We start from the raw sequence: 57,671 nt of genomic DNA, 5'->3' as shown, positions 1-57,671 counted from the left end.
CGATGCAATTTATGGGCAATTTACCGCACCTAGCGGAAATTATGTTTTTGAAAGTAAGGGTAAATATGGCTGGATTGCAGCAAAACGCGACTTGTACCAAAACCACATAGAGCATCACGTAGATGCGCCCACACCAAAAACAGATAAAACCATCGATATGTTTGCCCCAAAAAAAACTGAACAACCCAACACGCAGTAACCCAACTAAATCAATCAGCAGTAAAACTTCCAACCACTACATAAGTAAGGAAATATAAAAATGAAAAAACTAATCACTACGGCAGCCATTGCCAGCGCGCTATTTGCAACCAGTGCAGCACAGGCGGTAACGATTGATATTGGTATTTTATATACCGACCAATCGGCCGCAGCTACGAGTAATATAAACACTAAAATAAACCAGCTGATCGCCTTTAGTAACCAGGTTTATAGCCAAAATGGGGTAGACATTACACTGCGTTTAGCGGGCACAGAAAACCTAGGCGATTACGCAATTACACCGTCTGAAGATTGGTTAGATGCAGTAACTAACAGCAGCTACGTAGATGGTTTACGCACTAGCTGGAAAGCCGACATGGTTGCCGTACTTGGTACCGGCCAAAGTGCGGGTAATGGTTTAATCTCGTGTGGTTTAGCTTGGGTTGGCCAAGGCACTAACGGTAATTTATACAGCTCAATGAGCGACCGTATGTACTCTATTACTGCTATTGATTGTGGCGCCACTACGTTTGTACACGAACTTGGTCATAACCAAGGCCTGGCGCACTCACGTAAACAAGGCGATACCTCGGGCGGCGTATATGTTGATGGAATGGGCCACGGCGTACAAAACGAATTTGCCAGCATTATGGCCTACCCGCACGTTTACGGTAGCGCAACGCAGTACGATTACTTCTCTAACCCTAATTGGAGCGTAAATGGCTTACCCTTTGGTGTAACTAACCAAGCGTATGCTATTCGTACGGTTACCGACACTAAAACAAGCATTGCTAACTTTAAGTAAGTGATTTAAAGCAGGCTGTATTTAGCCCACTTATAATTATTTCCCTTTAGAGCGCATTTGCGCTCTTTTTTATTTAGCTTAGGGGCTGTTGAGCTTTCAAGGTTAAATCACTAAAAGCCTAAAAGTGCGCAGCTAATTAATGCACTACTATTTTTTGTTTAATAGCAGGCATTAACGTTTTACCGTCGCCATCTACTTTACTTAAAAGCTTAAGCCCCATTACTTTTGCAAGTACCGGGTAAATATCAAGATTATTTACCTTTTCAAGGCTTAGCCCTTGTTTAAAAGCAGGCCCTACTGCAATTAATGTAGCCGCCATATCATCGGTATAGGCATAGCCATGAGTACCTAAATACATTGCTTTGCCTTCGTTAGTAAATACCGCAGGCGCATTAGTTTGCACAACAATATCGCCCACACGAGTGCCTTTATTGTAGTGATATGCCGCTAATTGCTCGTCGTTTAATACCGTATAACGCCCGTTTGCTACTTGTTGCAAACGTTGTTTGTAAGTTGCAATTTGCTCGCTTGTTACAGCAGGCTTTGCATAAATAAGTAAACGCGGGCCGGTATTTTTAACTATAAAATTATCGTTTTTAGGCAATGTAGATACATCAATACTTTGCTCTGGGTTTATATGCGCCATACCGTGATCGGATACAATAACAAGGTTAATCTCTTGCTCTAGCTTGCTTAAACGGGTTTGTAATTGGCCCATTAGTTCATCTAATTGTTTTACCGCATCGCGAGTTTGCGGTGCATCTGGCCCAAACTCGTGGCCCATGCTATCAACAAGCGAAAAATAACTTGCTACAAAACGTGGGCGCTGCGCTTTAGGTAAGCTTAGCCACTGTATTATTTGATCAACACGGCCTTGGTACTCACTGTATTTAGAATAATGAAAGTAATAGTCGGGCGTCATACCGTTAAAGCGCGCATCCGACTCTGGCCAAAAATAAGTAGCCGACTTTAGCCCCTGCATTTTTGCTAAATTCCAAAGTGGAATGCCGTTTACCCACGTGCTATCGCGCATGCCTTTACCCATGCTGTAGCACTCGTTTTTACGGGCTTTATCACAAAAGTTATTATCTACAATGCCATGATTTACCGGCAGCAACCCTGTAATAATAGAAATATGGTTAGGAAACGTTTTTGTTGGGTAAACAGGCATTAGTTTTTGCGCGCGTACACCTTTAGCAGCCATTGCTTTTAAATTAGGCGCGCCGTGTTTTTCTATATAATCCCAACGCATGCCATCTATTGATATAAGTACAACGGTTTGCTCTTTTGCCGCATATGCCGCTTGGCTGGTTAACACTAAAAGAGCCAACATCATCGCCTTTAAAAATACATACTTCATTACAAATACTCGCCTACATTAAAATGCGTTAAATACTGAAAAATATAGCTTTATAATACAATTGCCAGGCCTTAAATGATACAAGCACCTGTACCTAACTCGTCTAGATGTATATATTAACAAGTAAGTATTTAAAACGAATGACAACGCGCATTTACTTTGCCAGTCGTCACCACTAAGCAAGGACTCCGATGACTATCGACTTTAGTAAAAAAATAACCCCAGCGCGCATGTATCGCACGACTGCAAATTTACAAATGGCGATGGAAAGCGATCGCGGTCGTATAATTAACAGTGCAGCTATTCGTAGGTTGCAGCAAAAAACTCAGGTTTTTCCGCTAGAGCGAAACGCAGCGGTGCGCTCGCGCTTAACTCACTCACTAGAAGTACAGCAAGTTGGCCGTTTTATAGTACAGCGTATTTTTGCAAATTTAAGCTTTGAGCAACAAACCGAATTTGGCTTAAAAGGGCTAGAACGCCCGCTAGAAAGCCTAGTAGAAATGGCCTGCCTAATGCACGATATAGGCAACCCACCCTTTGGACATTTTGGCGAAGCTGCCATAAATCACTGGTTTAATAATAATTTAGCAAGTGTTACACCAGCGCGCTGCCAAGAGCAAAATACCGGCATAGGGGTTATTTTTAAGCACCTAGCGCACGATATTTGTAATTTTGAAGGCAACGCCCAAGGCATACGCATAATTCATTCGCTACTGGGGTTAAACTTAACTTATTGCCAAAGCGCGGGCATTTTAAAGTACACCCGCCCCGCGGGATTAAACCCACAAGACATACCACAAAATAAAAACTACTTAATGAAAAAAGTAGGTTACTACTACAGCGAAAAAACCTTTGTAGAGGCACTGCAAAACGAGCTGGTTATAGAGCCATACTGCCGCCATCCGGCAAGTTACATTATGGAAGCCGCCGACGATATATCGTATTGCTTAGCCGACATAGAAGACGCCGTAGAAAAAGACATAATAACCACCGAGCTACTTTGTCAGCAGCTAAAAAGTGAATATAAAAAAGCCCTTATAAACCTAACCATTGACGACACCGAACACCTAAATTTTGTAGATAAAGCACTAGATTACGCACTAGAGCGCGCCAACGCGCAGCCTTACAACTTTAATAGCGAATTTTTTATTTACCTGCGCGTGGCCTTGCTTCACCCGCTTGTAAACCACGCCGCTAAGCGTTTTATAGAGCACATTGAGCCTATTTACCACGGCGACTTTAACCAAGCCCTATTAGAAGATAACAGCCACTTACACGCCGTTACTAAAACCCTTAAACAGGTGGCGCTTAAGCATGTGTTTTCTCACAAAGAGGTAGAAAAACTCGAACTACAAGGCTATCGCATAATTAACGGCCTGCTCGATTGTTATAAACCACTGCTACAACTTAACAGCGACGATTTTAAACGCGCATTAAATGGCGACTCACGATTATTAATCGAATCGCGTTTGGTTAAAAAGCTCTCTAAAAAGCACTTAAATAGTTATCAGCACGCCATAGATGCTATGCAAGAAGAGCCCGACCACTTTGCCGCTTACGAGTTTTACTATCGCTGTAGGCTAATTCAAGATTACATAAGTGGCATGACCGACCAGTTTGCCTACGACGAGTACCGCAACCTAATGGTGATTGATTAACGAGGGCGTGTTGTTGGGTGGTTTTTGATTTAATCGCCCTTAGATTGAACAAATTTTCAATCCACAAAGGTCAACACGCCCTTAGTGCCTAGATATATTTTAATTTTGCGCTTAAAATCAGACTATTGATACTTAAGCGCCGTGTTTTATGATTATTAGACTCTCTCAACTTATTTTTTGCTTTGCTTTATTTTACAGCAGCCAAAGTGCTGCCTATAACGAAGCCATGTGTATTTTAATTAAGCAAGAAATGCAGCAGTACAGTAATAATAAAGCCAGTGCCAAATACCGCAGCGCCGCACGCGATTTTAAAAGAAACTGTAATAAACCCAAGCAAGTACAAACAAAACCAAAACCAGTAGAGCCGCCTGTTGTTGAACAAGAGCCACAACCACTTGCCCTTACCCCCGAGCAAGAACAACAACTGCTTGAGCAAATAACTGCGGCCGAAAAAGCTATAAAACAAAGCGCAAGCAAAGCAACTACAAGTACTCAGCCTACAAACCAAATAAGCCAGCAAAGCTCAGAAATTAACGAGCCTGAGGCTGCGCCAATTAATACAGTAAAGGATGCGCCAAGCACACCTAAGGGTGAACTTGCGCCTAATAGCAGCGAGTTAATACCTACAACTAGCCAAGCGCAGCCGGTGGCCACTGAAACAGCCCCAAAAGCAGCGCCTAAAATAGAGCAGCCACCGGTTAATACAACGCCCAAACCCGCACCTGTACTTATACCTGCGCCAGTTGCAGAGCCACCAAGTTCATTATTGTTACCAAGTTTGCTACTGCTTATTGTGGTATTAATTGGCGCCATGGTGGTTATACGTTTACGCCGCGCTAAACAAAATAAGCCCGAGCCGCCTGTTGCTCCACCGGCTACAGCCCCAAAAAATAACAACAAAAGCGCAGAGCAAGCAGCACCACCCAAAACGGCTCCAGCCCCAAGTGATGAGCTTTCAAAACCAGTTGTGCCACCGGTTTCGGCCTCGAGCGAGCCAGAGCCTGCAAGCTCTAATGCACCAAAAAACGAGGCAATTAACGAGCCATTGCCTGCCGATACGCAAGCCGCAGAGGCTGAGCCAGAACAAGCTAAACCAGAAGAAGATGCACCAGCACCTGAACCTAAAAAAGTAGCGCCAGAGCCAAACACCGCAGAGTTTGAAGCTGCCGCAAAAAATACATTAGCGCGTATTCAAAATGCAAAAGGCTTTGCAGAGCCCGAGGTAAGAGAGTTTAACCCAGACGCACCTTCGGTTAAGCGCACGCGTAAACACAAAGCCGCCGCAGTAGAACAGCCAAAAGCAGAGCCCATTGAAGAAGTAAAACCACAAGAGTCTACTCTTATAAACGAACCGGCTGCGCCTAGTAACCCTATCACTGAGCCCAATACCAGCGCGCAGCTGCATACAGCCGATAAAAACAGTGAGCTTGAACAAACCACGTTAAATAGCGAACACGACTTTAAAGAGCCCGAAATTCGTACCTACAATCCAGATGCGCCTTTAAAACCAAGTAAAGAACCTGCACAAGCTACAGTTTCAGCAAAACCAAATAACGAACCCACGTTAGATGCGCCAATATCAACAGCTCACGAACCACAGCCAGCCCAAGAAAAGCCAGCGCAACCAGAGGCCGATAGTACGCCCAAGCAAAGTGATTCTAGCAACCCATTTGCAAACCTTTCGCTAGATGAAAGCTGGGACCCAAACTCAGATAAAAAGCCCGTGATTGAGGAAAAAAAGAAAGCGCCTAAATCACAAGCCTTAATAGAGGCAGAAGAACGCGCTAAAAACATGCAAACAAAAGAATAGCCGAGCAAATAAGCTTGATATTATTGCTCTAAACAAACAATTTTTAACGCAGCAAGTACGCTATTTAAAGATAAAATTGCTATTACTCAATTACCAGCACAAAAAAGCGGCCACACGGCCGCTTTGTCGTTTAAAAGTATAGAATTGTATTAATGCGCTTAATTAAGCGAGCTATTTTAAGTATGGATTTAAAACTGAGAAAACGTTTTATTGCTACAAAAAATGCGTTGTTTAGTTGTTATAACTAGCTAGTTGTACATTGCTGTACTTTTAGCATCTTTGTATTTGTAACACAGCTAGTGCCAAGTTTGGCTGCTAAAAATAATTAACTATTATTGCGCTTAGTATTATTCGGGGGGCATGTTTTTAATATTTAAATCGTATTGTAAAATACCATCGTTATTAACCGCCACACCCGCTAATTGCACAGAGTGATTAGCAAACTCTTCAGACGCCGATAAATGCGCTAACACGCCGGCTATGTCTTCGTGTTTAGGTTGGCCATCTGTTGCCACAATGCCTGCATTACAATCGTTTTGCTTACACTCAAAGCTGTATAAAAATAGCGACTTTTCAGCAAAGCTGCTTTGCACTTTATCTAAAAACACTTGCTCTGACTGTGCTAAATCAAGCGTACTTTGAATTTGAGCAGCGCTTTCTAGCTCAGAGTATTCACCCACTTCTTGGGGAGTAATCACTATTTGCTCGGTAAGTGCAGTGCCTTCTTTATTAGTTACATCGTGGCTACTTTGCATTGCTTGTATATCTACCACCAGAGGTTGAGCAGGCTGCACAGCCGTGGTGTTAGTTATTGAGTTGGGTAGATTATTTTGAGCCAAGGCGGTCAAATCGTTTTTAAACACGTACAAAGTTGCAGCAGTGATAGCGCATGCAATGAGTAATTTGTTCATAATACTTCCCTCCTTCAACCAATTTACGCAATACAATTAAGTGAAATGCTTTTTAAGTGTAGCCAATGTTAATATTATGTTTTGTTTGGGTGTGTACTGTCAATCTTTAATACTAGACAGTGCAAATTAAAAGAACAATTTTATCAATGTTAATATTTAATGAACCACTGGTAAGCTCAGCGCGCCACATTATAATGCTGGCAATAGCTCTACGCTCATTTTGCAACCAAGCAGCACGTTATTTATTTGTAACAAGCTGTAAAAAGCAGCTCTTTTTATGACCACACCTCAATCAAAAAGTTTGCGTTTATTGTTACTAAAACTTAAATAAAATTACCCAAAGTAAATAACCGCATAATTAAAACCGCACACAGCAGCTTTAATTTGCTAAAAGATGCAAAGATTACATAAAGAAAGGCACTAACATGTAGGTGCGATTTTATATCGCGCTTGTAGACGTGAGCTTGCTCGCGCTCTGTATTTTTAGTTCCCTATGTCGCGTTGGTGATGGCGTTGGCGTTGGCGTTGGCGTTGGCGTTGGCGTTGGCAACCAAGGGGCGCAAACGCATCAGAGCGCGCAAGGTAACTTTTACCATAATTAAACTCACCTCGGCCAGTTTGTGGATTTAACTTAAAAAAACCACAAATTATGGGGCTGTCTTCTAAACCGTCAATAAATACATAAGCTTCAGAAGTCATCGTTAATCACCTGAGTTTTATTACTTTTACGCTGTCTTGCATTATAACCGCCCACATCTGCGGCTAGCTCGTTAATTTCATCCAGCAATGAGCCTTGCAATTGAAGAACAACAAGGGCTTCAAACAATATATCGCTTTTTACTACCTCTCCTTGTTCAAGCTTTTGTACCGTAGAGCGAGATACACCAACCATCTTAGCGAACGTGCTCTGGGTATACAGTAAAGTACGATGCTGACGAATTAAATCACCCAAGCGACGCGCCAGCTTTAATGCTTGTTCAGATCTCATAAATGACTACCAAATCGGTCATTAACACATTAATGATTAGTTTAGCGGTATTTATCATGATTGCAATATTATTTAAATTGAGACGTAATGAGTTTTGGGTAGCGGCATTCAAGTTTACCGTAGGCGCGAAGCTTGCTCACGTTAGAAGCGCAGCTTCTCATAACTTAATAAATTAACACCGTAAAAGCCTAGCTTTTAAACGAAAGCAATGCGCGTCTAACAAAACAAGCTAAAAATTATGTGGCTTAAATGGCGTTTTTAACCATTTTGAATAGTCATGATTAAACGCAGGAAACTGTTTAAATAACATCGCGTTTAATTGATCTTTCGAAAGCTTGTTACAGGGATTTGTCTGCTCTGCCAGCATAATATTTTTAAGTAATACTCTGCCTGATTGGGTATCCATTAAAAAATAAATTGCAGCCCAGCTACTAGCGTAAAGTATACTGCTGTCGCCTTTTTGCCACGTATTATTTAACCCGGTTAACCGATTAAGTCTGAACACGTTTTTAGTAAGCTTATTATTACGTACCCAGGTTTGATTTGGCTCTACAATAGCAGTTTGCATATTGTTATGGGTAAACTCAAAATACTCAGCAACCCCTTCATTTAACCACCTAGGCGTGTACCCTAAAACTGCTTTATTAATAGCATGCACTGCTTCGTGCACTGCCGTTCTCATGGTGTTTTGTTCGCCACTAAAATTAATAAACGCAGAGTTAGTTGCATGAAAATACATTCCTGCTGTATTTTCTGGGTTGCCGCCATTGTTCCTAATAGCGGCGTTATAAGCCCTACGGTTAGGTAATACAGTTAAGTTTAGTTTTACCTTTTTTAGAGCATGCGCACCAATAATTTGTCCATACACCTTAAATACTGTATTGAGTTTTACTTGTAGCTTTTGGTTAAATGAAGGCGGTAAATTTGGCGTGTTTAAATTAAGGTCAAAATAATCCAGTGGCTCAGAAAAATTACTCTCGTACGTTGCAACAGCAAAGCTAGGCTTGGTATCGCTAAAATGTGCAATACCCGCCTTGTCGGTCCAAGTGTATATATCACCGTTACGCTTATATTTTACGTCGCCTAATGATACATCTGTACATTGTGTTTTATCTGCTTGAGGCAAGTGATTACGCGTAGGCACAAAAGAACTGCTGCCCGCCGGCGTTTTTATAGAATTTACGGGTTGTGATTTAACTAAAGGCTTACTTGGCTGAGTTACGGTTAAATCGTTATAAATACGCTTAACTTCACCTATCGGGTCGTGATAATTAAACACCCGCCCTGTAAAATGATTAGCAATAAGCGCTGAGGCAATAAGCATTACAACAAACATAAATACTATGCGAAGCTTAGTATTAAACATAGTTACGGACGCCCCTGCCATTGGGTCTCAAATACTTGCTTTTGCGCTACTCTATACTCGCTACACCAAACAAAATCGCTTGTCTCCATCCCTTTTTTACGACACCGCTTAGGCAATCTATAAAATTTAGACCACGCCTCAAGCTTAGCTTTGTTTTTATAGCTGGTACTGTGCAAGGTCATGTTTGATACCTTTTGATTAAGTAACCAGTTGGTGTTTGCCGAATGTGCAGCATGTGGGCGGTATGAGTTATTACTCTTTCTAAGTTTATTACAGTGCTTTGCCAATTGGGTAAATAACACTTTGTCGCGAGCAGTTAATCGCTCACCTTTTTTAATGCTATAACCCTGCCTAAATTGAGAGCGAATAGATTCACGCTCCTTTTCTATGCTTTCGCACTTACTTTGCGTGTAGGCCTCGCCTGCATATGAGTGCGTTGAAATAAAACTAAGCAAAACTAAAATCCATTTAATCATTATTCACTCCTTTAAATAACATCTTAAATAAGTGTACCTATTTAAGGTTGGTAGCGCATTAAATATTGCCCTTGTTTTGCTTCATTAGTACTTACGGTTTAGGAGAAATTAGCCGCAGAGTTGGCTCAAGTTAAATGGTCGATGTTTAATTTTTCTTGTAGACGACCTTGCTCACGTTAGAAGCGCAGCTTCTCATTACTTAATAAATTAACACCGTAAAAGCCCTGCTTTTAAACGAAAGCAATGCGCGTCTACAAGGTTACACCAAGCTTTGCCGTTAGCACTTGACGTAGGCGCGAAGCTTGCTCGCGCTAAAAGCAGAGCTTTTGAAATAATACAAACAGTTCATAAATATCGCGTTGGCGATGGCAACCAAAGAGAAGTAACCGCCGACTTCTCTTTGGAGTCTCTCGGCGCCCCGAGGATCACACTACCTCCTCAATTTAAATTAATGATATGAACGTAAACGCGATGAAACACGTCCGTGTGTAAGCATCACTTAACGCGCATCCATGCGCTGCTATTACTCATCACTAATTCAATTTCGGGTGTGATCACGGGGGAGTGGCCTAAGCATCAGCCTTCAATTCAATAATGAGTTAATGCTTGTTTACAATGCACTTTTAAGTAAACTAACTGCACGCAAACAGGGAGTGGTTTTAATGCAGCAAATTGGTATTTACGAGCAGTTAATTACGCAAGTAATTGAGCAAAATTTAAATCGTGATCAATTTTATGTGGGCGAACGCCAACTAGAATCGGCAGAGGCCGCAACATGGCTTTCACGCTTTTTGGGTAAACTTGTTGAACATGCCATAAATGCTATTCCCAACTCTAAAGAGCGTTTGCAGGAGCAAATTAGCCTAGCTAATAGCCTTGTCCTTTGGCTTAAAGATCATATTCGAGATGATGAACTGATCAACGAAAACCTTATCGACAGCCAAGGCCGAATACTTACTGCGCTGTTTAATACCCAAAACCCGATTGCGGCCAACCTTAAAGATTACTCAAGCGATATATTTCCACTTACAGGGCTTACACAAAGTGAATTATTTAGCGGTGCTAATGCAGGTATATCGCTCGAAACTGAGCTAAAGCGCGAGATTAAATCGTCCGACACTATTTACTGGCTGGTCTCATTTATAAAATGGACGGGGCTGCGTATATTTAAAAATGAGCTTGAAGCCTTTACCAAAAGCGGTAATAAACTCAAAGTAATTACTACTTCGTACATGGGGGCAACGGATGCTAAAGCCGTTGAGTTTTTAGCAAATCTACCAAATACCGAGGTAAAGCTAAGTTACAACAATCAGCAAGAACGCCTACACGCTAAATCTTACTTATTTATGCGTAACACGGGTTTTCATACTGGGTATATTGGTTCGTCTAATTTATCGCATTCAGCGCTTACCAGCGGCCTAGAGTGGAACTTAAAAATTACCGCGCAAGAAATCCCACACATAATAGCCAAAACCAAAAGCACGTTTGAAACCTACTGGCAATCGCCAGATTTCGAGCTATTTACAGGCAAAGCTGAATGTAAAGAAAAGCTCATAAGTTCACTTAACGAGCAACGCGGTGTTGGGCAATCAAGCAGCCAGTTTTATTTTGATATAACACCAAAAACACACCAGCTAGCTATTTTAGAAAAACTAAGCGTTGAACGTAGCGTGCATAATCGTTTTAAAAACCTAGTGGTAGCCGCAACAGGCACGGGTAAAACCATTATATCGGCGTTCGATTTTAAAACCGTTTACGATAAAAACCCAAACGCACACTTTTTGTTTGTAGCCCACCGAGAAGAAATACTAAAACAAGCGCAAAGCGCTTACCGTGGCATGCTTAAAAATAACGACTTTGGTGAGCTGTGGGTAGGTAACTACAAACCGCAGCGCTACAACCAGTTATTTGCATCAATACAAACATTAAACAGCCAAATTGGATCGCTTAATTTAACGCATGATTACTACGACTACATAGTGATAGACGAAGTACACCACGTAAGCGCAGCGAGTTATCGCGCTATATTAAATCACTTTGCGCCCACTATATTACTTGGCTTAACCGCTACACCAGAGCGACAAGATGGTGCCAATATACTCGATGACTTTTGCGGTGTAATAGCCGCCGAAATTCGCTTGCCACAGGCAATCAATCAACGCCATTTATGCCCATTTCAATACTTTGGATTGGATGACGACACCGACTTAAGCCAAATAACATGGCGCGGCGGCCGTTACGATATAACCGAGCTAAGTAATCTTTATACAGGGGAAAACAGCCGCGCTAACAAAATTATATCCAGCCTTGCTGATATAGTGACCAATGTTCACGATATAAAAGCGTTGGCATTTTGTGTAAGCCAAAAGCACGCGGAGTTTATGGCTAAAAAGTTTAACTTAGCAGGCATAAGCGCCGATGTACTGACCAGCAAAAACACCAATGAGCGCGCGGCTAAACAGCAAGCACTACGCCAAGGCGAAATACAAATACTTTGTGTGGTTGATATTTTTAACGAAGGGGTCGATATCCCAGAGGTCGATACCTTACTATTTTTACGCCCAACTGAAAGCCTAACGCTGTTTTTACAGCAACTCGGCCGTGGCCTACGCCTGCCCGACAACAGCCAAAAGCAATGCTGTACGGTACTCGACTTTGTAGGCAATGCCCGCCCAGAATACGACTTTGCCAGTAAATTCCGCGCGCTTATTGGTAAAAGTAATCAACCAATAAAAACTGAGATTGAAAACAACTTCCCACATTTGCCGTTGGGTTGCCGTATAGAGCTACAAAAGCGCACACAACAAACAATATTAAAAAATATTCAGCAAGCTATAAACTCTAAACGCCGTTTACAACAGCTGATAAATAGCTACTCGCAACACACTAATGAGGCACTCACGCTAAGTAGCTTTTTACGCATAAACCCGCAAGTCACGCTTGAAGATATTTACAAACCAAAAGATAAAAAGCTCGGCGGCTGGCACTGGTTAAAAGGCGATGAAGTACCAGTAGAACAAGCCGATGTTTATGCCGCATATTACCGCGCTATAAACACTCAATTACTCGGCTGCGACTCACTCAGTTATTTATGCTTTTTACGTGATTTATGTAATAACGATTTTGGCTTTACCCCAACAGCGCAAAACCAACAGTACCCGCTTATGGCCCATTACAACTTTTGGGATAACACAGGCACAAGTTTAGGGTTTAAAACGCTTGAGCAAAGCTTAGAGGCACTTAAACACAAAGAGCTACAGCAGGAGCTTGCTCAAGTGATCACGCTTTTAATAAACCGTATTCACCAACAAGAAAGTGATTTAACGTGCTTACCTAATCATGCAATAAAATTACACAGCCGCTACACACGTCAACAAATACTCGCCGCGTTTGGGGCGCACTCGTTTGATAAAAAATCGACCGCCCGAGAAGGTGTTTTAGAATTTAAAAAACAAAACCTAGAGCTACTATTTGTAACACTCAACAAGTGTGAAAAAACCTACTCGCCCACCACGCTGTATCACGACTACGCAATCAGCCCCACTCTGTTTCATTGGCAAACGCAAAACAGCGCCCGCCCAGAACACGGCCGCGGCCTAGGTTATATTCAGCACCAGCAAACAGGCAAAACCATCCTGTTATTTGTGCGCGAGCAAGGCAAAGACGAAAACGGCCGAACTATGGGCTTTGTAAACTACGGCGAGGTTAAATATTTAAGCCACAACGGCAGCCAGCCAATGAATATAACGTGGGAATTAACCAACCCCATGCCAAGTGAAATGTGGCATAATGCAGGGAAGTTAGCGGTTGGGTGATTAACTAAAGCTTTAAATAATCTTACTTTTAAGATAAAAGTAACCTATTGATATATATAGGTTGTCAGTGAAAATTCAGTTATTATTTTTCATTAACGCAGTTTGAACTATAAGGAAATAAACTTGAAAAGAAATATGCAATTTGCACACAAATACAAGCACTCTATTTATAGTTCTAGAGCTGCCAACACTTTATCTCGGAAAGATAAAAAGTATGTTGAAGTCAGAAATAAACAGATTCACAATATTGGTAACACTAGGATCATTAAAGCCCCAGACTTTTTATCTATATACTCTGTAGATGAAAAATATAAAACTTTTCATCCATTTAAAGAAACTTTAGCTTTCAAAAACAACTTAATAAAAACAATTGGTTCACATAATTGTATTATTGATTTTAGTAACACAAAATCATTTACTGCGGGGGCAATGGTCTACCTCTTTGCTCAAATACAATCAATAAAAAACCTTAGCAAGTATAAGATTGAATTAGCTTGGTCCAAAGAATCGAAGTACGTAAATAGGATAATCAAGAGATCTGGCTTACCTAAATTATGCCGAACAGGTAACCCTATAGAAAACCTCTCTAGTGTTAGATCATTGCCCGTAGTTAATGGAGTTGGAATTCAACATTATGCCCAAATTATGGACTTTATTCAGCGTCGGTATTATAAAGATGAAATGGATCCTGAAATCGAGTTCAAAATTGGCGATGCTTTATCTGAAACTTTAAATAATGTTGGAAGACATGCATATCCAGGATTAGATAATAAAGAAAAAAATTGGTGGATGATTTGCGATGTAATTGGTGATCAGCTTTATTTATGTATTTATGATAGTGGTGTAGGTATACCTAGAACAGTCGTAGAGAAAACATGGTTTTTAACATCTTATGAAAAAACTTACCCCGAGGAGTATGCAACTCTTAAAAAAGAGGTTGGTTCAGTTCTCGATAAGGTCAAGTTAGTAACATTGAACATGTTCCAAGACCATCAGTTAATATATTTGTCCATGATGGGGGACGTATCTGGTACTAAACAAAAGAAGCATGGACAAGGAAGTAAAAGCATAAAGGCTTTAGTAAGTGATACCAATGGTGGTAAACTCTGGGTTTATAGTAATAATGGTCTTTATAAATATGAAGATGGGGATAAGTCTCCACAGGTTTATAAGTTACCAAGTGAAATATCTGGTACTTTAATCCAATGGAATATAAAGATAGGATAATGATGAAAACTATTATTGTAGTAAAAGACTTTCATAAAGAACCTTATGGTCGTTATCGTTCAGATGCTGAAGGTTGTGAAAGAAGTTCAGGACAAACTTTTAGAGAAGAAGTATTGGCGCCTGCGCTGAGAGAAAACGAAAGCGTTTTAGTCGATTTAACTGGGTATAACCGATATGGTAGGTCATTCTTAGACGAAGCTTTCGGGGGGTTGATTAGAGAAGAAGGTTTCACTGGTGCAGAGCTCTCATCAAAATTAAAATACATACACAGAGATGTAAAAAGCATCATACCTGTTATAGATGAACGTATTGATGCAGCTATACGAGATACTTCATCATAATGAGCTACACACAGTTTTTCTTACAATTATTTGGCTGGGGCTTCATTTTCTACCTTCATAGCCGTAACCTCCGAAGAACTGAGTTGGGTCGTTTAAAAGATTCTTTTTTAAGTCAACTTAAGTCTGATTTTGAGTGGTTAAATAAAAAAGTTAAACATACTATAGATAATAAAGTTGAAACTACTAAATACCAAGCTAGCACTCTACAGATTGAAGAAATCGTAGCATCGAAAATAGCTCAGTTAGAAGAAAAAATTGAACATTTAAATCTTATATACAAAAGAAAAGCATTCGACCCTGCAATGCTCTCAGAGTTCTATAGCTTAAACATTTTTGACTTAATGAAGGCCGACGACTACGAAAGAAGACTAAACATTATAGAAACAAGCATAGTGACTAAAATTAACACTTACTATACACATAACTTGTATCTTAATAGTAATATCCAAAACTTTTGTAAGGCTTACAAAGAAGAGTTTTTAGGCGCTATATTTGGAAGTATATTAATATTAATTTGGACTTTAATTTTTATTGTTTGGCTCTAATTGAAATATAACTTACTCCATCATTACTCTTTAGCTCCCCTTAATCTCACCCGTAAGTTTTAAATTGATAAAACCTAACTACAATGATGTAATTTAAGCTATGACTCCACTTCGGACGGGGAATACACGGCGCTTACGTTCACATAAATTTTTAACTTGAGGATCAAGTGTGATCCTCGGGGCGCCGTGAAGTTCCAAGGGGCAGACGGCGCTTTAATTTTACAAAGAACGCCCCTTGGTTGCCGCCAGCAATCTGGCAAAAACCTCGAATAGAGGTTTTAAAGTCTACTACTACAACCCTTTAAATATTCTTCGCTATTAATTCAGCTTTCAACAAGCCACCTTTAGTCAGTAACTTAGGCGCGAAACTTGGGTTACGTTTTGACTTATAAGCATCAAGTATTAACTTAAGTCCATGTGCTTCGAGTAGCGAAATATTTACTTCGGTATCCATCTCGGCAGACTCGATAAAGTCATCGGAAAAGCTGGGGGCAATTATCAATACCTGTGCTACACGTTTCCCCTGATTTTCAGCACGAGTTACATAGGCTTTTACTTGGCGTGACGTTGTTGAGTATTTTGCAAAGTCACCATTTTTACAGGTTTTTGCTTCACCAATAATTATGTCGTTATCGCTGAGTGAAATTACGATATCCGCTTTATCTTTAGTGGTGTTTAAGTCTTTTCGGAGATCTTCATCAATATTAAGTTCTAATATTTCAAAAATAGCTTTTGTGACTTCTTCAAACTTAACGCCAATGTCAGCTTCAATTACATCAGCGCCCGCCTCTCTTAGTGCGTTAATATCACGACGTGCCAGTGCGTCGTAATTTTCAATCAACTTATCTGTCGCATTAGCAAAGCTCTCTAAAATAGCAAAGCGTGGGTTGCCACGTTTAGATAAGCCCATACTGTCGCGAACTTCTTTTACTTCGTCATTTGAGAGTAAATATAAAATGTCATGAGGAGTAATACTCAAAGCTCGTAGCTTTTCAGTATCTATCACTTCGTTAGCTTCGAGTTCAAACGCTTCTTTTAGCACAGCTTGCATTGTTGGGAAGTGTTCTTCTAATGTTTTTAGAAGCTGTTTAAAACCGCTTGCACTTAGAGAATCAAACTCTTTTTCTGTTGCACCTGATAACGATGACAATATCAGACCAATGCGCTCATCTAAGGTTGTACCTAGTTTATCGGTATCAATTTCTAAATCTTGGATCAGTTGTTTTAATCGTTCTTTACGCTGGTTTTGATTATCTTCAACATTATGAATATCATCAGACAATAATTTTGCAGCACTAATACCTGAATGAATAATTGTTTGAATTTTATCAGTTCGGCTTACACCTCTGATTTTTCGACCATGGGCTTTAAGTGCATTTGAAAGCTCTGCATCAGTACAGGTTCTTAATATTCTGAGTACATATTTATCGGCAAGATCTTTACCTTGAATTTCATTCAGTAAGGTAACTATTTCATCAGGAATAAATACTTCTTGGCGCTTTTTACTGATAAACACCAACCCTATATCCCTTAGGCTATTTAAAGCATCTAACACACCATTTTTAGGAATAACATCAACTAAATGCTCAACAGCAGCACATTCATCTGTAGTGAGATTTAACTCATCTGCAAGCACATTAAGAATACTGCGTTCATCATCGGTAACCTTGGCATCACGGTTATTTTTTTCGTCATTAAAATATGCTTCTTTCATACAAGCGTGATAAATTTTTAGTCCTCGATTTCTTTCTAAAAGACTCTCATTAGAGCCTTGATGAATACACTCTTTTAATTCTTTTGAAAGCGTAGATAACTCAGCCCACTCTTTTTCATAGAGCGACTCAATCCAGCTTATTCTGGCAACCCCGTTGCCGTCACGACTTAAAATATTAACCAATAAGTTAAGCTGCGCTGTACTCATTAGAATCTGTTCTTTTACAGAAATTTTGAAGAACTCGCGGACGGTATTAAATAACTGAGTTATTTCACTTCCTGATGCATTTTTAATTTGGCCGTCAATATTGTCGATTGTTTTAGCTAGTGTTTTATTATTTTTAGCGGCGTCTGAACAAAGACGATCAAGGCATGAAATGAATTTAGATTTTTCAACTTGGTTGACGATTGATAAAACTTGGTTGAGTTTCATTTAATAGAGTCCTTTCTTATTATGTGGTTATTAACGTAACAGTTTATAATCATTAGAGCAATTATTGTTCAGCTAGGATCAATCTTTAGAACAAGATTAAACAACTCCTGTTCATAAGCACAAATCGATCAACACACATTAATTCCCCGTGATCACACCCGAAAGTTATCAATTGATGAGTAATCACTTGCATGGATGCAAGTTAAGCCGTGACTGGCACATGGATGTGCCTTACACGGCGCTTACGTTCACATCAATTTTTAACTTGAGGACACAGTGTGATCCTCGGGTGCGCCGTGGGATTCCAAAGGGCGGTCGGCGGCAGCCGCCCTTTGGTTGCCATCGCCAACGCGATAGAACCTCGAATAGAGGTTTCAATCTCTTTCCCCAAAACTAAAGTTAACTATATTTAGATCTTTAGGGTAATCAATTAACCACTTTAATCTTGTTATCCAACCTGCTTAGTAAAAATAGATCTTTAATAAAGACTCTCAGTACTTCATCTGACTCAGAGCGCTTACTTTCTAACCGTATGATAATTATTGAATTTATTAATCCAACAAGACGAATTAAAGCTTTTACAGTCTCTATGAAAACATGCAACCCAAATGAAAAAAGTAAAATTAGAAAAAAGCCTGAAATCAAATTATTTAGTTCAAGGAGTTCGAAGAACACCTCTGAATCACTCACACCTTTCATTACTAATAAAAAACAAATAGACATTAAAAAAATGAATAAGCTTAAGATTCTTGCCTTTGAGCTATCACTAAATAAACTAGAGAAGAACGTTTGCCAATAATTCTCATAAGGTGTTTTTCTTTCAAAGTAATACTTAAGCATTTTTTCATACTGCTCTGCTGTAACAAAAAACTCTGTACTTTTAATGCCAAGCTCTTTTAGAAGCCACTTTCTTTTAGCACGAAATAATGCACGTTTATCACCACTTTTTTCACCATGCTTTTCAAGAATCAACTTTTTCTTTTTTTCTTGCAAACTTGTGAAAGAAAAAAGAAAAGCAAACTCACTAAAAAATAACGCAGCTATACCGAGCCACTTCTGAGTCGTACTAGACTCTATAATTAAAAGGTAAAATGTTAAAAAACACATTCCTAGAAAAAGAGGGGCTAAAGCAATTGTAAAAAACCAGTTCCGCTTCATTTTAAAATTTAAGCCTTTACTGCTTTCAAAAGCAAAATAATATCTAGTCGCAATATGAAAAAGCTGTTCCAATTTTTAAATCCCTTTTAATTTTTAATACAAGAAGACAGGTAATTTTCTTTAATATTGATATACAACTTATGAGAAAACTCCCGCCCTCATTCATAAACACCAATCTACCAACACACTCGAATCCCCCGTGATCACACCTGAAACAGAGTTAATGATGAGTAATTTACAGCATGGATGCTGTACAAAGCGTATCTAGGCCATGGATGGCCTATCTACGCTGATTACGTTCACATCATTAACGTAAGTTGAAGATAAAGTGTGATTCTCGGGTGCGCCGTGGGATTCCAAAGGGTGGACGGCGGTATTCACCCTTTGGTTGCCGCCAGCAATCTGGCATAAACCTCAGATAGAGGTTATTAAATCCCTTTTCCCAAAACCATGTAAAAATCACGACTCAAGCCTGTTTCTGCACTTTCAAAGCACGAGGTAAACTCACGCCTACGGCACGACCTACAAATTTAAAAGCTGTGCTTTTCGCGCCAGCAAGCTCTGCGCCTATAAGTAATAGCGCGATATAAAATCGCGACTACAAAACCACTTGTTTAAAGCGTGCGAACGTTCGCATGCTTTCATCAGCAATCATTACTTCGTAATCGGGGTTCTGAGCGATTAACTCATATTGCCCGTTTGGTAATTTATTAACTTTACGCAGTAAATACTGTCCATCTCCGCTTATATCATCTCGCTCTATCGCGACTATTTGGCCGCGAAGTGATCCGGCTCTATCGGAAGTTATAAGCTCAAGTAACAATAAGTCGCCATCAAGTATTGGGTGTTTACCGCCATTCATAGAGTGGCCCGATGCACGTGCTAAAAAATGCACGTTTGGGTCAAGCTTGCCCGCGCCAAGTGGCGCGTCTAAATATTCAACATCGCTGCTATCGCCAGTTTTAAAATGCCCACAGGCAATTTTAATATTAGGGAAGTACGGTAGCTTTAATGCTTCATCAACTGATTTTAAACTAATGGCAGGTTCAGCAACTTGATTTAGCTCAGGCTGTGGTGCATTTGGAAACGTAAACAATTCTGCGGTTGGTTTTGCTTGTTCGAAATGGTCTTTATTGGCAATCCATAATTTAGCGCTGTTTGCTTGCGCTACTTGGTAAGCCCAATTGCTTACAGCGAGAGATTTATCGGCATCGCAATGAAAATAGGCACTTAGCTCATTACTAATAGTTTGGCTATTAACGACCAAATTTTGGTTTTGCCAGCGTTCACGGTGCTGCTGTGCGGCTAAAAAGTCGCGTTTGTTGTTATTACATGTGCGGTGCGCGGCCACAAAATTATGGCCAAGATCGTTTGCATAGCGGGCAAACGGTATAAAGTGATCAACCTCAACATCGTTTTTCATTGGCTTTTGGCAATAAAAACAGGTGTTTGATTGCAGCTCTACTAAAACAGGCTTTGCCTTGGTAAGTGCATTACGGTCTACCCCAAATAAAAACTCTTGCAGCTGACTTTGCGGGCCAATAAGGGCTTGGTTGTGCTTTATGCTTTGAATTTTTTGAAGCCACGCATTTTTAGCTAAATAAACCACTAGGTCGTAAAAGCGTCTAAAGCAGCTAGCAATGCCTGCATTTAACGTAATAAATTGAGTGCTGTTTGTGTGCGGGTACAAAAAGCATTCTTCTTGTTTGGCGAGAATTTGTAAGCGCCAAAGCGGCCCTGATTTTAGTGTTGCCATAGCAGCATTAAACGTGGGCTTATAAAACGGGCTGTGCTTAAGCTGGCGAAAGTTACGTATGTTGTTTTGCTGGCATTCAAACAATACGCTAATTACTTTTGATTGCGCGCCTGTATTTTGCTTAAGTAAGGCGCTTTCGCCGGTGTGCTCTGACGAAAACGGCATTGCATGGTGCCAGTATAAAGTAATGAGTTTATCGGCAAGGGTTGGTAGCTCTATTACTAATTCACTTTGCTCAGATAACAGCGGTTGCTCTACGCATACATCGGCAATGGCGTGTAAAAGTGCAAACTTGTAGGTAGCGCTAAAATCGCCCTCAACCAGCATGCGTTGAATATACGCAATAAAGTCGAGTTGTTGCTGCATTGCGCTGATCATAAAATGGGGCCAGCCTTTATTATGGCATTGAGCCACACTTCGCTTTCACGCCCTGGGCGCTGATCAACACTTTGCCAGTGCTTAATTATGCTTAATTGCGTGTGTTGATTTAATAAACTACTTAATAACTGCTCGGTTAAATCGGTAAATTCACGGCCATTATGTACACGCTCTTGAGTGCCATATTTAAACGATACATATAAAACGCCATTGGGTTTAAGCGCATTTTGTAGGTTTAAAAATACTTGAGGAAGCTCGGCCTTTGGCACATGTAACAAACTGGCGCAGCACCAAATACCGTCGTATTTATTAACACACTCAAGCTCTTGAAAGGTTTTAACCTCTACTGGTTGCTGAAAGTAACTGCTTGCAAGCTCTGCAAGTGCAGGGCTCGCATCAAAAGCCGACACACTAAAGCCTTGGCTTTTAAAATAGGCAGCATCGCGAGCTGAGCCACAACCTGCATCTAGCACATGGCCATTTTGGACAACATAAGGTAAAAACTCACGGTAAAGCGCCGACATATCAACATTAAGTGTTGAGTCGCTAAAGGTTTGTGCATTTTGGTTATAATAATTTAGTGTGGTATTGGGCACTGCTTATACCGCTCCTTGGCTTTTGCGAGTTCGCAACGTTAATACTGCATTCATGTTTGTTTAATCTACAGGAACAAGCCGATAAATTAAAGAACTTATAAGTAGGTTTTTTTAGCTTAATACGCTGTTTGTATTGAATTTAGCAATAATTATCTCCTTAAAACCTTAACCCTCTCCTTTTTAGATACATTTTTTTACAACTTTAATGATTCCTTCACCATTATATTATTTTGCTAGGTTATACTGTTTTAATAACGTACAAAAAAGCTTACCTCAGAGACTTAATGAATAAATTAATAACCTTATTATTGTGTGTGTTGTTTAGTACCTCTTGGGGTGTGTTTGCCTGCGAAAGAACGCTTAGCGTTGGCGCACATGATGCTTTTTGGCCTCCTTATGTAATGGGCATTAGCGGCCAGTTACAGGGTAAAGAGGTGGATGCGTTAACTATTATTTTTAAAGACTCGCCTTTTTGTTTTGAAATAAAAATGCTGCCTAATTCTAAACGGGCTTTTACCGAGCTGCGCCATGGCCGAATAGACATAGGCTGGGCGGCAAGTTACACCAGTGAGCGCGCTAAATATGCTCATTTTACAAAGGCCTACCGCACCGAGGTAATGCGTTTATATGAAAACAAAAACAATCAACACAAGGTTAAAAACTTAGCTGATATTTTTAACCAAGGTTTAACCATCGGCGCTAACTTTGGTAGTTATTATGGCGAAGAGTTTGAGCAGTATAAAAAAAGCCATAAAAAACAAATAGAATACACCAGCGCAACCAGTAAGCGCTTTGAAATGCTTAATAAGCAGCGTATAGATTACGCAATAGAAGACGAGCTAGTAGGCAATTATTTAAGTAAGCGTGGTAACAGCTTAATGAAAGCGCCAACTATACCCGCTATTAATAAAGACCAAATACACTTAATGCTGAGCAAAAGAACAGTTACGCCTGATGAGGTTAAAATTATTAACGCGCATATAGCTAAAAATAAAGCGGCACTTAAGGCGCTGTTTGAATGAATGTTTTAAGCTGTACTCGTGTGTTTTTATTGATGTGGGTAACGTGTTTGGGGTTATTTAGCGCTAAAGCCCAAGCATGCGATAAAACCATTAATGTAGGCACCAACGAGCGCTACTGGCCGCCGTATGTGGTACTAAAAAACAATACGTTAACGGGGGTTGAAATAGATATAATTAAAACCATTTTTAAAGACTCCCCTTTTTGTATAAATTTTACGTTATTACCTAACTCCTTACGCGCCTTAGAAGAGCTAAAACACGGCCGTGTAGATTTAATGTTTGCAGCAAGTAAAACCCGTAAGCGCCAAGCTTACGCCCACTTTAGTTTGCCTTATCGCGAAGAAGTAATGTTGTTGTATAAACATGCTGGCTCGGCAAGTATTAGTTCGTTAGAGCAGTTATTTAAAAAGGGCTTAATAACAGGCGTTAACCGCGGCAGCTTTTTAGGGCACACGTTTAAAATGTTAAGCGATAAATATAGCAAGCAAATAGTACTTACCAGCGATGCCGATAAACGCTTTGCTTTGTTAAATAAAAAGCGGGTAGATTTTGTAGTAGACGATTCGTTAGTGGCGCACCATTTTGCTAAAAAATACACGGCTATTTTACCCGTTGAGCAAGTAGCGCCTATTAACGTAAATAATGTGCATTTTATGATGAGCAAAAAAACGATTACTTTAGAAGAAGTTAACACTATTAATGCGCATATTGTAAAAAATAAAGCGGCGCTTAAGGCGTTATTTAAGTAATAATACTAACCCACATTAATACTTAATCATTTTCAGGGGCTAAATGTGTCGCTATCTGCGTTAAAAAATTCTCATTTAGAACAACTAAATAGCGAATTTTTTGCCTTGCTATCAACACGTTTATCCATCCTCAAAATAGATCACTTAATTATGCGGATTGGTATAAAAGGACGTTTTATGAAAATGTTTCTGTTAGCGTTTATAGTTTTGGTTGCGCAATTTAATGTGCTGGCATGCACTAAAACGTTAAAAATGGGCACCAACGAAACCAACTGGGCGCCCTATTTAATTAAACAAGGCAACGCCTTTGTTGGCGCAGAGGTAGATACGGTTAACGCTGTTTTTAAAAATTCGCCTTTTTGTATTGAGTGGGTTTATTTTCCGAGCTTATCGCGGGTTCAGCAAGAGCTAAAAACAGGCCATATTGATATTACCTTTGCGGCAAGTTATACAAAAGAGCGCGCCGAGTACTCTTATTTTACTGATGTTTATCGCGATGAAGTTATGCTGCTTTATAAGCATGAAAACGCCATAGATGTAATTAACTTAGCGGCGCTTTTTGAACGTGGCTTTATTGTTGGCGTTAACAGAGGCAGCTTTTTTGGCGCTGAGTTTGAAAAAATAAGAAAACACTACCCCAACCAAATAGTACTTACCGCGGATGCAAATACGCGCTTTGGTATGCTTAACAAAAAGCGAGTTGACTACGTGATTGACGACTCTGTTGTCGCAAAATATTTTGCTAAGCGCTACAGCACCATTTTGCCGGTAAAAACGGCGCCAGCTATTAATGTTAATGGCGTACATTTTATGATGAGTAAACAGTCGGTCACGCTTGATGAAGTAGCTGTAATTAATGGCCTTATTAAAAATAATAAAGCGGCCATAGAGCGCATTTATAAACCCTATTAACCTACGGCTTTACACTTATATAGATTCATAACCTAACGTGCTGCCATTTTAGGTATGTATCTTTTACCTTTCATTACCATGGGGGGATCTGTATAATTCGCCAGCTAATTTACCCTATTGCTTGGTCTTGTTTGTGGCGTTTTGCTGCAGTTGGCCCCTGTCAGTACTCATTCTAGGACTAACTTTTTGATCTCCACCGCAAATATTACGATGCAGTTTGGCGCAGAGCCGTTGTTTGAAAACATTTCAGCTAAATTTGGTAACGGTAACCGTTACGGTTTAATTGGCGCTAACGGCTGTGGTAAGTCGACCTTCATGAAAATTTTAAGCGGTGCGCTTGTGCCAAGTGCGGGTAATGTGTCGATTACGCCAGGGCTTAAAGTAGGTAACCTAAGCCAAGACCAGTTTGCGTTTGAACAATACAGCGTTGTAGATGCCGTAATTATGGGCGACGTAGAGCTTTGGAAAGTAAAGCAAGAGCGCGACCGTATTTACTCATTACCCGAAATGAGCGAAGAAGACGGCATGAAAGTGGCCGACCTTGAAAGCGTTTTTGCCGAAATGGATGGTTACACAGCTGAAAGCCGCGCTGAAGAAATACTAATAGAAGCGGGTATAGATAAAGAGTTTCATTATGGGTTAATGGCAAACGTTGCCCCAGGTTGGAAATTACGTGTGCTTTTAGCGCAGGCGCTGTTTGCAAACCCAGACATACTGCTACTTGATGAGCCAACCAATAACTTGGATATTCATACCATTACGTGGCTAGCTAATGAGCTTAATAAACGTAAATGCACCATGATTATTATTTCCCATGACCGCCACTTTTTAAATTCGGTATGTACTCACATGGCCGACATTGATTACGGTGAGCTGCGTATTTACCCAGGTAACTACGAAAAGTTTTTAGAAGCGGCGGGCTTACAGCGAGAGCAATTATTAGCCGAAAACGCTAAAAAAAGCGCCGAGATTGACGAGCTTCAAGACTTTGTTAACCGCTTTGGTGCTAACGCGTCTAAAGCTAAACAAGCCAGTTCGCGTGCTAAAAAAATGGATAAAATTAAGCTTGATGAAGTAAAAGCGTCAAGCCGTATGAGCCCATCATTAAGTTTTGACGAAGGCAAAAAAATGTACCGCCAAGCGCTTGAAGTTAATAAACTTGGCCACGGTTTTGATGGCGAAACATTATTTAGCGGCGGCGACTTTTTACTAGAAGCTGGCGCAAAGCTTGCGGTTATTGGCGAAAACGGTGTGGGTAAAACTACCTTTTTACGCTGTTTAGTAAACGAGCTTAAAAGTAATGAAGGCGAAATTAAGTGGTCAGAAAACGCAAGCTTTGGCTACTGCCCGCAAGACAGCACAAAAGATTTTGATAACGATTTAACGTTATTTGATTGGATGTCGCAATGGCGTACAGCCAAGCACAACGATTTAATGGTACGCGGCATGTTAGGGCGTTTGTTGTTTACCGCCGACGATTCAAACAAAAAAGCGCGTAACTGTTCTGGTGGTGAAAAAAACCGTTTGTTGTTTGGTAAGTTAATGATGCAAGACGTAAACGTACTTGTAATGGACGAGCCAACCAACCACATGGATATGGAAGCCATTGAAGCGCTAAACAATGCACTTAAAGACTTTGCGGGTACGCTTATTTTTGTAAGCCACGACCGCGAGTTTGTATCGTCTTTAGCAACACGTATTATTGATATTAAAGACAAGCAGGTCATTGATTTTCAAGGTACGTTTGACGAATACCTAGCAAGCATAGAAGAGAAAAAAATCGCTTAAGTTGTAGCAGCGATTTTATATCGCGTCTGTTTTAGGTTTAAGTTTTTAGGTTTAATCTTTTAGGTTTCAAAAACTAAAAATAAAACCTAAACCATTTTAAAAAGGTGCTGTTTAGCGCCTTTTTTTGTGGGTGTTTGAATAGGTGGGTGCGTATTGTTTTAGCCATAATAAGCTAAACCCTGCTCTGTAGACGCACAGCTTGCTGGCGTTTTAAAAGCAACGCTTTTACCTAAGTGTAACCACCTTTTCCAAAGCCATGAGAAGCTACGTTTCTAACGTGAGCAAGCTCAACGTCTACAAGTCAAACTAACGCCGGAGCTAACCTCTACCTTGTAGACGCACAGCTTGCTGGCGTTTAAAAGCAACGCTTTTACCTAAGTGTTACCACCTTTGCTAAGGCCATGAGAAGCTGCGCTTCTAACGTGAGCAAGCTCAACAACTACAAGTCAAACTAACGCCGGAGCTAAGCCCAATCCTGTAGACGCACAGCTTGCTGGCGTCTTAAAAGCAACGCTTTTACCTAAGTGTAACAACCTTTGCTAAAGCCATGAGAAGCTGCGCTTCTAACGTGAGCAAGCTCAACGTCTACAAGTCAAATTAACGCCAGAGCTAAGCCCAATCCTGTAGACGCGCAGCTTGTTGGCGTTTAAAAGCAGCGCTTTTACATAAGTGTAACCACCTTTGCTAAGGCCATGAGAAGCTACGTTTCTAACGTGAGCAAGCTCAACGTCTACAAGTCAAACTAACGCCGGAGCTAACCTCTACCTTGTAGACGCACAGCTTGCTGGCGTTTAAAAGCAACGCTTTACCCTGATGTTAAACCCCTTCGCTAAAGCCATGAGAAGCTACGCTTCTAACGTGAGCAAGCTCAGCGTCTACAAGTCAGATTAACTACTGTTTTAAAAACTTGCCTTGTGTAATAAACAGGTTTTCCTATATTTATTAAAATATATTAAGAAATGGCTCTCATGGTTTCTTCAACAAAACTATTAAAAGGTCGCTGCTCGTCTGCAAATAAATATTATTCAGTCACCATATGCTGCGTGCAAAGAGCCGATTTATTTGAAAACTTTGAGAATGCCTGTATAGCCGCTCGCGCGATCTTTTATATGCAAAAAAATGTTAATACTATTTGCTATACCGTAATGCCAGATCACCTTCATTGGCTTTTTCAGGTTAAGGCGCTCTCACTATCTGAGGTAGTTAGGCAGTTTAAAAGCTTAACAACCGTGAAGATTAATGCGCTTAGTGGTGATAAAGGTCCAATTTGGCAACAAAATTATTTTGATCATCAAATCCGCAATGAAAGAGATTTAATAATTCAGGCTCGTTATATTGTTGCAAACCCATTAAGAGCTGGGATTGTGCAAAAGATTGAACAATACCCTTTTTGGGATTGTATATATTTGAACGGCGGGGGTTGAGGGTATTATTTTTATTTTTCGTGAACAAGCATCGTGTACCAACGCCGGAGCTTAGCCCTAGTCTGTAGACGCGCAGCTTGCTGGCGTTTTAAAAGCAGCGCTTTTACCTAAGTGTAAACCCCTTTGCCAAAGCCATGAGAAGCTACGCTTCTAACGTGAGCAAGCTCAACGTCTACAAGTCAAATTAACGCCGGAGCTAAACCTTACTCTGTAGACGCACAGCTTGCTGGCGTTTAAAAGCAGCGCTTTTACCTAAGTGTAAGCCCCTTTGCTAAAACCATGAGAAGCTACGCTTCTAACGTGAGCAAGCTCTACGTCTACAAGACAAACTAACGCCGAAGCTAAGCTCTGTGCCTACAGGCCACGAACTAAAATTTAGATAATAAAAAGGGGAGCTATGTTGCTCCCCTTTGTGCCTATAATTTTGATTTATTTAAGATCAAATCTGTCGGCGTTCATTACTTTTACCCATGCATTTACGAAATCATTTACAAAACGTTCGTTGTTGTCGTCTTGTGCGTAAAATTCGCTTAGTGCACGTAATATAGAGTTTGAACCAAACACTAAATCTATACGTGTTGCGGTCCATTTTATGGTGCCTGTTTTACGTTCAACAATATTGTAAACACCTGGCTCAGAAGGTTTCCAGTTATTGGCCATGTCGGTTAAGTTTACAAAAAAGTCGGTAGAAAGCGCACCTACGTTGTCGGTAAATACGCCGTGTTTGCTGCCTGCGTAGTTTGTGCCTAATACGCGCATTCCGCCAAACAGTACGGTCATTTCTGGTGCGGTTAGGCCCATTAACTGGCTACGCTCTAAAAGTAGCTCTTCTGGCGATACGCTAAAATCGCCTTTAAGGTAGTTTCTAAAGCCGTCGTGTACTGGCTCTAACGGTTCGAACGACTCGGCATCGGTCATTTCGTCGGTTGCATCGCCGCGCCCTGGCGCAAACGGTACAGTTACATCAACACCAGCTTGTTTTGCAGCTTGCTCTACAGCAGCTGTGCCACCTAGTACTATTAAATCGGCAATACTGATATGCTTAGCTAAACCTGCTTTAAATTTTTCAAGGGCGCTAAGTACGCTTGCTAAGCGCTCTGGCTCATTGCCTTGCCAATCTTTTTGCGGAGCTAAGCGAATACGCGCGCCATTTGCACCACCACGGCGGTCTGAGCCACGGTACGTACGTGCGCTATCCCATGCTGTAGTAATTAAATCAGTAGCGCTTACGCCACAATCAAGAATTTGGGCTTTTAGCTCGCTAATTTCGTCATCAGATAGGGTGTAGTCAACCGCCGGAATTGGGTCTTGCCAAATTAGGTCTTCGCTTGGTACATCTTTACCTAGGTAACACGCTTTAGGGCCTAAGTCGCGGTGCGTAAGTTTAAACCACGCGCGGGCAAACACATCAGAAAAATACTCAAAGTCGTTGTTAAAACGTTCAATAATTTTACGGTAGATTGGGTCTACCTTCATGGCCATATCGGCGTCGGTCATCATTGGGTTTAAACGAATTGATGGGTCTTCTACATCTACCGGCTTGTCTTCTTCTTTAATGTTTACAGGCTCCCATTGGTGCGCGCCTGCTGGGCTTTTAGTTAGCTCCCACTCGTAGTTTAATAGTAAGTGGCAGTAGCCGTTATCCCATTTTGTTGGGTGGGTAGTCCACGCGCCTTCTAGGCCCGACGTTACAGTATTGCGACCAAAGCCGCCTTCTTTAGTGCTGTTCCAGCCTAGGCCTTGCTCGTGTACATCGGCCGCTTCTGGCTCTGGGCCTAAGTGCTCAGCTTTACCGTTACCGTGGGTTTTACCTACCGTGTGACCGCCTACAGTAAGCGCTGCGGTTTCTTCGTCGTTCATTGCCATGCGAGCAAATGTTTCACGTACGTGCTGCGCGGTTTTTTGCGGATCGGGTATACCATTAACGCCTTCTGGGTTTACGTAAATTAAGCCCATTTGTACCGCAGCTAATGGGTTTTCCATGGTGTCGGGTTTTTCTACGTTGTCGTAACGCTCATCACTCGGTGCTAGCCATTCTTTTTCTGCGCCCCAGTAAATGTCTTTTTCTGGATGCCAAATGTCTTCACGACCACCTGCAAAGCCATAAATTTTTAAGCCCATTGATTCGTATGCCATGTTACCGGCTAAAATAAATAGGTCGGCCCATGATAATTTGTTACCGTATTTTTTCTTGATTGGCCACAATAGACGGCGCGCTTTATCTAAGCTTGCGTTGTCTGGCCACGAATTTAGCGGCGAAAAACGCTGGTTGCCGGTGCTTGCGCCACCACGGCCGTCTGATAATCGGTACGTACCCGCAGAGTGCCATGCCATGCGGATCATTAAGCCGCCGTAATGACCCCAATCCGCTGGCCACCAATCTTGGCTATCGGTCATAAAGGCTTTTAGGTCTGCTTTTACTGCGTCTAAATCGAGAGATTTGAATGCTTCGGCGTAGTCGAAGTCTGTGCCGTAGGGGTTTGATTTTGTGTCGTGCTGATGAAGAATGTCTAAATTTAGAGTATTTGGCCACCAATCTGTGTTTACTTTAGAAATAACTGAGTTACTACCGTGCATTACGGGACATTGACCCGATTTAGTGCTGCTCATTTTCAGCTCCTTACTTTAAATGAAGAGTTTAACTATTTTACTCAAGCCCCAGCGCTTACATTTAAAGTAACACGCTAAGGTTTATTAATTTTGTGCATAATTTTTATTTACTGCTCAAACAATATAGACCCCTAATATTACATTCGCCAGCGTATTAACTTGAATTAAATCGATTGAAACCATTGGTTTAATGAATACAGTTTAAACTCCACAATTAGTGTGATCGGATTAAATAGATAACGCGTAATGGTATGTGAAGGGTTTGAAAGTGGCTTTTAATTGAGCGCACATTGGAATACCCCCCTTCACCATGAAATTAAAGTTGTTTATAAAGGTGCATTACTAAGCCCAATGCACCTTTACTTTATAACTTATTGAAATCTATTTTGAATAATTAAGTAAATGTTCAGATTAACTTGATTATTATGACCACTCACTCCTGTTATTTCCCTGCGACAATTTATTGTTGTTTTAAGCAGTTTTGCCAGCCCACATTGGGCTGGCTTTTTTTTGCCTAAAATTTAGAATCCTTTGAGCCTATGTGAACAGTTGTATGTTTTTGTTAACTTGTTTAATGTTCAAAGCCAACACGCCCTAGTGCCAATAAGCCTTGCATGTTAAAGTGCGATTAGTCACTAATAATTAACTAGGCGTACCCATGCGTTTTTATATAACTATTCTATTTGTTTGTTTTGTTTCGCTTTTAAATACTGTTAATGCCCAAGAATCTGCTGCACCAACAGAAGAGCAACAGCAACAAGCGTTAGCGCAATTAAATGAGCCCATGTATAAACCGCTTTTAGAACGCTATATTCTTGATGAGTTAAAAGCCGTTCGCCAAGACCAACAACAATTACGCGAAGATGTGACAAAACAAGTTACACACGCCCAATTAGACACCGCCGACAGAGCGCTTATTTACACCACCGACACTATTAATAACGTGTTTTTTATTATTACTGCTACGGCCTCTATTTTGGTTTTAGTAGGCTGGAACTCGCTGCGCGATGTTAAAAATAAAGTAGAAGACATTGTAAATACGCGTGTCAGTGTGATCACTGACGAGTACGAAGATCGCTTAAAAATTCTTGAAGAAAAACTGCGTGTACGCTCAGAAGAAATACTCAGTAACCAAGAGCGTATATCGGTCACTAACGAGGTGCACTCGTTATGGATGCGCGCAAACCTAGAAAGCGACTTTGCAAACAAAATTGAAATATTTGACGAAATTTTAAAACGTAAGCCAGAAGATGTAGAAGCCATTGCCTATAAAGCCGATGCATTATTAGAGCTAAACGAAACCGCTAAAGCCATTGAGTTATGTAACCAAGCCATTGATATAGATAGCGACTACGGCTATGCCTACTGGCAGCGTGCGTGTGCGTATGCACTTACACACAAACATGCCGATGCATTAGCCGATATAAAAATGGCCCTTGAATACTCGCCAAACTTACGTAATGAGCTACTACACGAAAGTGCATTTGCCAGCCTACACGACAACGACAGCTTTAATACCATAGTAGCGGGTAGCTAGAGTTTTGTAGGCGCGTTATTGGCGTAAAGTGCGAAGCCCACAATAGCAGTAGCAGCGGCTTTATGCCGCGAGAAAGTTTAATATAAAACGCGAGGTAAACTCGCTGCTACGTGGTTAGCTCATGCTTTCGTTTAAAAGTGATTATGTCACCACCGAGAAGTGAAGGAGGAGAGCAGGAGAAAAACTGGAGAAATAAATCACCAATACCTGTGCTTTCTCTGTGTAGCGCGAAGCGCCTCTGTGCCCTCTGTGATGCAATTAATGAGTAGCAGCGGCTTTATGCCGCGAAAAAGTTTAATATAAAACGCGAGGTAAACTCGCTGCTACACGATAAACCCTATTCTGTAGACACGTCTTAAAAGTGATTATCTCACCACAAAGAAGTAACTCACCAATGCCTATTTTCTCTGTGTAGCGCGGAATGCCCTCTGTGGGGCAATTAATGAGAAAATACGCATCTCCCTGAGCAAACTAGGCGTCTATAGGCAAAATTAGCTACAGGGTAAAACTTGTATTCAGGCGTTTATAATTATCGTTTAAAGTATAAATCGATGGCTTTGGTGAGGAGTTCGTCGAGTTGCTCTTCGAAGGTATCTATATCAATTTCAAAATGGTTTAAATAGGCCTTGGCTTGCACTCGCGATAGGTTGCGGTTTTTTACGCTGTATTGACGCTCATCTTTTTGTTTGTCAAAACGTGGTAAAAATAAAAATTGCCCGTAATAAGGTGATTTAATATGCTTATTAGCATAACGACAAAAGTCTTCTATGTGATCTGCGCCCTGCGGCCCTAAACACCCTGGCTCAACGCGATACATTAAGCGAATTTTTTTGTCGTCTGCTAACTGCATAGTATGCCTTTTATAATTATCTAAAAAATAATACGCGGATTATTTTTCCGTCTTTTATTTGGTAGCTCGATACTAACTCAGAGCGTTTATCTACCACGTTTTCGTCTGTTGAACAGGTTTCTGATAGTTCGTGGTCTATTACTATGTCGCCGTGCACAATACGCTTTATTGGCGAGCTATTAATACACTTTAATTTTTTAAACATTAAGCCATAACGGGCTATTAGTTTTTCTTTTCCTTTAAATAATAGCTCATTAGGAAAAATATAAAACTCTACATCTTCATCGTACATACGAATAAATTGTTCAATATTACGTGCGTTATAGGCTTCTACTAATTGCTCTACAACAGCAAGCGACTCGCGAGATTGTTTAGCTTTAGCTTGCTGCTTAGCGGTTAATGCCTCTTTGGCTTGCGTTACCGCTTTTTCTGCCTCGGCCACAGCTGCTGCTTTTTCTACTTTGTTTTTTGGTTTTTCTACCGGTTTTGGGGTTTCGCTACCCAGTACTTTTGAGTCGTCAGGTTTAGTAGTATCTACTGTTGGCGTTTTAAGCTCAGGGGCTTGGTACTCAAGCGTGTTTAACTTTTCATCTTTTGCTTTTGTTGGTGAATTGCTGGCTTGAGTAGAGCTTGACGCTTGCTCGGTACTTTTTTGCTCTTCTTGAGTCTCTTCGGTTTGCTCTGCTGCATAACTGATCAGGGCAACAGTGGCAATAAGCGAGGCAAAAATAATAGATAACGATTTCATAACTTTCCTAATATGAACATATAACGCTGTTAATGCTGCAACATAACAAATTTGAGCGTTTTCGGGTAGCAATTAAATGATTGTTATACACTTTACCAATACTGCTCAACCGTTATGTGCCCTGGGTCTCTGCGACGATTTCGTTTAAAGTTTTTGTCTAAAAGTAACTGTGTGGTGTCTTTTACCATTTGTGGGTTACCGCAAATCATAAATTGCGAATTACTCGGGCTTGGGGTTTTAGAGGCTTTACTAAATAGCTCGCCGTTTTGAATTGCTGTAGTTATACGCCCTTTCAGGCCTTGCTGTGGCTCCTCACGGCTTACAACCGGAATGTAGTTAAGTTGTGTAGGGTGTGCGTTTATTAGGGTGTGTATTAGATTTTGATAGCTTAAATCGGCATTAAAACGTACGCCGTGCACTAAATTAATCTGTGTGTATTTTTGCCATACCTCTTGTTGCTGCAAAATAGATAAAAACGGCCCTATTGCAGTGCCTGTACTTAGCATCCATAACTGCTCGCTTGGCGGTATTTCGTCTAAGGTAAAAAAGCCTGTGGCACGTTGCTCTATTAATACAGTGTCGCCTGGTTTTAATTGCGCCAACCTAGGCGATAATAAGCCGCCCTCTACATTGATAAGGTAAAATTCTAAATCGGGGTTATTAGGCGCGTTTACATAAGAGTATGCCCGAGCAATACGTTTATCGCCCTCCATAATCGAGAGCTTAGTAAACTGCCCTGCTTTAAATGGCTCTACGCTTGCGTTTACTACCAGGCTGAAAAGTGTATCGCTCCACCATGTTACTTTTTTTACGGTTGCATCTACCCAGTTAGACATAGTCAACTCCATAGCTTAACGGTTAAACAACAAAAACAATAAATGGTTGTAATTTATACACTAGCATTAACTTAGTAAGAGTGACACTGGGTGTAGTGACTTTTTAAACATAGTGCTTTTACTTTGGGTAACATTGGTTTGATTAAAAAGGTGAGTAGCTGCGGCTTTATACCGCGATGAAATTAATACCCCACGCGAGGTGAACTCCAGCTACGCGGTTAGCTCATGCTGTGCAGACGCGCAGCTTGCTGGCTTTTTAAAAGTAGCGCTTTTATAGGCATAAAAAAAGCCGCATAAAATGCGGCTTTGGGGGTTTAGTCTCACTTCACTTTGGGCGTGTCTCCAAAACTTAGTGAATACGTTACCAAGGAACTGTTTGCTAATTTAATAAAATTGCGTTTATTAAATAGACTCTAAAGCAATTTTAACCATTTCGTTAAATGTGCTTTGGCGCTCATCCGCAGGTGTTGCTTCACCGGTGATCACGTGATCACTTACGGTAAATAGTGCCATTGCGTTAGCACCATACTCTGCAGCTACACCATATAAACCTGCTGTTTCCATATCTACAGCTAGTACACCTAGTTTATCTAGGTCTTTGTAGAATGTGTCGTCAGCTTGGTAGAAGGTATCGGTAGTAAATACGTTACCTACTTTTGCTTTAATGCCTAGGTCTTTAGCGGCGTTAACACCGTTTAAAAGTAGGTCAAAGTTAGCAATTGCTGAAAAATCGTAACCACGAACGCGTGCACGGTTTACGTTTGAGTCGGTGCTTGCGCCTTGTGCAAAAATTACGTCGCGAATTTTAATATCTGTACCAATACCACCACAGGTACCAATACGAATAATATTTTTAACGCCAAAGCTTACAATTAACTCACGCGCATAAATAGACATAGATGGTATGCCCATGCCCGAACCCATAATACTTACAGGTTTACCTTTATATGTGCCTGTAAAGCCGTACATGTTACGTACGCCTGTTACTTGTACAGCATCATCTAAAAAGTTTTCAGCAATGTATTGTGCACGAAGCGGATCGCCCGGCATTAATACTGTTTCAGCGAAGTCACCAACGTTTGCACTAATATGCGGAGTACTCATTAATTGTTTTCCTTTTTATTTAGGCGCGTTTAGCTTATTTAAAAAGCCGTCACCGTATTCAAGTGCAGGTAAGTTAAACCACTGTGCAAGGGTTTGGCCTATATCTGCAAAGCTATTGCGCTCGCCAAGCGGGGTATTTTGCATGCCCGGTTGATAAGCTATAACTGGTACATATTCGCGGGTGTGCTCTGAACCTGGAAAGGTTGGGTCACAGCCGTGATCTGCAGTGATCATTAACACGTCATCTGCATTTAATTGGTTTAGTATAGTTGGTAAGTAATCGTCAAATTCTTTTAACGCTTTTGCATAACCAACTGGGTTGCGACGGTGGCCAAACTTTTCGTCAAAATCAACTAAATTGGTAAAAATTAAGCTGTTATCTGGCGCACTTGCTAATACTTCGCTGCTTTTTTCAAGCAAATTCATCAGCCCTGGGGCTTTGTGTTTTTGAGTAATGCCTTGGTGTGCATATATATCTGCAATTTTACCAATGCTTATTACTTCACCACCGTGTTTAGATAGCACATCTAATAGGGTCGGTGCTGGCGGCAATACTGAATAATCGCGACGATTACCAGTACGGGCAAAATCTGCGTTGCTTGTGCCTAAAAATGGCCTAGCAATAACACGGCCTATATTTAGTTTATCAAGTAATTCGCGGGCAATTTCACACACTTCGTAAAGGCGCTCAAGGCCAAAAGACTCTTCGTGTGCGGCAATTTGAAACACGCTATCTGCAGAGGTGTAACAAATTGGTTTGCCTGATTTTACATGCTCTTCGCCTAGCTGCTCTAATATGGTAGTGCCTGATGCATGGCAGTTGCCTAAAATGCCAGGTATACCGGTAGCGGCTATAAATTCGTCTACAAATTCTTGTGGAAAACTTGGCTGTGTTTTAGGGAAGTAGCCCCAATCAAATAACACAGGTACGCCGGCCATTTCCCAGTGCCCTGATGGCGTATCTTTACCGCTTGAAAGCTCTTTTGCATAACCCCATGCACCTTGCGATGCTTGACGATCAGAAACTAAACACGTTTCACCGCCCGCTGCCTCACAGGCATCGATTAAACCTAATTTAGATAAATTAGGTAACGATAACGCTTTACCCGTTTCGTCGTGGTATGCTTTTAATAAGTGGGCGAGTGTATTTGCTCCAACATCACCAAATTTGTCTGCATCGGGTGCTGCGCCTATACCTAGGCTGTCTGCCATTAAGATGATTGCTCTTGCCATGTTGACCTCACTTTGCTTCTAGGTGGTTACTTTATCCGCTGATCGAATTTTCCGTACAGGACATAAGTCCTGTTTCATAAAAGCTAAACATTATAAATTTGCGTTCTTAAGCAAAGCAAAAGAGATTATTCGTGTCTTTTTTGCTATTGTGATCAACCAAACAACTTTTCCTTTCTGTGTGGGTGAGAACTTTAGTGACACGAACTATTATAGCTATTGCTGGCGCATCAGCGTCGGGCAAATCTCTTTTTAGCCAAACTATTTACAATGAGTTGGTTAATGAGCTTGAACCAGGCGCTATCGCCATTATTGAAGAAGATGCTTATTACAAGGATCAGTCGCATTTGCCTATGGAACACCGTACGCAAACTAACTACGACCATCCTGATGCATTTGAACATGAGTTAATGCTTGAACATTTAACTCAACTTCGTAGTGGTAACTCTGTCGAAGTACCTACTTATGATTATGCACAACACACACGAAGCGATGAAACTCGTCGCGTTGCTGCAGCTAAAATTTTAATAGTAGAAGGTATTTTATTATTAAGTGATAAAGCACTTAATAAAGAATTTGATATTAAGGTATTTATAGATACGCCCCTTGATATTTGCTTAATGCGTCGTATGCAACGAGACATGGAAAAAAGAGGCAGAACATTACAATCTGTTGTTGAGCAATATCAAGCAACTGTTAGACCGATGTTTTATCAATTTATTGAGCCTTCAAAGCATAACGCTGATTTGGTTGTGACTCGAGGCGGAATGAACCGCGTTGCGATTGATATTATTAAAAGTAAAATTAAGTATTTACTACAAGAATAATAACGGGAAACATCTGTATGACAACATTTATGAGCTTAGTAGGCATGTTTGTACTACTAAGTATTGCTTTTGCGGCTTCGACTAATCGTAAAGCAATAAACTTACGCACCGTAGCGATAGCCTTTGCTATGCAAGTAGTTATTGGTGGGTTTGTACTGTTTTTTGAAGCAGGTAAAAATGTGTTAGCAAGTATGTCTAGTGCCGTCTCTTCGGTAATTAGCTTTGCAAACGACGGGATTGGGTTTTTATTTGGCCCACTTGCATCGCAAGATACACTCGGTTTTATTTTTGCTATTCAAGTTTTACCGGTCATTGTGTTTTTCTCAGCACTTGTTGCTGTGCTTTATCACATTGGCATTATGGATTGGATAATTAAAATTCTGGGCGGCGGTTTACAAAAACTATTGAAAACCTCGCGCACAGAATCGCTCTCAGCAACGGCTAATATATTTGTAGGCCAAACTGAAGCACCCTTAATTGTTAAGCCGTTTATAGCAACCATGACTAAGTCTGAGTTGTTTGCAGTAATGGTAGGTGGCTTAGCCACGGTAGCAGGCTCTGTAATGGCAGGTTACGTAATTATTGGTGTAGAGCTTAAGTATTTAATTGCCGCCAGCTTTATGGCTGCACCAGGTGGGTTTTTAATGGCCAAAATGATTGTGCCAGAGACCGAAACACCTAAAGATACGCTTGCTGATTTAGACACCGATGAAGACAAGCCAGTTAATGTTATTGATGCAGCAGCATCAGGCGCAGCCAACGGCATGCATTTAGCGCTAAATGTGGGCGCAATGCTATTAGCTTTCGTAGCATTAATAGCATTATTAAACGGTTTACTAGGCGGTATTGGTGGGTGGTTTGATTACCCTACTTTAACGCTACAAGAAATTTTAGGTTATGTATTTGCTCCTGTTGCATGGTTACTTGGCGTACCGTGGGATGAGGCAATCATAGCTGGTAGTTTTATTGGTCAAAAGTTAGTAGTAAATGAGTTTGTTGCTTACTTAGACTTTATAAATTATCGCGATACGTTAAGTGCGCACACTCAAGCAATTGTAACATTTGCGTTATGTGGGTTTGCTAATCTATCGTCGATAGCTATTTTACTAGGTGGATTAGGCGGTATGGCGCCTAGTCGGCGAAAGGATATCGCACGCTTAGGGCTCAGAGCAGTGTTAGCAGGATCTATGGCTAACCTTATGAGCGCAGCAATTGCTGGGTTTTTCCTCTCGCTAGCTTAGAAACTTAATGAGATGAACACCGGTGTTGCAAAACAAGAAGATAGTACTTTAAGGGGTTAAAGCACTATCTGACTTGAACGATACTTCACCAAGGGCCGCAAGGCCCTTTTATCGTTTTAAGGCCCTTATAAATATATTCTTCCTGTTAAAAACAACTTTCTCTTTCTTACCTTTAAGTACATATACGCGCATGGCTTTTTATATTTTTGCGATAAATTTGCATTATTGAAAAGTGGTAAATTATAAATTTTAGGCCACACTTAGGTTTATCCTAATGTAACCTACTGTTTTATTGATGTTCTACCTTTAAGCACACTCATAAAATAGCCGCTGTTGATAAGTCGATTTATATAAATGCGTAAACTTTTATTAGTATTGTTGTTTGTTTTTTTTAATAGCTACGCAAGCTCAGACCCTCTTTTAGTTGTCACGGAACTCTCGCCGCCCGATCAAATACTCGTTGATGGAAAAGTGACAGGCAAAGGCACTGAATTTATAAGGGCTATTTTTGCAAAGGCGAACCTAACGCCCGATATACAAATGTACCCATGGGCGCGAGCATTTAGACTTGCCAGCACTATCCAAAACACCTTTATTTACACCATAGCGCGCACAAAAGGGCGAGAAAACAACTTTCATTGGATAGGCCCAGTTTCGCATTTTGAGCTTGCTTTTGTTGCGCTTAAAGAGCGTGACGACATAATTATTAACAATACTGAGGAAGCAAAAAAATACAAAATAGCGATGCAACGTAACGACTTTTCTACTGATATATTAACCAACTTGGGGTTTGAGGTTGTGCTAACCACCGATATACAAAAATCGTATGCGTTATTGGTTGCCAAAAAAGTAGACTTAATTGTTGATGACCCCGAACTAATACATCAAATAAGTCAGTATTTACCCACCCCTGACGCTGAATTTAAAGCCATATATAATGTAGAAGAACTCAAGGTAGATGCCTATTTGGCAGCAAATAAAAACACCGATATGCGCTATATAAACGCGCTACAAAAAGCCTTTTACACACTTAAAAATACCCAAGGGCTACCCTAGCACCTAAGCTAAACCTCGCTTATTTAAGCGCAGTTTTAACGCTTAGTTACGTTAATTAGTGAAGTAATGAAGTCTAAAATAGGGGCTTAGTAATCAATTATTGCTATATGGCGCTATGAACGAATCGAGACTGCGCTCTTGTTTTAGCACTTTAAAGGCACGTTGAAAGCGATCTACTATGTGCTGCGGCACCGCTTTATTAAACGCTAAATAATTATCTTTAAGGTCGTTACTTACAGGTAGCTCAGTAAGTTGCTCTACATCAAGTAAGCTCACGTTATAAGGCTTTAATTGGTTATAAATAACGTGCTCCGAGCCTAAAATAAGATCTATTTTATTGTTTATAAAAAGCTGAATATATTGTTGCTCTTCACCAAACGTCATTAAGTTTTGCCCATTTACAAACCCTATTTTTTTGACCAATGATTGATATATATCTCCCCTTACCATGCCTAACGAATAAAGAGTGGTGTCTTTAAGGGTATTTACAGTGACATCAGGACGGCTTTTTAACTTATAAAAATAAGTTCGTGCAGTAGTTAACGGGCCAAGCCAATTAAATAAAGGAATTCGGTTAGTATGTTGCGCCATTGAAAAAATGGCTGAATAAGGCTTTTTATGCACAAGCATTGCGGCACGCTTCCAAGGCATGACTTTAAAGTCGCACTCTACTTCTGCTTTAATACACAGTGCGTTGACTATATCGTAGTTAGCGCCAACAAGTTGGCCGTGCTCGTTTATAAAATTATAAGGTGCAAACTGATCTGTATAAATAACTAACTTAAAATGGTTTGCATAAGTAAACGTGCTTAAGAAGAAACAAGCAATAAAAGGAAAGAGTTTTAGAATAACCGCACCACTACATTAATTTATATTATTAAATGATAGATGGCACTATTTTACAGTCAAATTTTAGGCACAAAAAAAGCGCCTTAAGCGCTTTTTTTTATTTTTACTTTAAAAGTAAAAATTATAACGGAGTGATGTTATCCGCTTGAGGACCTTTTTGACCTTGTGAAAGAGTGAACTCTACACGTTGGCCTTCAGCTAAAGTTTTGAAACCTTCGCTTTTGATTGCTGAGAAATGTGCGAAAACGTCTGGGCCGTTTTCTTGCTCGATGAAACCAAAACCTTTAGACTCGTTGAACCACTTAACTGTACCTGATACGATGTTAGACATTGTAATATCCTGATATAAAAATAAAAAATATGCTCATAAGAGCGGGTGTAGCAAAAAATGAGATGGTACTTAAAAACTTCAGGACGGTACTACAAGTATTACTTATACAACAACGAAATAAAGATTTATAAACTATCATGCTTTCTTTCTAGCTGCGGCCTACTATATAGAGTTAACTATTTATGTCAAGCCTTTATAGTAATGCAGGCAATAAATAGTGTTTGTGCTTAGCCTTTAATAACTCCCGTGGCTAGCCTATAGCTTAACCCCTGCGCGGCTTTAATAGTTAACTGGCCAATTAAAACAATGAACTATTTAATCTTTAGTTTTTAAAACGGCGGCAATGAGTACAGCTAATTTAACACCTACTCACCATTTAGATAAAACGTATTCAGCCATGATACACGCCTTACAATTTACCCTGTGTATACAAACAGCTGCACTTTGCAGTTGTACACAAAAATAGATAAGCTACTGCCACTTATCTATTTAGCGTTGGAGTGTGTTTTGCTAAATAAATGCTTTATTTCGTCTGTTGTTTTTTTATCTGGGTGTTTAATGCCATTACAATCTTCTTTTGCTAAGCCTACACTGTCTCTTGAACAACAATTGGGGCAAAAACTAATACTCGATTTACGCTATTTTTGTCAGCAAGGGTCAAGCAAACAATGCAGAACACCGGTTACTACCCTACCTGATGAACTAGCAGCGGCCATTGCTAAGCATAATATTGGTGGTGTAATTTTATTTTCTGAAAACACCCAATCTATAGAGCAAACCATTACCCTTAATAGCCAATTACAAGCTGCGGCGAGTAAATCAAGTTCAAAGCTGCCGTTATTTATTTCGATAGACCAAGAAGGCGGCCGAGTAGCGCGTTTACCTCGCGATGTTGCCACTTCATTTACTGGTAATATGTCTATTGGTGCAACCTATAAAAAGTATGGCATTCAATACGCAACCAAAACTGCCACTGTTATCGCTAAAGAGCTTAATTCGTTAGGTATTAATGTTAACTATGCCCCTACGGTAGATGTAAACATGAACCCCGACAATCCGGTAATTAATGTGCGCTCGTTTGGTGAAAACCCAGCACTTGTCAGTAAGCTAGGCGCAGCACAAGTGGCAGGATTTGAGAGCAACGGCGTTATTACATCGTTAAAGCATTTCCCCGGGCACGGCGATACCAACGTAGACAGCCACACAGGGTTACCACAAGTAAATCACTCCAAAGAAGACATATATCAACAAGATTTAGCTCCCTTTAAACACATAATTGCCACGCAAAACCCAGGTATGATTATGACGGCGCATATTCAATACCCACAACTCGATAACAGTACGTTTGTAAGTGTTAATGGCAAAAGCATGATAAAACCCGCAACTATGTCGCGTACTATAATTACTGACATTTTAAGAGGGGAGTTAAATTATCAAGGTGTGGTGGTAACCGACGCTTTAGATATGGCCGGCATTAGTCATTTTTTCACCCCAACCCAAGCGGTAATCAATACCTTTGCAGCAGGCGTTGACCTAGCGCTTATGCCAATAGAGATCAGAACACCAGCTGATTTAAACGCACTCGACAAACTAATGGATGAATTAGTCGCATCTGTTAATAATAAACAACTCAGTAAAGACGAAGTGGCTCAATCGGCTGCGCGTATAACCGCTTTAAAAAATAAATTTAAATTAACCACGCAGCTAGACCCATTAAGCACTTTGGCTAAAGCAAAAGATATTATTGGCTCTCAAGCACATCGCAAAATAGAAGCTGAGCTTGCCGTAAATGCTATTACTGAGGTTAAAAATAACAATAATGCATTGCCTCTTAATTTAAGAAAAGGGCAACACATCCATATTATTATGCCCGATACCCGAAAATGCATGGCCATGCAGCAAGCGCTTAGCGCTATAAGTAATGCGGCGCTTAAATATAGTTGCAGTAGTTTACAAGGGTTTGACCCTGTAAAGGCGCATAGCTTAATTAAAAATGCAGATGTTGTTATTGCAGGCAACGCTACGCCTAATCAAAGCGCTGTAGAGATTGGCGGAATGGATGATTTAAAAGACGACCCTCGCTTTGCACTCAATACCGCTGAGCAACCTAAAGCGCTGTCATCATTACTGGATATAGCTGCATCAGTGAATAAAAAAACAATATTTATAAGTTTACGTGCCCCCTACGACATAGCGCAGTTTGGCAGCAGAGCTAATGCAGTTCTTGCTTCTTATGCGTATAATATAGATACAGATAAAAACAATGCTGTTGCGGGGCCTGCATTTACAGCGCTTGCTAAGGTATTGTTAGGCAGTGCACACGCTCATGGCGTACTGCCAGTTACCATAAAATAATAATAACAAGGGATAAAAAATGAAACTGAATTGCGATTTAGGCGAAAGCTTTGGCGCATGGAAAATGGGATTAGATGATGAGGTAATGCCTCATATTGATATGGCAAATATTGCGTGTGGTTTTCATGGTGGAGACCCAGATGTAATAGCCGATACGTTGTATTTAGCAAAGCAGCACAATGTACAAATAGGTGCGCACCCAAGTTACCCCGACCAACAAGGCTTTGGCAGGCGCTCTATGGCGCTTAGCGCGCAAGAACTGACCAATTGCTTACATTACCAAATTGCCGCCCTTGATGGCATGGCTAAAGTACAAGGCTTAACACTTAGCTATGTTAAGCCACATGGTGCTTTATATAACGACATGATGAAAAACGATCATATTTTACAAACAGTTATTACTGCCATAGCGCACTACCCTGCACCATTAAAGCTTATGCTATTAGCCACAAAAGACTCTGCAAAACACACCTTTGCCGCCAATAGTTTAGGTGTAGATCTTATTTTAGAAGCCTTTGCTGATAGGCAATATACAGACGAAGGGCATTTAGTATCTCGCCACCTTGATGGCAGCGTTCACGACAAGCCAGCACTTTTAGCACAAGTAAAACAGCTATTAACCGACGGCTGTGTAACCACTCGCTCAGGAAACACCCTGAACTTAAATGCCAACAGTTTGTGCGTGCATGGCGATAACGCAGCCGGTATAGCTCTTATTAAAGAAATTAAATCACTGTGTGCATCAGCAACCTAACCTTGCTTTTAACTCGTTATTAAGTCTCAAGCTATAAAACGCATGTTTACTTTAAAAACTACTTAGCTGTAAAGGGGCTTTACAGCTTTAACCTCCATTTAGTCCAATCATGTACAACCTAATATCGCTTTAAAAAAGCGCAACAACACAGCACAGTAACAAAGCATAAGTAACACAGCGCTGAAATACATGGCGCTGCATATAAAAAATTTAACGCAGTAAGCCCGCTATTTATTACTCTAAAATAACCATGTTTTACTTAAACCGGTATTAAATTATAGTTTCACCGCATCGCGCTTTTCATCCCTTGCCTGCTGACATATAACTACATATACAAAAACCACAACAGGGAATACAAATGAAGACGCTTTTAGCACTTAGTTTAAGTAGCAGTTTATTACTTGGTAGTAGCCAGTTAGCTTTTGCAAAGGACAACACATTACAGCTACAAGATGTGTTTAACCTTGAATACGCCAATCAAATTGATATAACAGATGATGGTAAAACGGTGTACTTTGTTCGTAACCGTATGGATATAAAAACGGACCGTAAAGTCAGTAACATTTGGTCGGTTGATTATAAAACTAAACAACTGCAACCGCTTACCTCGGGCGTGCATATGGATCACTCCCCGGTACTATCGCCAGATGGGCAACGCCTTGCATTTATATCTAACCGCGATGGCAGCAGCCAAATTTATATGAAGTGGCTTAAAACAGGTGCTGTAGCAAAAATTAGTAACCTAACCAGCAGCCCACGCGCAATTATCTGGCATCCCGACTCTCAGCAGCTTATTTTTAGTATGTTTGTACCAAGTAGCAGTGCACCACCTGTTAACTTACCTGGCAAGCCTAAAGGTGCTACATGGGCAGAACCTGCTAAATTTATAGACGATGTATACTACCGTGCCGACGGAGGCGGTTATAGCCAAAAAGGATTTAGTCAATTATTTGCAATAGATGCAAATGGCGGCAATGCAAAGCAGCTCACACACGATGAGTTTAATAACGCCGGCGAAGTAAGCTTTAGTAAAAACGGTAACAGCCTTTATTTTTCGGCCAATCGGCATGAGCAAAATCAACTAAAGCCCACTAATAGTGAAATATACCAGCTTGATTTAAGCACCTTAAAAATTGCTGCCATTACCAACAGAAACGGCCCTGACCAACAACCTAAAGTATCTCCTGATGGGCGTTACCTAGCCTCTACAGGGTATGATGATAAACGCACCAATTACGAAAACACGCAGCTTTATATTCGTGATTTAAAAACGGGCGATACAAAAAGCCTAACCCCTAATTTTGATAGAAGTGTGGGGCAAATAAAATGGAGTGCTAATTCAAAAGGGCTTTACTTTAGCTACGCAGACGAAGGCCAAACCGCCCTTGCCTACCAACCACGCAGTGGTAAGCGTAAAGTGCTCACCGAGCAAATAGGCAGCGTTGCGTTTGGTCGTCCTTATTCGGGCGGCGATTTTGATGTAAGCGAAGATGGCGATATTGCTTTTACACTTGCCGATACTCAGCGCCCTGCAGATATAGCCACTATAAAACGAGGCAAAGCTCGCCGCCTCACTACACTCAATGCCGATGCGTTAGACGATAAAGAACTTGCCAACGTAGAAGAAATTTGGCTTAAATCGAGCCACGACCAGCTGCCAATTCAAGGTTGGATTGCATACCCTCCTGGGTTTGATAAATCAAAAAAATACCCACTTGTTTTAGAAATTCATGGCGGCCCTGTGGCCAATTATGGCCCTCACTTTAGTACCGAGGTGCAATTGTTTGCAGCCAAAGGGAACGTGGTTTTATACATGAACCCACGAGGCAGTGACTCATACGGTAAAACGTTTGCCCAAACAATTCATCATAATTACCCAAGTAACGATTTTGACGATTTAATGACCGGCGTTGATGCGCTAATAGCGAAAGGCTTTATTGATGAGTCTAAACTATTTGTAACAGGTGGCTCGGGCGGTGGTGTATTAACCGCATGGATTGTAGGGCACACCGACAGGTTTGCTGCAGCAGTGGTGGCTAAACCCGTGATTAATTGGATCAGCTTTGTACTAACTGCCGACTTTTATCCATTTTTTGCCGATTACTGGTTCCCAGGTAAACCTTGGGATCATATTGAGCACTATATGAAACGCTCACCTATTAGCTATGTAGGTAACGTAACAACGCCCACGATGCTTTTAACAGGGGAGGCAGATTACCGTACCCCTATTTCTGAAACCGAGCAGTTTTATCAAGCCCTTAAGCTGCAAGGTGTTGATACTGCTATGGTACGTATTCCTAATGCATCACACGGTATTACGGCGCGCCCTTCTAACTTAATGACCAAGGTAGCCTACATTCAATGGTGGTTTGATAAACACTCAAACAAAAAATAAGCTCCGTGTTTAGGTTTAAAAATAGCCACACCTAAGTGGCTTTTTTTGTAATTACCCACGCTTAGGTTAATTAATGCCAAACTGTAAACCCCCTTTACAGTTTTGTTCTTATCCATATCGGACTTAGGCGTTTTTCAGTTAGTAAAATTTCGGTTTATTGTAATTTTAATCGTTTGAGTTGGTAAAAAATCGGTTTGAGCCACTGTTTATAAGCACTCAGTTAGTAAAAAATTGTTTTATAGAGGCACCAGGTTAGTAAAATTTCGGTTTATTATTTTATTTATACTGGGTAAAACAGTAAAAACCAGCCTTTTTAAAGGGGGATTTTGCACTTTAAAGCGGCTTTACAGTAAAAAAGCAGCCATATAGCTGTACTTAATATCTACCTAATTAAATTGTGATCCAGACTAAATTTAGCCGAGTCCGATTTATATTAATACAACAAAAAAAGGGCCTTACGGCCCTTGAGTAACACTATCTAGAAAAGTTAAAACTGGTTCATGGTATTATCTTCACCACCGGCTTTAAGTGCGTTTTCACCAGAGAAGTACTCTTTGTGTGTATCGCCAATATTAGACCCAGCTAAATCTTGGTGCTTAACTGAGGCTTGTTCGCGGCGAATTTCTTGGCGTTGTACATCACGTACATAAGCAAGCATGCCCATATCACCAAAGTAACCTTCTGATAAAATATCGGTGCTTAGTGCAGCCGTATGGTATGTAGGCAGTGTAATTAAGTGATGGAAAATACCCGCTTCACGTGCACCATCGCGCTGGAAGTTTTGCACTAATACATCCGCTTCAGCAGCAAGCTCTGTATCGTCCATTTCTGGCGCCATTAGGCCTTTATTATCACCAAGGCTTGGGTAAGCGCTCAAATCGCGACCCGCTTCTTGCCACTCTTGGTACACTTGCTCGCGGAACTTAAGCGTCCAGTTGAATGACGGTGAATTGTTATAAACAAGTTTAGCATCAGGCACTTGCTCTTTAACGCGGTTAACTAGCTCTGCAATTTGCTTAACATGTGGTTTTTCGGTTTCAATCCACAATAAATCAGCGCCCGATTGTAAGCTTGTTACACAATCTAGTACTACGCGGTCTTTTTCAGTGCCTTCGCGGAACTGGTATAATCCGTTTTCTAAACGCGTTGGCTTACATAATTGGCCATTAATTTTCATTGCCGTATCACCTTCGTTTAAATCATCTACACCGTTAATAGGTGTGGTTTCTAAAAACGCGTTGTACTGGCTAGCTAAGTCTCCTGCCGTTTGTGACACAGGCACTTTTTGCGTAAGGCTTGCGCCTAATGAGTCGGTACGCGCAACAATAATACCGTTATCAATACCGAGTTCTAAAAACGCGTAACGTACAGCGTTAATTTTTGCTAAAAAATCTTCGTGCGGAACAGTTACTTTACCTGCTTGGTGGCCACATTGTTTAGCGTCAGACACTTGGTTTTCTATTTGAATGGCACACGCACCTGCTTCAATCATCTTTTTAGCAAGTAGGTAGGTTGCTTCTTCGTTACCAAAACCAGCATCAATATCGGCAATAATAGGCACTACATGCGTCTCAAAATTATCAATTTTATCAAGCACCGCTTGTACATCGCTGCCATTGGCTTTCGCTTCGTCTAGATCATTAAATAAGTGGTCTAGTTCACGGGCATCGGCTTGTTTTAAAAACGTATAAATTTCTTCAATAAGCGCAGGCACTGAGGTTTTTTCGTGCATGCTTTGATCCGGTAACGGGCCAAATGCAGAGCGAAGTGCAGCAACCATCCAACCACTTAAGTAAACATAACTGCGCTTAGTTGTTTTTTGATGACGCTTTATTGCCATCATCATTTGTTGCGCAGTAAAACCATGCCAACAACCTAAAGACTGTGTGTATTGGCTGGTATCTTTATCGTAAGCGGCCATATCTTCACGCATTACATCTGCGGTGTATTGTGCAATTTCAATCCCTGTACGAAAGCGGTTTTGTAAACGCATGCGGCTTGCATATTCAGGGTTAATGGCTTTCCATGCGCTACCTTGAGATTGGCAAAGTGTTGCTAGAGTATCGGTTTCACGTGTGTATGTTGTCATAATAAAATCCTTCGAACGGGTCTATAAATTATTGTGAGAGTGGCTAGGAGTGTGTGCTCCGTATCGCTTAATTCAACATTAGGCTTATTTTTTAGATTTAGTAAATTTATAGTTGTTATTACCGCTATATTTTTTGTGAATGGCTAAAAAGCACGCACTGAGCCTTTTTTGCGTTATTGTTGCTTTAACGCACACAACAACACCGCGACCGTTTAAGGAAGGTAAATATGGCACACACTCTCACACACTCAGGGCTAAGCGTAGATACACAGCTGGCCAACTTTGTAAAAACACAGCTACTCCCAGGCACTCATTTATCTGAGCAGCAATTTTGGCAAAGCTTTGCAAACATAGTACAAACGCTTACCCCGAAAAATAACGCTCTTTTAGCTAAGCGCGAGCAGCTACAACAACAAATAGATGACTACCATAAAACAAATAAAACGTGGGATAGCGCGCAGTACCAAGCGTTTTTAACAGACATTGGCTACCTAGTACCAGAGCCTGCAGACTTTGCCATTGAAACGCAAAATGTAGAGCCCGAAATAGCACTCAGCGCAGGCCCTCAGCTTGTTGTGCCTGTTAGCAACGCACGTTTTGCGCTTAATGCGGCTAACGCGCGCTGGGGGTCGTTATACGATGCGCTATACGGCACCGACGTATTAAGTGAAGACGACGGCGCTGAAAAAGGCACTACGTATAATCCGGTTCGTGGTTTTAAAGTAATGGCGTATGCGCGCCAGTTTTTAGATAAAGCCCTGCCCCTTAAAAATGGCTCACACATAGAAAGCACCAACTACTCAATTGTTGAAGGCGCCCTGTCTATCACCCTAAGAGACAGCTCGCATACTCAATTAAAAAACCCTGAGCAACTTATTGGCTACCAAGGCGAGGCGCAAAACCCAAGTGCTATTTTATTAAAAAACAATGGCCTGCATGTAGAGCTGCAAATAGACCATCACCACCCTATTGGCCAAGCCGACAAAGCAGGATTAAAAGATGTTTTGCTTGAAGCTGCACTAACAACCATTATGGATTGCGAAGACTCTGTTGCCGCAGTAGATGCCGAGGATAAAGTACAAGTTTACAAAAACTGGCTGGGTTTAATGCAAGGTAACTTGGTTGAATCGTTTAAAAAAGGCGATAAAACCATAGAGCGTACTTTACAAAGCGATAGGCAATATACAGCCCTTGATGGCAGTAGCCTTACGCTTAAAGGCCGCAGCATGATGTTTGTCCGTAATGTCGGCCACTTAATGACAAACCCTGCTATTACCGACATTTACGGCCAACCCGTATTTGAAGGCATTATGGATGCGATGTTTAGCGCAACCGCAGCCCTGCACGATTTAAATAAAAAAACAGGCATTAAAAACACCAGTGCGCAAAGCATCAATATTGTAAAACCCAAAATGCATGGCCCTGAAGAAGTTGCTTTTACAAATACGCTTTTTAGCATGGTAGAAGAAGCACTTAGCTTGCCAAAAAACACCCTAAAAATGGGGATTATGGATGAAGAGCGCCGTACTTCAGTAAATTTAAAAGCCTGTATACACGCAGCCAAAGCGCGCGCGGTGTTTATAAATACTGGCTTTTTAGACCGCACGGGCGATGAAATTCATACCTCTATGCACGCAGGGGTCGCTTTGCCAAAAGCCGCTATTAAAGCTCAGCCGTGGATCAAAGCGTACGAAGACCGTAACGTTGATACAGGCCTTGCCTGCGGCCTAAGCGGTAAAGCACAAATAGGTAAAGGTATGTGGCCAATGCCAGATAAAATGGCACTTATGATGGAGCAAAAGCTTGCTCATGTGCAATCTGGCGCTAATACCGCGTGGGTGCCCTCGCCTACCGCAGCCACTTTGCACGCTATGCATTATCACGATGTAGATGTATTTACCGAGCAAAAAGAAATTGCCAAACGAGGAATGGCAAGCCTTACTGATTTACTTACACCGCCTTTAATGGCTCAGCCACAAACGCTCAGTAAAGAAGATATTCAAAGTGAGCTTGAGAACAATGCACAAGGCATTTTAGGCTACGTAGTACGCTGGATAGACCAAGGTATTGGCTGCTCAAAAGTGCCTGATATTAATCACATAGGCTTAATGGAAGACAGAGCAACCTTGCGTATTTCAAGTCAACATATGGCAAATTGGCTACAGCATGGGGTGTGTACTCAACAACAAATAGAGTCGATTATGGCTAAAATGGCTAAAGTGGTTGATGGCCAAAATGAGCACGACAGCGCTTACAAGCCTATGGCACAAAACGAAGAGTCACTTAAAAATAGTATTGCTTATCAAGCCGCTTTAGCGCTTGTATTAGAAGGTGCTAAGCAGCCAAGTGGCTACACCGAGCCCCTATTACACAGTTACCGCTTAAAATATAAAGCAAAACACCATAACCTAGCTGAATAGTTAACATTAGTTTAACAGCAAAAAAGCGCGTTTTGCCTACACAAAACGCGCTTTTTGTTTATTAGGGCGTGTTGATCTTTGCAGATTGAAATTTGTTCAATCTAGGGGCGATCAAGTTGCGGCGCGAGGTTTGTAACCTAGTGGGCTAAGTAAAAACCGAGCAAAGCTTCCGCGTCCTGCTCACGCCCCTTACCTACATCCATGTAGGCAACAAAGAGTTTATCGCCCCTAGGCAGAACCAAAAAGGGCAGCGTATGTTTGGCATTTATGCTACGTTATCGCCTATTTATGGGGAATAACCACACTTCATAGGCTCTGCCTTGCCTAAAAACCAAACATACTGCTGAAAATTCAAGCGCCAAAGGTCAACACGCCCTAGTACCGTTATTTATTTAGTGCTCACTGTACCTAGCGCTAAATTAATTTTTAATTATTGCATTGTGATACACGTTTTGAACGTCATCACAGTCTTCAAGCATGTTGATGAACTTGTCAAAATTAGCAATAACTTCTTCATCTTCAATTTCTACATGCACTTGCGGAACAAACGTAATTTCATCTACTTCAAAGTTAATCCCTTCAAAGTTTTCCTCAAGCGCTGTTTTCGCTTTATAGTACTCAGTATGGGGTGCAAATACCGACACTTTACCATTTTCAACTTCAACGTCGGTTACATCAACGTCGGCCATCATTAGTGCTTCAAGTACCACTTCGTCATCGTCACCGGCAAAACCAAGTACAGCAAGGTGATCAAACATATGTGCAACACAGCCCGGTGTACCAATTTTTGAATCTGTTTTGGTAAACGGTAAACGTACATCTTTAATTGTACGGTTTGGGTTGTCGGTTAAGCAATCAACAATAACCATGCAGTTACCTGGGCCATAGCCTTCGTAACGTGCGGGAGAATAATCTTCCCCTGCCCCACCGGCTGCTTTTTCAATTGCTTTTTCTATTACGTGAGCAGGAACCTGGTCTTTTTTTGCTTTTTCTATTAGACGACGCAGTGATTGATTGACATCGGGGTCTGGTTCGCCATTTTTAGCGGCAACATAAATTTCTTTACCGTACTTTGAGTTAACTTTAGTTTTTGCGTTGGCTGTTTTAGCCATCGAGCTCTTACGGACTTCAAATGCTCTGCCCATCTTGTGCCTCTAATCAATACGTTAATTTTGCCATATTTTACCAATTCAAACCCTATTGGGCTAGGGTCTGTTGAACTTTACAAACTGAATTTAAAACAACCTATTTGCTAAATAAATAAGGCCGCACCTATGCAAATAATACAGGAGTAATTACGCAACAATAAAAGTTACGCGCTATTTAACATAACTCTACTTTTTGTGAGTAACTTTCGACTAAAGTAACTAACTCGGTAAATTCACGTAAAACGTAATCAGCTTGGTCGGCATAAATGGGCACCGCATTTGGCGCGTACAAACATGCGCGCATATTTGCATTATGCGCTGCTTGAATGTCGTATAAAAAATCCCCTACGTATAACAAGTTGCTGGCGTTTATATTCCAAAGCGTGGCAATTGCATTTAAGGCACTGGGATCGGGTTTGGCTGGGGCATCGCTACGGGTTAATACCGTTTCGATAGGTAGCGGGTTATTTTGTAGCTTTATTGCTGCCGCTTTATCAAAATTGCGGGTAACAATAGCCATAGGAATATTTTTAACTTTAAGGGCGTTAACGGCTTCGGTTACGCCTGGCAATATAGTGGCAAACTGAGCGTCTTGCAGCTCGTGCTGATGCACTATATTCATCGCTTCTTCACGCATGTAGGGCGATGGAAGCTGGGCAATATAATCAAGTAGGTCTTGCTCGCATGGGCAACCTATTTGTGCTTTTATAAGAGAGAAATCTAACTCAGACGATACTAAAGTGCCATCTAAATCAAATATAACTCCTTGAATAGCCTCTACTTGAGCTTTCATATCATTCCTTGAATGGGGTAAAAATCAATACAACATGTGTACACATAATGACTCTACTTCATGAGAATAATTTAGCAAATGTTTATCAAACAAATTATTAGAAAAGTATTCACTTATCTATTACTTAGCCTTATAAACACCAATTAATTACTAAAATTCTACGAACAGCTAGTAATAACAGATCAAAAATGAACACAGCATAAACAAAAGGAGAATACGCGCACATAAACTGCAGTGCGCGTAGGTTGGGGAAGTACTTATTGCTCGAACTTAGCCTCGAGCCAGGTATCGTTTTGGGTAAAGTGAAGGGTTTTAATCTTGCCTTTACCTTCTACGTTTACCATATTTACTTGAGAAGGCCATAAGTCACGCAGTGCGCCGTTACTCATTTTTATGCCTTCAATCCCTTTTGGGATAGGAGCTTCTTGATACACCCAAAAAAACTTTCCATCAATTTGCGCACCTACTTGGCTAAGCGTTAATGGCTTACCCTTTAAGGTTTGCAGCGCAACATGCGACTCAACATACTCTACAAAACGTTGTTGGTCGGCCTTGTTGCTAATGATATCGGCTTTTCCATTAAATAAATGCGCTACAGCATGCTCAGTATCATGTAAATAAAAGCGATGCATAAGCTCAATATTGTTAGTACGTTTATTAAAAAGCACCGTAGTAACCGATGACTTTAGTTGATGCGCCATACTTGGCGCAGCAACTAAAAGGCAAACAATAATAAGCAAAAAGCGCATTATTGTTGCTCCTCACCATCTTTTTTCTCGTCTTTTTTAAGCTCAGTTTTAATGTCTTGCATAATATCTCGACTTACTTTCGCTTTACTCTTTTTCTTTTTATACACTTCAATACGTGAAGGAATAATACGACGAGGGTAGTTGTTGTTCTCAACATCTACATCAGCTGTTTCCCAGCGAGGGTCAACGCTTACCGATACCAATGGCTTATTTTTATCTGTAACAATAAGCTTTTGTACATTTTTGTGATTACGGCGCCAAATTTCAGCCGGAATGTAACGCTCTTCGGTTGTGCCATCTTCATAAGTTAGCTCTAATAAAATAGGCATTACCAAGCCACCTAAATTTGAAAACTCCATAACATAGTAGTTTTTATCTTCTTCAAGCGCGCGATCTAGCGTTTTACGCTCCCACGGCTCTAAGCCTTTTAAAAACTTGTTGTACGCGTTACGTTCTTTATTGGTAACAGTAAAGCGGTCGTTTTCGTCGTAAAAGTCGGTAATATCTGGATTTTTTTCAACCCAAGTTTGCTTACCTTCTTCACGGTTGCGCTTAACAAATAGTGATGTTGGTTTGTCTGCTTCTATATCGCGTAAGCGTTTAAAGTCAATATCAGGGTTTTTAGTATCTAAACGTAATTGATACACTTTATCTAACGAGATATCTACATGGTCGGTGCTGTAAAACCAGCCGCGCCAAAACCAATCTAAATCAACACCAGAGGCCTCTTCCATCGTACGGAAAAAATCTGCTGGGGTAGGGCGCTTGTATTTCCAGCGCTGTGCGTACTCTTTAAACGCAAAGTCGAATAAGTCACGGCCTAAAATAACTTCACGTAAAATATTAAGTGCCGCGGCTGGTTTAGTATAAGCATTAGGGCCTAAACGTAGTACGCTGTCTGACTGCGTCATAATAGGTACTTGGTTTTGCGATTTCATGTAGCTTACAATATCGCGCGGCTCAACACCCCACGGTATAGTTGGGTCCCATTCACGCCCTGCAACACCATCTAAAAAGCTATTTAAACCTTCATCCATCCAGGTCCATTGGCGCTCATCAGAGTTTACAATCATAGGGAAGTAAATATGGCCAACTTCATGAATAACCACACCAATTAAAAAGCGTTTTTCAGCTTGAGAATAAGTGCGCGAGCCATCATCTTGCAGCTCTGTACGTGGGCCATTAAAAGTGATCATTGGGTATTCCATACCACCTACAGGGCCATTTACCGATTGCGCTACAGGGTATGGGTAGTCAAATGAATAGCGAGAGTACACTTCCATCGTATGTACTACAGATTCAGTTGAATACTTTTTCCATAAATCGCCACCCTCTTTAGGGTAAAACGACATAGCCATCACTAAAGGTTGTTCATCGCCACCTTGCTGATAGCCCTTTGCATCCCACATAAATTTACGCGACGACGCCCACGCAAAGTCACGCACATTTTCTGCTTTAAAGTGCCATGTTTTTGTTTTATCGGTACCTTGTTTTTCGTTTTCTAACGCTTCTTTTTCAGTAACAATAAATACAGGGCGTTTTGCTGTTTCAGCTTTTTCTAAGCGGTTACGCTGCGTGCGAGTAAGCACTTTGCTTGCGTTATCTAACTTACCTGTTGCCGATACAATATGATCAGCAGGTACAGTAATTTCTACATCGTAATCACCAAACTCAAGCGTAAACTCACCACGGCCTAAAAACGGCTTGTTTGTCCATGCTTCGTAATCGGTGTAAGCAGCTAAACGCGGAAACCACTGCGCAAGTAAAAATATATCGTTGCCATCTTCTTCAAAGTGCTCGTAACCAGAACGCGCACCTACGGCATCTTCTTCAACAATGTTAAAAGCAAAGTTCATACTAAACTCAGCTTCTTTGCCTGGTTTTAGCGGCTCGTTTAAATCTATACGCATTAGCGTATCAACAACAGTAACGCGCAGTTCATCGCCATTGTCATCTTTTACATTGCTAATTGTATAGCCTAACTCGTTGTCGCTCATAAATTGTTGACGACGTAGCTCACCTAAACTTAATTTAGCCGGCTTTTGCGCAGGTAAACTATTTAGCGTGCTTTTAAACGTTTTTGTGGTTTCGGCAATTGAGTCGCTTTTAAAAATATTTTGATCTAACTGTAACCACAAATATTTAAGTGTATGCGGCGAGTTATTTTTATACTCAATGCTTTGGCTTGCTGTTAAGCGGCGCTTTTTTTCATCAAGCTTTACATCTATGTCGTAATTAACACGTTGCTGCCAGTATTTTTCGCCTGGCTCACCTGCGGCACTACGATAAACATTTGGGGTAGGAAGCGCTTCGTCTAACTGGCGAAACTTATCAACGAATGAGCCTTTAGTTTGCTCAACGGATGACGCTAACACAGCGCTCGACATTGCCAGAGGCAACACAAACGCGCTTAGCGTAAGAACTGTTTTTTTCATTATGAGTCCTAGTGGAATTTTGTGAGCGTACTTTGACAAAGTTACTATTTTTGTTCAATTAATTAGCGACCAACCGCCCATTAAACACGGTAATATTCACGTTGTTTTAACATGCTTTTTTAATCAGTAAATTAAGCCGCTTTTAAAACTGTAAAGGGGGTTTACACTTCACAGCTAGTTGATGTGTATTAATTAAGGTACAAACGCAGTATTTATAAGGGTTCAGGCCTAATTCATGCCATTAGCTTAGGATTAAATTAAGGTGCAAAAATATGTTGTTTTAATTGAGCTTAAATTTATAGCGTTAGCAGTGTTTACACGGTTTTAATGCGCTCAGGTTCAATACAAATTAAGCAGCATATTTAAACTAAAGGAGCCCGATATGAAATTTTACATTGTAAAAAAAGATCATCAGCTCGAAGCTATCCCTGCTGATAAAGACTTACTAGAGCGCTACGAATCAAACCAATATTCGTATGTTAATGTGGTGTCGGCATGCAATAAGCAAGATGCACTAAAACTCCTATCTACTGAACAAAAACACAGTAAAAAGTGGCTAATAATTGGCGCAAATATTGCCGTGATCTCACTAATATTAACTATTTATACGATAAATTAAAAATAGTGAAATTTTAGGTTGATATTTAGTGCATTTTATATTTAAAATCGCCCACTTTTTTTATTTGAGCATAATAAAATCGTTACAATTATTCTCAAATATGTACTTATTACCAGTAAGCAATGTGGTGGGTGTATGGATTTTTATATCCTAAAAAAACAACAAGAGCTAATAGCCATTCCAGCAAATCAGCAAAGTTGTAAGCAGTATCTAGACTCAGGTTATTTTTATATTGATAAAGTAGCCGCCTGTAACGAAACGAATGCCATAAAAGCATTGCAAGCAAAGCAAACTAAAAGTTTAAAAATGCCGCTAGGTATGGCTTTGTTAGCGCTTCCTGTCATTATTATTGCTATATATAGTTTTACCTAAACTAAAGCCCTCCCGAGGCTTGCATCTTTACTTGCCTTGGGTATATTGGCGCTCTTATGGTTTTTTAAGAGCGCGATATGAAAGTTCTCCACACCTCAGATTGGCACCTAGGCCAACAATTTTATGAACATGACCGCCGTGATGAGCACGCTGCATTTTTTTCTTGGCTACTTAGCACCCTAGTAGAGCAACACATAGATTTACTTTTAGTTGCAGGCGACATTTATCATACAGCCACACCCAGTGCCAGCGCCGAAAACCAACTCTACCAATTTATAAAAGATGCTAAAAAGCGTTGCCCGCAATTGCATGTTGTTATTATTGCCGGCAACCACGACTCAGCAAATCGTATATTAGCGGCGCAGCCCTTACTTGCTCAGTTTGACACCCATGTAGTGGGGCGCTTTGAAGTAACCGACCCAGGCAATACCGTGATTGAAATAGATACGCAAAATAAACGCGCTGTAATCGTCGCTATGCCTTTTTTACGTACCAGCGACATAAGTTCACTTAGTCATACTAAAAACGGCCCTAGTTACGCACAAGGCGTTGAAAAAGCCTATCAGCTTGCCCTTGATCACGCTTATAGCATTAACGGGCAAAATTCGCCGTTAATTGTAATGGGGCACTTACATGCCAAAGGCGGTGATATTTCAAGTGACTCAGAACGTAATTTAGTGATTGGTGGGGAGGAGTCTATTTCGGCCAGTGTATTTGGTAACAAGGCAGACTACGTAGCATTGGGGCATTTACACAAAGCGCAGCAAGTCGCTAAAAAAGACGTTATTCGTTACAGCGGTACGCCCATTCCTATGTCGTTTTCAGAGCGTAAGTACACGCACCAAGTTAATATAGTAGAATTTAAAAGTGATGAAAAACAAACTATTAGCACAT

Annotated in this window: 46 protein-coding genes and 1 pseudogene (2 of these 47 cut by a window edge); 24 read left to right on the top strand and 23 right to left on the bottom strand. The window is 40.8% G+C overall.

Going from position 1 to position 57,671, the window contains the following annotated elements; all coding sequences use genetic code 11:
• Together PSH54_RS00805 and PSH54_RS00800 are read left to right on the top strand one after the other, a co-directional pair.
• On the top strand, positions 1 to 199 hold the end of the coding sequence (locus PSH54_RS00805) for a hypothetical protein (RefSeq protein ID WP_273605197.1). The gene continues 518 nt to the left of window position 1, outside the view; only the last 199 of its 717 coding nucleotides appear in the window; its start codon lies off the left edge, out of view; its stop codon occupies positions 197 to 199.
• Positions 200 to 259: 60 nt separating this feature from the next.
• A complete protein-coding gene (locus tag PSH54_RS00800; RefSeq protein WP_024032968.1) occupies positions 260 to 1,003 on the top strand; it encodes a zinc-dependent metalloprotease family protein in 744 nt (247 codons plus the stop codon).
• Between the two features lie 136 nt (positions 1,004 to 1,139).
• Here the strand turns inward: PSH54_RS00800 and PSH54_RS00795 are convergent, their stop codons facing one another.
• A complete protein-coding gene (locus PSH54_RS00795) occupies positions 1,140 to 2,363 on the bottom strand; it encodes an alkaline phosphatase family protein (protein ID WP_273605196.1) in 1,224 nt (407 codons plus the stop codon).
• 191 nt (positions 2,364 to 2,554) lie between these two features.
• Between PSH54_RS00795 and dgt the strand changes: the two genes are divergently transcribed.
• Both dgt and PSH54_RS00785 read left to right on the top strand, forming a co-directional pair.
• Positions 2,555 to 4,021 (top strand): dGTPase, encoded by a 1,467-nt coding sequence (dgt, locus tag PSH54_RS00790; protein ID WP_273605195.1) that lies wholly within the window; start codon positions 2,555 to 2,557, stop codon positions 4,019 to 4,021.
• A 148-nt stretch (positions 4,022 to 4,169) separates the two neighbouring features.
• Positions 4,170 to 5,831, top strand: coding sequence for a cell surface protein (locus PSH54_RS00785; protein WP_273605194.1), 1,662 nt, complete (start codon positions 4,170 to 4,172; stop codon positions 5,829 to 5,831).
• A 347-nt stretch (positions 5,832 to 6,178) separates the two neighbouring features.
• Here PSH54_RS00785 and PSH54_RS00780 read toward each other — a convergent pair whose 3' ends face one another.
• The 5 genes and pseudogenes from PSH54_RS00780 to PSH54_RS00760 form a co-directional block, all read right to left on the bottom strand.
• Positions 6,179 to 6,742, bottom strand: a complete 564-nt coding sequence (locus PSH54_RS00780) for a hypothetical protein (RefSeq protein ID WP_064385816.1) — start codon at positions 6,740 to 6,742, stop codon at positions 6,179 to 6,181.
• Positions 6,743 to 7,300: 558 nt separating this feature from the next.
• Positions 7,301 to 7,441: pseudogene (locus PSH54_RS00775) on the bottom strand (type II toxin-antitoxin system HipA family toxin); the annotation flags it as partial.
• Positions 7,431 to 7,730: a helix-turn-helix domain-containing protein gene (locus PSH54_RS00770; RefSeq protein WP_273605192.1), complete on the bottom strand. Its 300-nt coding sequence runs from the start codon at positions 7,728 to 7,730 to the stop codon at positions 7,431 to 7,433. The pseudogene PSH54_RS00775 and the gene PSH54_RS00770, both read right to left, overlap by 11 nt.
• A 229-nt stretch (positions 7,731 to 7,959) precedes the next feature.
• Entirely contained in the window at positions 7,960 to 9,096 is a 1,137-nt protein-coding gene (locus PSH54_RS00765) for a DUF1570 domain-containing protein (protein WP_273605191.1), read from the bottom strand.
• A gap of 2 nt (positions 9,097 to 9,098) precedes the next feature.
• Complete coding sequence (locus PSH54_RS00760) at positions 9,099 to 9,572, bottom strand: hypothetical protein (protein ID WP_273605190.1); 474 nt, start codon at positions 9,570 to 9,572, stop codon at positions 9,099 to 9,101.
• A gap of 662 nt (positions 9,573 to 10,234) precedes the next feature.
• Here PSH54_RS00760 and PSH54_RS00755 point away from each other — a divergent pair.
• The 4 genes from PSH54_RS00755 (at position 10,235) to PSH54_RS00740 (ending at position 15,500) form a co-directional block, all read left to right on the top strand.
• The gene (locus PSH54_RS00755) at positions 10,235 to 13,387 is read left to right on the top strand and encodes a DUF3427 domain-containing protein (RefSeq protein ID WP_273605189.1); all 3,153 of its coding nucleotides are present in this window, start codon (positions 10,235 to 10,237) and stop codon (positions 13,385 to 13,387) included.
• 123 nt (positions 13,388 to 13,510) lie between these two features.
• Complete coding sequence (locus tag PSH54_RS00750; RefSeq protein ID WP_262977189.1) at positions 13,511 to 14,614, top strand: hypothetical protein; 1,104 nt, start codon at positions 13,511 to 13,513, stop codon at positions 14,612 to 14,614.
• On the top strand, positions 14,614 to 14,955 hold the full coding sequence (locus PSH54_RS00745; protein WP_262977188.1) for an STAS-like domain-containing protein: 342 nt from the start codon (positions 14,614 to 14,616) through the stop codon (positions 14,953 to 14,955). Before PSH54_RS00750 ends, PSH54_RS00745 begins: the two co-directional genes overlap by 1 nt.
• 83 nt (positions 14,956 to 15,038) lie before the next feature.
• On the top strand, positions 15,039 to 15,500 hold the full coding sequence (locus tag PSH54_RS00740) for a hypothetical protein (protein WP_273605188.1): 462 nt from the start codon (positions 15,039 to 15,041) through the stop codon (positions 15,498 to 15,500).
• Positions 15,501 to 15,801: 301 nt separating this feature from the next.
• On the opposite strand, the gene PSH54_RS00735 is transcribed toward PSH54_RS00740, so the two are convergent.
• From PSH54_RS00735 to PSH54_RS00720, 4 genes are all read right to left on the bottom strand, one after another.
• On the bottom strand, positions 15,802 to 17,646 hold the full coding sequence (locus PSH54_RS00735; RefSeq protein ID WP_273605187.1) for a hypothetical protein: 1,845 nt from the start codon (positions 17,644 to 17,646) through the stop codon (positions 15,802 to 15,804).
• Between the two features lie 426 nt (positions 17,647 to 18,072).
• On the bottom strand, positions 18,073 to 18,876 hold the full coding sequence (locus PSH54_RS00730) for a hypothetical protein (protein ID WP_273605186.1): 804 nt from the start codon (positions 18,874 to 18,876) through the stop codon (positions 18,073 to 18,075).
• A 526-nt stretch (positions 18,877 to 19,402) separates the two neighbouring features.
• Positions 19,403 to 20,938 carry a S24 family peptidase gene (locus PSH54_RS00725; protein WP_273605185.1) on the bottom strand — a complete coding sequence of 512 codons (1,536 nt, stop codon included), beginning with the start codon at positions 20,936 to 20,938 and terminating at the stop codon, positions 19,403 to 19,405.
• On the bottom strand, positions 20,935 to 21,534 hold the full coding sequence (locus PSH54_RS00720; protein WP_273605184.1) for a class I SAM-dependent methyltransferase: 600 nt from the start codon (positions 21,532 to 21,534) through the stop codon (positions 20,935 to 20,937). Before PSH54_RS00720 ends, PSH54_RS00725 begins: the two co-directional genes overlap by 4 nt.
• A gap of 284 nt (positions 21,535 to 21,818) precedes the next feature.
• On the opposite strand from PSH54_RS00720, the gene PSH54_RS00715 reads away from it, so the two are divergent.
• The 5 genes from PSH54_RS00715 (at position 21,819) to PSH54_RS00695 (ending at position 27,429) form a co-directional block, all read left to right on the top strand.
• Entirely contained in the window at positions 21,819 to 22,556 is a 738-nt protein-coding gene (locus PSH54_RS00715; protein WP_273605183.1) for a substrate-binding periplasmic protein, read from the top strand.
• Entirely contained in the window at positions 22,553 to 23,305 is a 753-nt protein-coding gene (locus PSH54_RS00710) for a substrate-binding periplasmic protein (RefSeq protein ID WP_273605182.1), read from the top strand. The genes PSH54_RS00715 and PSH54_RS00710 overlap by 4 nt, the downstream gene beginning before the upstream one ends.
• A 177-nt stretch (positions 23,306 to 23,482) precedes the next feature.
• Positions 23,483 to 24,217 carry a substrate-binding periplasmic protein gene (locus tag PSH54_RS00705; RefSeq protein WP_273605181.1) on the top strand — a complete coding sequence of 245 codons (735 nt, stop codon included), beginning with the start codon at positions 23,483 to 23,485 and terminating at the stop codon, positions 24,215 to 24,217.
• Between the two features lie 186 nt (positions 24,218 to 24,403).
• A complete protein-coding gene (locus PSH54_RS00700; RefSeq protein WP_273605180.1) occupies positions 24,404 to 26,005 on the top strand; it encodes an ABC-F family ATPase in 1,602 nt (533 codons plus the stop codon).
• A gap of 959 nt (positions 26,006 to 26,964) precedes the next feature.
• Positions 26,965 to 27,429 carry an REP-associated tyrosine transposase gene (locus PSH54_RS00695; RefSeq protein WP_337946975.1) on the top strand — a complete coding sequence of 155 codons (465 nt, stop codon included), beginning with the start codon at positions 26,965 to 26,967 and terminating at the stop codon, positions 27,427 to 27,429.
• Between the two features lie 429 nt (positions 27,430 to 27,858).
• Here the strand turns inward: PSH54_RS00695 and katG are convergent, their stop codons facing one another.
• Positions 27,859 to 30,039 (bottom strand): catalase/peroxidase HPI, encoded by a 2,181-nt coding sequence (katG, locus tag PSH54_RS00690; RefSeq protein WP_273605179.1) that lies wholly within the window; start codon positions 30,037 to 30,039, stop codon positions 27,859 to 27,861.
• A 658-nt stretch (positions 30,040 to 30,697) separates the two neighbouring features.
• Here katG and PSH54_RS00685 point away from each other — a divergent pair.
• A complete protein-coding gene (locus PSH54_RS00685) occupies positions 30,698 to 31,576 on the top strand; it encodes a tetratricopeptide repeat protein (protein ID WP_024032988.1) in 879 nt (292 codons plus the stop codon).
• Between the two features lie 529 nt (positions 31,577 to 32,105).
• Here the strand turns inward: PSH54_RS00685 and PSH54_RS00680 are convergent.
• From PSH54_RS00680 to PSH54_RS00660, 5 genes are all read right to left on the bottom strand, one after another.
• Positions 32,106 to 32,426 carry a hypothetical protein gene (locus PSH54_RS00680; RefSeq protein WP_004589283.1) on the bottom strand — a complete coding sequence of 107 codons (321 nt, stop codon included), beginning with the start codon at positions 32,424 to 32,426 and terminating at the stop codon, positions 32,106 to 32,108.
• A 16-nt stretch (positions 32,427 to 32,442) separates the two neighbouring features.
• A complete protein-coding gene (locus tag PSH54_RS00675; RefSeq protein WP_029773547.1) occupies positions 32,443 to 33,174 on the bottom strand; it encodes a nuclear transport factor 2 family protein in 732 nt (243 codons plus the stop codon).
• Between the two features lie 92 nt (positions 33,175 to 33,266).
• The gene (locus PSH54_RS00670; protein ID WP_273605178.1) at positions 33,267 to 34,010 is read right to left on the bottom strand and encodes a ferredoxin--NADP reductase; all 744 of its coding nucleotides are present in this window, start codon (positions 34,008 to 34,010) and stop codon (positions 33,267 to 33,269) included.
• A 402-nt stretch (positions 34,011 to 34,412) separates the two neighbouring features.
• Entirely contained in the window at positions 34,413 to 35,114 is a 702-nt protein-coding gene (gene deoD, locus PSH54_RS00665; RefSeq protein WP_004587192.1) for a purine-nucleoside phosphorylase, read from the bottom strand.
• Positions 35,115 to 35,129: 15 nt separating this feature from the next.
• On the bottom strand, positions 35,130 to 36,347 hold the full coding sequence (locus PSH54_RS00660) for a phosphopentomutase (RefSeq protein ID WP_055254353.1): 1,218 nt from the start codon (positions 36,345 to 36,347) through the stop codon (positions 35,130 to 35,132).
• Positions 36,348 to 36,541: 194 nt separating this feature from the next.
• Between PSH54_RS00660 and udk the strand changes: the two genes are divergently transcribed.
• The 3 genes from udk (at position 36,542) to PSH54_RS00645 (ending at position 39,468) form a co-directional block, all read left to right on the top strand.
• Positions 36,542 to 37,171 (top strand): uridine kinase, encoded by a 630-nt coding sequence (gene udk, locus PSH54_RS00655; protein ID WP_004587190.1) that lies wholly within the window; start codon positions 36,542 to 36,544, stop codon positions 37,169 to 37,171.
• Between the two features lie 17 nt (positions 37,172 to 37,188).
• A complete protein-coding gene (locus tag PSH54_RS00650) occupies positions 37,189 to 38,412 on the top strand; it encodes a NupC/NupG family nucleoside CNT transporter (RefSeq protein WP_004587189.1) in 1,224 nt (407 codons plus the stop codon).
• Positions 38,413 to 38,766: 354 nt separating this feature from the next.
• Complete coding sequence (locus PSH54_RS00645) at positions 38,767 to 39,468, top strand: substrate-binding periplasmic protein (protein ID WP_055254351.1); 702 nt, start codon at positions 38,767 to 38,769, stop codon at positions 39,466 to 39,468.
• Positions 39,469 to 39,561: 93 nt separating this feature from the next.
• On the opposite strand, the gene PSH54_RS00640 is transcribed toward PSH54_RS00645, so the two are convergent.
• Complete coding sequence (locus PSH54_RS00640) at positions 39,562 to 40,242, bottom strand: substrate-binding periplasmic protein (protein ID WP_273605457.1); 681 nt, start codon at positions 40,240 to 40,242, stop codon at positions 39,562 to 39,564.
• A gap of 196 nt (positions 40,243 to 40,438) precedes the next feature.
• Positions 40,439 to 40,648 (bottom strand): cold-shock protein, encoded by a 210-nt coding sequence (locus PSH54_RS00635; RefSeq protein WP_004587186.1) that lies wholly within the window; start codon positions 40,646 to 40,648, stop codon positions 40,439 to 40,441.
• A gap of 558 nt (positions 40,649 to 41,206) precedes the next feature.
• On the opposite strand from PSH54_RS00635, the gene PSH54_RS00630 reads away from it, so the two are divergent.
• From PSH54_RS00630 to PSH54_RS00620, 3 genes are all read left to right on the top strand, one after another.
• Positions 41,207 to 43,003: a glycoside hydrolase family 3 protein gene (locus tag PSH54_RS00630; protein WP_273605177.1), complete on the top strand. Its 1,797-nt coding sequence runs from the start codon at positions 41,207 to 41,209 to the stop codon at positions 43,001 to 43,003.
• A 19-nt stretch (positions 43,004 to 43,022) separates the two neighbouring features.
• Entirely contained in the window at positions 43,023 to 43,757 is a 735-nt protein-coding gene (locus tag PSH54_RS00625; protein WP_054982061.1) for a 5-oxoprolinase subunit PxpA, read from the top strand.
• 358 nt (positions 43,758 to 44,115) lie between these two features.
• Positions 44,116 to 46,152 (top strand): S9 family peptidase, encoded by a 2,037-nt coding sequence (locus tag PSH54_RS00620; RefSeq protein WP_273605175.1) that lies wholly within the window; start codon positions 44,116 to 44,118, stop codon positions 46,150 to 46,152.
• A 487-nt stretch (positions 46,153 to 46,639) separates the two neighbouring features.
• Here PSH54_RS00620 and PSH54_RS00615 read toward each other — a convergent pair whose 3' ends face one another.
• A complete protein-coding gene (locus tag PSH54_RS00615) occupies positions 46,640 to 48,241 on the bottom strand; it encodes an isocitrate lyase (protein ID WP_273605174.1) in 1,602 nt (533 codons plus the stop codon).
• Positions 48,242 to 48,468: 227 nt separating this feature from the next.
• Here PSH54_RS00615 and PSH54_RS00610 point away from each other — a divergent pair, with 227 nt between their 5' ends.
• A complete protein-coding gene (locus PSH54_RS00610; RefSeq protein WP_273605173.1) occupies positions 48,469 to 50,661 on the top strand; it encodes a malate synthase G in 2,193 nt (730 codons plus the stop codon).
• Positions 50,662 to 51,080: 419 nt separating this feature from the next.
• Here the strand turns inward: PSH54_RS00610 and PSH54_RS00605 are convergent, their stop codons facing one another.
• The 4 genes from PSH54_RS00605 to PSH54_RS00590 form a co-directional block, all read right to left on the bottom strand.
• Positions 51,081 to 51,806 carry a YebC/PmpR family DNA-binding transcriptional regulator gene (locus PSH54_RS00605; protein WP_024032996.1) on the bottom strand — a complete coding sequence of 242 codons (726 nt, stop codon included), beginning with the start codon at positions 51,804 to 51,806 and terminating at the stop codon, positions 51,081 to 51,083.
• Positions 51,807 to 51,984: 178 nt separating this feature from the next.
• Entirely contained in the window at positions 51,985 to 52,602 is a 618-nt protein-coding gene (locus PSH54_RS00600; protein WP_004588262.1) for an HAD family hydrolase, read from the bottom strand.
• A 257-nt stretch (positions 52,603 to 52,859) separates the two neighbouring features.
• Complete coding sequence (locus PSH54_RS00595) at positions 52,860 to 53,351, bottom strand: DUF6702 family protein (protein WP_004588263.1); 492 nt, start codon at positions 53,349 to 53,351, stop codon at positions 52,860 to 52,862.
• Positions 53,351 to 55,786, bottom strand: coding sequence for a M1 family metallopeptidase (locus tag PSH54_RS00590; RefSeq protein ID WP_273605172.1), 2,436 nt, complete (start codon positions 55,784 to 55,786; stop codon positions 53,351 to 53,353). Before PSH54_RS00590 ends, PSH54_RS00595 begins: the two co-directional genes overlap by 1 nt.
• Positions 55,787 to 56,168: 382 nt before the next feature.
• On the opposite strand from PSH54_RS00590, the gene PSH54_RS00585 reads away from it, so the two are divergent.
• From PSH54_RS00585 to PSH54_RS00575, 3 genes are all read left to right on the top strand, one after another.
• The gene (locus PSH54_RS00585; RefSeq protein ID WP_273605171.1) at positions 56,169 to 56,405 is read left to right on the top strand and encodes a hypothetical protein; all 237 of its coding nucleotides are present in this window, start codon (positions 56,169 to 56,171) and stop codon (positions 56,403 to 56,405) included.
• A 135-nt stretch (positions 56,406 to 56,540) separates the two neighbouring features.
• Positions 56,541 to 56,777 (top strand): hypothetical protein, encoded by a 237-nt coding sequence (locus tag PSH54_RS00580; RefSeq protein ID WP_004588266.1) that lies wholly within the window; start codon positions 56,541 to 56,543, stop codon positions 56,775 to 56,777.
• Positions 56,778 to 56,854: 77 nt separating this feature from the next.
• Positions 56,855 to 57,671, top strand: partial view of an exonuclease SbcCD subunit D C-terminal domain-containing protein gene (locus tag PSH54_RS00575; RefSeq protein ID WP_273605170.1) — the 5' portion only. Its footprint extends 431 nt past the window's final position; 817 of the gene's 1,248 nt are visible here — the first part of the coding sequence; its start codon is at positions 56,855 to 56,857; its stop codon lies beyond the right edge, outside the window.

The organism is Pseudoalteromonas sp. Angola-30 (assembly GCF_028599215.1).
GTDB classification, from domain to species: Bacteria; Pseudomonadota; Gammaproteobacteria; order Enterobacterales; family Alteromonadaceae; genus Pseudoalteromonas; species Pseudoalteromonas atlantica.
Note: the sequence above shows the minus strand (reverse complement) of the source record. Positions and strands in the feature narration are given on the sequence as shown.

What these genes read in the sequence shown, in the direction of transcription:
- PSH54_RS00800 (WP_024032968.1), top strand. Translation starts at nt 260, where the DNA reads ATGAAAAAACTAATCACTACGGCAGCCATTGCCAGCGCGCTATTTGCA.
- PSH54_RS00795 (WP_273605196.1), bottom strand. Translation starts at nt 2,363, where the DNA reads ATGAAGTATGTATTTTTAAAGGCGATGATGTTGGCTCTTTTAGTGTTA.
- dgt (WP_273605195.1), top strand. Translation starts at nt 2,555, where the DNA reads ATGACTATCGACTTTAGTAAAAAAATAACCCCAGCGCGCATGTATCGC.
- PSH54_RS00785 (WP_273605194.1), top strand. Translation starts at nt 4,170, where the DNA reads ATGATTATTAGACTCTCTCAACTTATTTTTTGCTTTGCTTTATTTTAC.
- PSH54_RS00780 (WP_064385816.1), bottom strand. Translation starts at nt 6,742, where the DNA reads ATGAACAAATTACTCATTGCATGCGCTATCACTGCTGCAACTTTGTAC.
- PSH54_RS00770 (WP_273605192.1), bottom strand. Translation starts at nt 7,730, where the DNA reads ATGAGATCTGAACAAGCATTAAAGCTGGCGCGTCGCTTGGGTGATTTA.
- PSH54_RS00765 (WP_273605191.1), bottom strand. Translation starts at nt 9,096, where the DNA reads ATGTTTAATACTAAGCTTCGCATAGTATTTATGTTTGTTGTAATGCTT.
- PSH54_RS00760 (WP_273605190.1), bottom strand. Translation starts at nt 9,572, where the DNA reads ATGATTAAATGGATTTTAGTTTTGCTTAGTTTTATTTCAACGCACTCA.
- PSH54_RS00755 (WP_273605189.1), top strand. Translation starts at nt 10,235, where the DNA reads ATGCAGCAAATTGGTATTTACGAGCAGTTAATTACGCAAGTAATTGAG.
- PSH54_RS00745 (WP_262977188.1), top strand. Translation starts at nt 14,614, where the DNA reads ATGATGAAAACTATTATTGTAGTAAAAGACTTTCATAAAGAACCTTAT.
- PSH54_RS00735 (WP_273605187.1), bottom strand. Translation starts at nt 17,646, where the DNA reads ATGAAACTCAACCAAGTTTTATCAATCGTCAACCAAGTTGAAAAATCT.
- PSH54_RS00725 (WP_273605185.1), bottom strand. Translation starts at nt 20,938, where the DNA reads ATGATCAGCGCAATGCAGCAACAACTCGACTTTATTGCGTATATTCAA.
- PSH54_RS00715 (WP_273605183.1), top strand. Translation starts at nt 21,819, where the DNA reads ATGAATAAATTAATAACCTTATTATTGTGTGTGTTGTTTAGTACCTCT.
- PSH54_RS00710 (WP_273605182.1), top strand. Translation starts at nt 22,553, where the DNA reads ATGAATGTTTTAAGCTGTACTCGTGTGTTTTTATTGATGTGGGTAACG.
- PSH54_RS00705 (WP_273605181.1), top strand. Translation starts at nt 23,483, where the DNA reads ATGAAAATGTTTCTGTTAGCGTTTATAGTTTTGGTTGCGCAATTTAAT.
- PSH54_RS00695 (WP_337946975.1), top strand. Translation starts at nt 26,965, where the DNA reads ATGGCTCTCATGGTTTCTTCAACAAAACTATTAAAAGGTCGCTGCTCG.
- katG (WP_273605179.1), bottom strand. Translation starts at nt 30,039, where the DNA reads ATGAGCAGCACTAAATCGGGTCAATGTCCCGTAATGCACGGTAGTAAC.
- PSH54_RS00685 (WP_024032988.1), top strand. Translation starts at nt 30,698, where the DNA reads ATGCGTTTTTATATAACTATTCTATTTGTTTGTTTTGTTTCGCTTTTA.
- PSH54_RS00680 (WP_004589283.1), bottom strand. Translation starts at nt 32,426, where the DNA reads ATGCAGTTAGCAGACGACAAAAAAATTCGCTTAATGTATCGCGTTGAG.
- PSH54_RS00675 (WP_029773547.1), bottom strand. Translation starts at nt 33,174, where the DNA reads ATGAAATCGTTATCTATTATTTTTGCCTCGCTTATTGCCACTGTTGCC.
- PSH54_RS00670 (WP_273605178.1), bottom strand. Translation starts at nt 34,010, where the DNA reads ATGTCTAACTGGGTAGATGCAACCGTAAAAAAAGTAACATGGTGGAGC.
- deoD (WP_004587192.1), bottom strand. Translation starts at nt 35,114, where the DNA reads ATGAGTACTCCGCATATTAGTGCAAACGTTGGTGACTTCGCTGAAACA.
- PSH54_RS00660 (WP_055254353.1), bottom strand. Translation starts at nt 36,347, where the DNA reads ATGGCAAGAGCAATCATCTTAATGGCAGACAGCCTAGGTATAGGCGCA.
- PSH54_RS00650 (WP_004587189.1), top strand. Translation starts at nt 37,189, where the DNA reads ATGACAACATTTATGAGCTTAGTAGGCATGTTTGTACTACTAAGTATT.
- PSH54_RS00645 (WP_055254351.1), top strand. Translation starts at nt 38,767, where the DNA reads ATGCGTAAACTTTTATTAGTATTGTTGTTTGTTTTTTTTAATAGCTAC.
- PSH54_RS00635 (WP_004587186.1), bottom strand. Translation starts at nt 40,648, where the DNA reads ATGTCTAACATCGTATCAGGTACAGTTAAGTGGTTCAACGAGTCTAAA.
- PSH54_RS00630 (WP_273605177.1), top strand. Translation starts at nt 41,207, where the DNA reads ATGCCATTACAATCTTCTTTTGCTAAGCCTACACTGTCTCTTGAACAA.
- PSH54_RS00625 (WP_054982061.1), top strand. Translation starts at nt 43,023, where the DNA reads ATGAAACTGAATTGCGATTTAGGCGAAAGCTTTGGCGCATGGAAAATG.
- PSH54_RS00620 (WP_273605175.1), top strand. Translation starts at nt 44,116, where the DNA reads ATGAAGACGCTTTTAGCACTTAGTTTAAGTAGCAGTTTATTACTTGGT.
- PSH54_RS00615 (WP_273605174.1), bottom strand. Translation starts at nt 48,241, where the DNA reads ATGACAACATACACACGTGAAACCGATACTCTAGCAACACTTTGCCAA.
- PSH54_RS00610 (WP_273605173.1), top strand. Translation starts at nt 48,469, where the DNA reads ATGGCACACACTCTCACACACTCAGGGCTAAGCGTAGATACACAGCTG.
- PSH54_RS00605 (WP_024032996.1), bottom strand. Translation starts at nt 51,806, where the DNA reads ATGGGCAGAGCATTTGAAGTCCGTAAGAGCTCGATGGCTAAAACAGCC.
- PSH54_RS00600 (WP_004588262.1), bottom strand. Translation starts at nt 52,602, where the DNA reads ATGAAAGCTCAAGTAGAGGCTATTCAAGGAGTTATATTTGATTTAGAT.
- PSH54_RS00595 (WP_004588263.1), bottom strand. Translation starts at nt 53,351, where the DNA reads ATGCGCTTTTTGCTTATTATTGTTTGCCTTTTAGTTGCTGCGCCAAGT.
- PSH54_RS00590 (WP_273605172.1), bottom strand. Translation starts at nt 55,786, where the DNA reads ATGAAAAAAACAGTTCTTACGCTAAGCGCGTTTGTGTTGCCTCTGGCA.
- PSH54_RS00585 (WP_273605171.1), top strand. Translation starts at nt 56,169, where the DNA reads ATGAAATTTTACATTGTAAAAAAAGATCATCAGCTCGAAGCTATCCCT.
- PSH54_RS00580 (WP_004588266.1), top strand. Translation starts at nt 56,541, where the DNA reads ATGGATTTTTATATCCTAAAAAAACAACAAGAGCTAATAGCCATTCCA.